Annotated in this window: 50 protein-coding genes (2 of these 50 cut by a window edge); 20 read left to right on the top strand and 30 right to left on the bottom strand. The window is 53.2% G+C overall.

Going from position 1 to position 57,671, the window contains the following annotated elements:
* Both FE845_RS04250 and FE845_RS04245 read right to left on the bottom strand, forming a co-directional pair.
* Window positions 1-550: the beginning of an antiporter gene (locus FE845_RS04250; RefSeq protein WP_200361964.1), read on the bottom strand. It extends 1,043 nt beyond the left edge of the window; 550 of the gene's 1,593 nt are visible here — the first part of the coding sequence; it begins with the start codon at window positions 548-550; the stop codon falls past the left edge of the window.
* A 257-nt stretch (window positions 551-807) separates the two neighbouring features.
* Entirely contained in the window at window positions 808-1,968 is a 1,161-nt protein-coding gene (locus tag FE845_RS04245; RefSeq protein WP_200361963.1) for an NnrS family protein, read from the bottom strand.
* Between the two features lie 118 nt (window positions 1,969-2,086).
* Here FE845_RS04245 and FE845_RS04240 point away from each other — a divergent pair, with 118 nt between their 5' ends.
* A complete protein-coding gene (locus tag FE845_RS04240) occupies window positions 2,087-2,650 on the top strand; it encodes a Yip1 family protein (RefSeq protein WP_200361962.1) in 564 nt (187 codons plus the stop codon).
* 198 nt (window positions 2,651-2,848) lie between these two features.
* Here the strand turns inward: FE845_RS04240 and FE845_RS04235 are convergent, their stop codons facing one another.
* The 6 genes from FE845_RS04235 to FE845_RS04210 form a co-directional block, all read right to left on the bottom strand.
* A complete protein-coding gene (locus FE845_RS04235; RefSeq protein WP_200361961.1) occupies window positions 2,849-6,148 on the bottom strand; it encodes a carboxyl transferase domain-containing protein in 3,300 nt (1,099 codons plus the stop codon).
* 69 nt (window positions 6,149-6,217) lie between these two features.
* Window positions 6,218-7,741 (bottom strand): class I adenylate-forming enzyme family protein, encoded by a 1,524-nt coding sequence (locus FE845_RS04230; protein ID WP_200361960.1) that lies wholly within the window; start codon window positions 7,739-7,741, stop codon window positions 6,218-6,220.
* A 26-nt stretch (window positions 7,742-7,767) separates the two neighbouring features.
* Complete coding sequence (locus tag FE845_RS04225) at window positions 7,768-8,550, bottom strand: crotonase/enoyl-CoA hydratase family protein (RefSeq protein ID WP_200361959.1); 783 nt, start codon at window positions 8,548-8,550, stop codon at window positions 7,768-7,770.
* Window positions 8,551-8,621: 71 nt separating this feature from the next.
* Window positions 8,622-9,287, bottom strand: coding sequence for a PAQR family membrane homeostasis protein TrhA (trhA, locus tag FE845_RS04220; protein ID WP_200361958.1), 666 nt, complete (start codon window positions 9,285-9,287; stop codon window positions 8,622-8,624).
* A 142-nt stretch (window positions 9,288-9,429) separates the two neighbouring features.
* On the bottom strand, window positions 9,430-10,734 hold the full coding sequence (locus FE845_RS04215) for a TRAP transporter large permease (RefSeq protein WP_200361957.1): 1,305 nt from the start codon (window positions 10,732-10,734) through the stop codon (window positions 9,430-9,432).
* 2 nt (window positions 10,735-10,736) lie between these two features.
* Window positions 10,737-11,291, bottom strand: a complete 555-nt coding sequence (locus FE845_RS04210) for a TRAP transporter small permease (protein ID WP_200361956.1) — start codon at window positions 11,289-11,291, stop codon at window positions 10,737-10,739.
* Between the two features lie 317 nt (window positions 11,292-11,608).
* Between FE845_RS04210 and FE845_RS04205 the strand changes: the two genes are divergently transcribed.
* The gene (locus tag FE845_RS04205; RefSeq protein ID WP_200361955.1) at window positions 11,609-14,323 is read left to right on the top strand and encodes a LuxR C-terminal-related transcriptional regulator; all 2,715 of its coding nucleotides are present in this window, start codon (window positions 11,609-11,611) and stop codon (window positions 14,321-14,323) included.
* A 67-nt stretch (window positions 14,324-14,390) separates the two neighbouring features.
* On the opposite strand, the gene FE845_RS04200 is transcribed toward FE845_RS04205, so the two are convergent.
* A complete protein-coding gene (locus FE845_RS04200) occupies window positions 14,391-16,367 on the bottom strand; it encodes an acetoacetate--CoA ligase (RefSeq protein ID WP_200361954.1) in 1,977 nt (658 codons plus the stop codon).
* 318 nt (window positions 16,368-16,685) lie between these two features.
* Here FE845_RS04200 and FE845_RS04195 point away from each other — a divergent pair, with 318 nt between their 5' ends.
* Window positions 16,686-17,837, top strand: coding sequence for a C4-dicarboxylate TRAP transporter substrate-binding protein (locus FE845_RS04195; RefSeq protein ID WP_200361953.1), 1,152 nt, complete (start codon window positions 16,686-16,688; stop codon window positions 17,835-17,837).
* Between the two features lie 196 nt (window positions 17,838-18,033).
* On the opposite strand, the gene FE845_RS04190 is transcribed toward FE845_RS04195, so the two are convergent.
* On the bottom strand, window positions 18,034-18,735 hold the full coding sequence (locus FE845_RS04190) for a Crp/Fnr family transcriptional regulator (protein WP_200361952.1): 702 nt from the start codon (window positions 18,733-18,735) through the stop codon (window positions 18,034-18,036).
* 222 nt (window positions 18,736-18,957) lie between these two features.
* Here FE845_RS04190 and FE845_RS04185 point away from each other — a divergent pair, with 222 nt between their 5' ends.
* Genes FE845_RS04185 through FE845_RS04170 form a run of 4 tightly spaced genes read left to right on the top strand, consistent with a single transcriptional unit; the run spans window position 18,958 to window position 21,308 of the window.
* Window positions 18,958-19,662 (top strand): MotA/TolQ/ExbB proton channel family protein, encoded by a 705-nt coding sequence (locus FE845_RS04185; protein ID WP_200361951.1) that lies wholly within the window; start codon window positions 18,958-18,960, stop codon window positions 19,660-19,662.
* Window positions 19,652-20,047, top strand: a complete 396-nt coding sequence (locus FE845_RS04180) for an ExbD/TolR family protein (RefSeq protein WP_200361950.1) — start codon at window positions 19,652-19,654, stop codon at window positions 20,045-20,047. Before FE845_RS04185 ends, FE845_RS04180 begins: the two co-directional genes overlap by 11 nt.
* Window positions 20,048-20,070: 23 nt before the next feature.
* Window positions 20,071-20,496 carry an ExbD/TolR family protein gene (locus tag FE845_RS04175; RefSeq protein ID WP_200361949.1) on the top strand — a complete coding sequence of 142 codons (426 nt, stop codon included), beginning with the start codon at window positions 20,071-20,073 and terminating at the stop codon, window positions 20,494-20,496.
* Complete coding sequence (locus tag FE845_RS04170) at window positions 20,493-21,308, top strand: energy transducer TonB (RefSeq protein WP_200361948.1); 816 nt, start codon at window positions 20,493-20,495, stop codon at window positions 21,306-21,308. Before FE845_RS04175 ends, FE845_RS04170 begins: the two co-directional genes overlap by 4 nt.
* Here the strand turns inward: FE845_RS04170 and FE845_RS04165 are convergent, their stop codons facing one another.
* Together FE845_RS04165 and FE845_RS04160 are read right to left on the bottom strand one after the other, a co-directional pair.
* Window positions 21,309-23,210 (bottom strand): TonB-dependent receptor plug domain-containing protein, encoded by a 1,902-nt coding sequence (locus FE845_RS04165; RefSeq protein ID WP_200361947.1) that lies wholly within the window; start codon window positions 23,208-23,210, stop codon window positions 21,309-21,311.
* Window positions 23,211-23,450: 240 nt separating this feature from the next.
* Window positions 23,451-25,109 (bottom strand): cytochrome D1 domain-containing protein, encoded by a 1,659-nt coding sequence (locus tag FE845_RS04160; RefSeq protein ID WP_413785073.1) that lies wholly within the window; start codon window positions 25,107-25,109, stop codon window positions 23,451-23,453.
* 367 nt (window positions 25,110-25,476) lie between these two features.
* Between FE845_RS04160 and FE845_RS04155 the strand changes: the two genes are divergently transcribed.
* The 4 genes from FE845_RS04155 to nadN all read left to right on the top strand — a co-directional run bounded on the left by FE845_RS04155 (window position 25,477) and on the right by nadN (window position 29,354).
* A complete protein-coding gene (locus FE845_RS04155; RefSeq protein ID WP_200361945.1) occupies window positions 25,477-26,166 on the top strand; it encodes a PhnD/SsuA/transferrin family substrate-binding protein in 690 nt (229 codons plus the stop codon).
* A 16-nt stretch (window positions 26,167-26,182) separates the two neighbouring features.
* Window positions 26,183-26,971: a CbbQ/NirQ/NorQ/GpvN family protein gene (locus FE845_RS04150; RefSeq protein ID WP_200361944.1), complete on the top strand. Its 789-nt coding sequence runs from the start codon at window positions 26,183-26,185 to the stop codon at window positions 26,969-26,971.
* A complete protein-coding gene (locus tag FE845_RS04145; protein ID WP_200361943.1) occupies window positions 26,937-27,311 on the top strand; it encodes a hypothetical protein in 375 nt (124 codons plus the stop codon). Before FE845_RS04150 ends, FE845_RS04145 begins: the two co-directional genes overlap by 35 nt.
* Window positions 27,312-27,524: 213 nt before the next feature.
* Window positions 27,525-29,354, top strand: a complete 1,830-nt coding sequence (gene nadN / locus FE845_RS04140; protein ID WP_200361942.1) for an NAD nucleotidase — start codon at window positions 27,525-27,527, stop codon at window positions 29,352-29,354.
* A gap of 108 nt (window positions 29,355-29,462) precedes the next feature.
* Here nadN and FE845_RS04135 read toward each other — a convergent pair whose 3' ends face one another.
* From FE845_RS04135 to FE845_RS04110, 6 genes are all read right to left on the bottom strand, one after another.
* The gene (locus FE845_RS04135) at window positions 29,463-29,702 is read right to left on the bottom strand and encodes a cytochrome C oxidase subunit IV family protein (RefSeq protein ID WP_200361941.1); all 240 of its coding nucleotides are present in this window, start codon (window positions 29,700-29,702) and stop codon (window positions 29,463-29,465) included.
* Between the two features lie 12 nt (window positions 29,703-29,714).
* On the bottom strand, window positions 29,715-30,308 hold the full coding sequence (locus FE845_RS04130; RefSeq protein WP_227714082.1) for a cytochrome c oxidase subunit 3: 594 nt from the start codon (window positions 30,306-30,308) through the stop codon (window positions 29,715-29,717).
* A gap of 7 nt (window positions 30,309-30,315) precedes the next feature.
* Window positions 30,316-32,139: a nitric oxide reductase activation protein NorD gene (locus tag FE845_RS04125; RefSeq protein ID WP_200361940.1), complete on the bottom strand. Its 1,824-nt coding sequence runs from the start codon at window positions 32,137-32,139 to the stop codon at window positions 30,316-30,318.
* Between the two features lie 12 nt (window positions 32,140-32,151).
* Window positions 32,152-33,120: a 4Fe-4S binding protein gene (locus tag FE845_RS04120; RefSeq protein ID WP_200361939.1), complete on the bottom strand. Its 969-nt coding sequence runs from the start codon at window positions 33,118-33,120 to the stop codon at window positions 32,152-32,154.
* A gap of 66 nt (window positions 33,121-33,186) precedes the next feature.
* A complete protein-coding gene (locus FE845_RS04115) occupies window positions 33,187-34,602 on the bottom strand; it encodes a cbb3-type cytochrome c oxidase subunit I (protein WP_200361938.1) in 1,416 nt (471 codons plus the stop codon).
* A 10-nt stretch (window positions 34,603-34,612) separates the two neighbouring features.
* On the bottom strand, window positions 34,613-35,062 hold the full coding sequence (locus FE845_RS04110; protein ID WP_200361937.1) for a c-type cytochrome: 450 nt from the start codon (window positions 35,060-35,062) through the stop codon (window positions 34,613-34,615).
* A 187-nt stretch (window positions 35,063-35,249) separates the two neighbouring features.
* Here FE845_RS04110 and FE845_RS04105 point away from each other — a divergent pair, with 187 nt between their 5' ends.
* A complete protein-coding gene (locus FE845_RS04105; RefSeq protein WP_200361936.1) occupies window positions 35,250-36,167 on the top strand; it encodes an AEC family transporter in 918 nt (305 codons plus the stop codon).
* Here FE845_RS04105 and FE845_RS04100 read toward each other — a convergent pair.
* Both FE845_RS04100 and cadR read right to left on the bottom strand, forming a co-directional pair.
* On the bottom strand, window positions 36,136-36,783 hold the full coding sequence (locus FE845_RS04100) for a cation transporter (protein ID WP_200361935.1): 648 nt from the start codon (window positions 36,781-36,783) through the stop codon (window positions 36,136-36,138). The genes FE845_RS04105 and FE845_RS04100 overlap by 32 nt on opposite strands.
* 84 nt (window positions 36,784-36,867) lie before the next feature.
* On the bottom strand, window positions 36,868-37,344 hold the full coding sequence (gene cadR, locus FE845_RS04095) for a Cd(II)/Pb(II)-responsive transcriptional regulator (RefSeq protein ID WP_200361934.1): 477 nt from the start codon (window positions 37,342-37,344) through the stop codon (window positions 36,868-36,870).
* 111 nt (window positions 37,345-37,455) lie between these two features.
* On the opposite strand from cadR, the gene FE845_RS04090 reads away from it, so the two are divergent.
* Window positions 37,456-39,057 carry a BCCT family transporter gene (locus tag FE845_RS04090; protein ID WP_200361933.1) on the top strand — a complete coding sequence of 534 codons (1,602 nt, stop codon included), beginning with the start codon at window positions 37,456-37,458 and terminating at the stop codon, window positions 39,055-39,057.
* Window positions 39,047-39,505, top strand: a complete 459-nt coding sequence (locus FE845_RS04085) for a universal stress protein (RefSeq protein ID WP_200361932.1) — start codon at window positions 39,047-39,049, stop codon at window positions 39,503-39,505. Before FE845_RS04090 ends, FE845_RS04085 begins: the two co-directional genes overlap by 11 nt.
* Window positions 39,506-39,558: 53 nt before the next feature.
* On the opposite strand, the gene FE845_RS04080 is transcribed toward FE845_RS04085, so the two are convergent.
* A complete protein-coding gene (locus FE845_RS04080; RefSeq protein ID WP_200361931.1) occupies window positions 39,559-39,702 on the bottom strand; it encodes a DUF2256 domain-containing protein in 144 nt (47 codons plus the stop codon).
* A gap of 69 nt (window positions 39,703-39,771) precedes the next feature.
* Here FE845_RS04080 and FE845_RS04075 point away from each other — a divergent pair, with 69 nt between their 5' ends.
* Window positions 39,772-41,460 carry an HAD family hydrolase gene (locus tag FE845_RS04075; protein WP_200361930.1) on the top strand — a complete coding sequence of 563 codons (1,689 nt, stop codon included), beginning with the start codon at window positions 39,772-39,774 and terminating at the stop codon, window positions 41,458-41,460.
* Here FE845_RS04075 and FE845_RS04070 read toward each other — a convergent pair.
* A complete protein-coding gene (locus FE845_RS04070; RefSeq protein WP_200361929.1) occupies window positions 41,457-42,686 on the bottom strand; it encodes a substrate-binding periplasmic protein in 1,230 nt (409 codons plus the stop codon). The two genes, FE845_RS04075 and FE845_RS04070, sit on opposite strands and share 4 nt — an antisense overlap.
* Window positions 42,687-42,759: 73 nt before the next feature.
* Window positions 42,760-44,292 (bottom strand): cryptochrome/photolyase family protein, encoded by a 1,533-nt coding sequence (locus FE845_RS04065; protein ID WP_200361928.1) that lies wholly within the window; start codon window positions 44,290-44,292, stop codon window positions 42,760-42,762.
* A gap of 240 nt (window positions 44,293-44,532) precedes the next feature.
* Here FE845_RS04065 and hemN point away from each other — a divergent pair, with 240 nt between their 5' ends.
* Window positions 44,533-45,951, top strand: coding sequence for an oxygen-independent coproporphyrinogen III oxidase (gene hemN, locus FE845_RS04060; RefSeq protein WP_200361927.1), 1,419 nt, complete (start codon window positions 44,533-44,535; stop codon window positions 45,949-45,951).
* 52 nt (window positions 45,952-46,003) lie between these two features.
* Here hemN and FE845_RS04055 read toward each other — a convergent pair whose 3' ends face one another.
* Together FE845_RS04055 and FE845_RS04050 are read right to left on the bottom strand one after the other, a co-directional pair.
* The gene (locus tag FE845_RS04055; protein WP_227714081.1) at window positions 46,004-46,717 is read right to left on the bottom strand and encodes a methyl-accepting chemotaxis protein; all 714 of its coding nucleotides are present in this window, start codon (window positions 46,715-46,717) and stop codon (window positions 46,004-46,006) included.
* A 125-nt stretch (window positions 46,718-46,842) separates the two neighbouring features.
* Window positions 46,843-48,297, bottom strand: a complete 1,455-nt coding sequence (locus FE845_RS04050; RefSeq protein WP_200361926.1) for a nitrate- and nitrite sensing domain-containing protein — start codon at window positions 48,295-48,297, stop codon at window positions 46,843-46,845.
* A 293-nt stretch (window positions 48,298-48,590) separates the two neighbouring features.
* Between FE845_RS04050 and ubiU the strand changes: the two genes are divergently transcribed.
* Together ubiU and FE845_RS04040 are read left to right on the top strand one after the other, a co-directional pair.
* Window positions 48,591-49,586, top strand: a complete 996-nt coding sequence (gene ubiU, locus FE845_RS04045; protein WP_200361925.1) for a ubiquinone anaerobic biosynthesis protein UbiU — start codon at window positions 48,591-48,593, stop codon at window positions 49,584-49,586.
* A gap of 14 nt (window positions 49,587-49,600) precedes the next feature.
* Window positions 49,601-50,500 carry a U32 family peptidase gene (locus tag FE845_RS04040; RefSeq protein WP_200361924.1) on the top strand — a complete coding sequence of 300 codons (900 nt, stop codon included), beginning with the start codon at window positions 49,601-49,603 and terminating at the stop codon, window positions 50,498-50,500.
* Here the strand turns inward: FE845_RS04040 and FE845_RS04035 are convergent.
* The 5 genes from FE845_RS04035 to FE845_RS04015 form a co-directional block, all read right to left on the bottom strand.
* Entirely contained in the window at window positions 50,497-51,189 is a 693-nt protein-coding gene (locus tag FE845_RS04035) for an MOSC domain-containing protein (RefSeq protein WP_200361923.1), read from the bottom strand. The genes FE845_RS04040 and FE845_RS04035 overlap by 4 nt on opposite strands.
* A 35-nt stretch (window positions 51,190-51,224) precedes the next feature.
* Window positions 51,225-51,686 (bottom strand): hypothetical protein, encoded by a 462-nt coding sequence (locus FE845_RS04030; RefSeq protein WP_227714080.1) that lies wholly within the window; start codon window positions 51,684-51,686, stop codon window positions 51,225-51,227.
* A gap of 104 nt (window positions 51,687-51,790) precedes the next feature.
* A complete protein-coding gene (ubiT, locus tag FE845_RS04025) occupies window positions 51,791-52,285 on the bottom strand; it encodes a ubiquinone anaerobic biosynthesis accessory factor UbiT (protein ID WP_200361922.1) in 495 nt (164 codons plus the stop codon).
* A gap of 70 nt (window positions 52,286-52,355) precedes the next feature.
* Window positions 52,356-53,027, bottom strand: a complete 672-nt coding sequence (gene narL / locus FE845_RS04020; RefSeq protein WP_200361921.1) for a two-component system response regulator NarL — start codon at window positions 53,025-53,027, stop codon at window positions 52,356-52,358.
* Window positions 53,028-53,090: 63 nt separating this feature from the next.
* On the bottom strand, window positions 53,091-54,950 hold the full coding sequence (locus FE845_RS04015; protein WP_200361920.1) for a histidine kinase: 1,860 nt from the start codon (window positions 54,948-54,950) through the stop codon (window positions 53,091-53,093).
* Window positions 54,951-55,105: 155 nt separating this feature from the next.
* On the opposite strand from FE845_RS04015, the gene FE845_RS04010 reads away from it, so the two are divergent.
* Both FE845_RS04010 and FE845_RS04005 read left to right on the top strand, forming a co-directional pair.
* Window positions 55,106-56,374, top strand: coding sequence for an MFS transporter (locus tag FE845_RS04010; RefSeq protein WP_200362775.1), 1,269 nt, complete (start codon window positions 55,106-55,108; stop codon window positions 56,372-56,374).
* 122 nt (window positions 56,375-56,496) lie between these two features.
* On the top strand, window positions 56,497-57,671 hold the start of the coding sequence (locus tag FE845_RS04005) for a nitrate reductase subunit alpha (protein ID WP_200361919.1). The gene runs 2,569 nt beyond the window's last position; only the first 1,175 of its 3,744 coding nucleotides appear in the window; the start codon lies at window positions 56,497-56,499; its stop codon lies off the right edge, out of view.

Genomic DNA, 57,671 nt, shown 5'->3' with positions numbered 1-57,671 from the left:
CGGTCATCACCAGCGGAATCAGTATCTGCATAGTGGTAACGCCAAAATTACCTAAGCCAGCGTTCATGCCAAGACCGTAGCCTTGCTTGCTCTTGGGATAGAAAGAGCTGATGTTGCTCATGGAGCAAGCAAAGTTGCCGCCACCAATACCCGAGAGCAGTGCCAGTGCTTGGAAAACGATGAACGGTGTATCTGGATTCATCAGTGCAATGCCAGTGCCGGCAGCGGGGATCATCAATAGGGCGGTAGTGAGGAAGATGGTGTTACGGCCACCGGCAATCTTGATCATGAACGATGCGGGGATTCGCAGGGTAGCGCCAGACAAGCCGGCAATCGCAGAGAGAGTGAAAAGCTGCTCGATGCTGAAATCAAAACCCAAGTTTTTCATCTGGGTGGTGATCATTCCCCACATCAGCCATACCGCAAACCCCAAGAGCAGGCTAGGAATGGAAATCCACAGGTTTCGGGAAGCAATTCGCTTGCCTTCCTTCTCCCAAAAATCTTCGTTTTCGACATCCCAGTGCTCGATGTCGGCGTTGGTTTTAGCCATAACAATACTCCCTTGGTTAACCTACCCTGTGCCGCATCGGGCGCGGTTTTCGGGCTTCTTGCTACCATTGTGCAAAGCTAAGCGCCTGTCTATTCATGACATTTATCAAGGAAAGTTTAGTAAAAAAGAGGGCGCTTTAAGTGGCTTGTGTTCATGCCGTAATGCGGGGCTATAACTACATATAATTCAATAAGATGCCATGGTGATATCACCAAGTGGGTAATCATTCAAGCGGTTGGCTCAGGAGAGGTAGCCACTCATTTCCGGCGGCTTTTTGCATGCTTGGCGAGAACGAGTAGCCTAATAGTTACCCATAGGTAAGCCAGCGCCCAAGTGCTTGCAGAAAGCCATAACAGTATGGGCGAGCTGAAGGGCGAGGGGCCCGTGATAAACCGGCTAATTGCAGCGATGGCTATAAGGGCTGCAATGGGTAAAACTTCTCCTGCGGGCGGTGGTTTGCGATGGCTTCTTTGCCAAGCCAGGCGAAGCATTACGCTGGACGACAAGGTTCCCAGCGCTCCGATGGTAATCAAATGCAGGGCGGGAGCGAGCGATTGGCCGTGCAGCAGCGCCAAGCCTGTAGCAAAGGCACCAATGGCAAGCCAAATATACCCGAGCGCCAAGATCAGCAGATCAGGACGCTCCGGGCAGAGCCATAGTTTCCAGCGCAATGTGCGCAAGGCGATTAGCCCTGAAGCACAAATCAACAAAGTGCCGGTTAGAGTATTCGCTGCTGGAAAAACCGTGAAAAAAATGGAACTTCCGAGCGCAAGGATCAAAAGGCCCTCGATTCGAGGCTGAACCCGGGCTTCCAGAGGAATGCCTTTTTTCTCCAGAGTGCCCGCCACTGCCGGGGCAATCAGCCGCCCGCCCATGAAGGTCATTAATAGCAACAACCCAACGATGGCGGAATGCATCAGGGCGAAAGGGCCGGGCAGCCAAAATGTGTGCGGTACCGCCAGCGTTGTTGAAAGCCAGAAAACGACCGCGAGTAGACAAATCAAGAGAATGAGCGGCCCTACCATTTTATTGCGCCACTTCTTTGCGGCATTGAAGCGAGGCACGACATGCCAAGCCAACAGCAACGCAAAAGAGGGGCCTAGAAGCTGGGCTAAAAGACTGTGCGGGAACAGAATCCAGCTTAGCCGCGCTGCTAGCCAGAGGCCAAAAAGAGGGTAGAGCACAGCATGAGTTTGTGGGCCAAGCGTATAGCCAGCAATCAGGGCCAGCGCAAACCCGAAAATCAGTTCATGGCCATGCCCGGCGCCAAGCAGCCCTGCCGGCCATCCTGTGCCCGACCAGACCGCCCAAACAGAGAGTGGTACAGCCAGCGCAGCCAGCAGGCTTGCGGCAGGAAAAAACAGCCAAAAGGCTTGGGGTTTTTGCTTACGCTTGTTGCTTGAGTTGTTCAAGGTCATTCCGGTTGATTGACGGTTTGGCGAAAGGCGCCTAAAAAGAATAAGTAGAAGCCATCATAATATTGCAAAAGCTGTCCCGTGAGGCAAATGCACTTACCCGAGAGCAAGGAGGTTCACAATGAACGTTTCAAGCATGCTTAAACTTCCGTTTTCCAGCAATGGGGGCTGGGCCGAACTCCAGCGTAGGCAGTTCTCCATTCCTATGCTTGCGTGGTTTGTTGTAGTGCCCCTGTCGCTCTTGCCACCTGTGATGCTCTATTACGCGGGCACCCATTATGGTGATGACTTTATTACCGGCTTCGGTGGAAAAGAGTGGCGTTTTATAACGACCATTCTCTTTCTCGCAGAATTGTTAACCTTCTTTGTAATGGGCTGGCTAATACACGCTGTTGTAGATAGCCATAAGTTGAAGGTCAGCTACAACGATGCCTATTTACTTGCGGCAATAGCGCCCATTCCGCTTTGGTTATCGTCGTTGACATTGCTTGTGCCGGTATTGGCTCTCAACGTGTTGGCGGTTTTCGCGGCGATGGCGCTTTCCTGCACCCTCGTGTACCAAGGCTTGAGATCGCTTTGCCACCGCAGCCCAGACGATGTGCTTACTATGTCTGTTACCTACACAGTGATGGCGGCCTCACTGCTGGCTTGGGGTGTGTTAATGGCGTTGGTTTGGGCGTATTGATCCAGACGCTCCCGCTCAGTGGGCTTGAGGGGATGTATATAGCCCCGCAGCGGGGGTTAAAAACCACGCGTTGTGCTGCGCATTCGCTGTACCGAACCTTCATAAAATACCGAAATGGCTTGGCAGCAGTCGGCTCTTGTTTTTGCACTTCAGGTGTCTGTGTCATGTCTGCGTTCCTTGTCCTTCAAAAGAATCTGTCTACCAAGTATCGACCATTGGTCGGCGGCGGGCTTGCCTTGGCCCTGCTTTTTTAACGGACTTGAGCCCCCGAATAATCCAGCTTCGGGTTTCGAATGGGTCAATTACCGCGTCAATTTCCAGCGATACCGCCATGCTCAGGGCTTTACCCTGCTCATAGTGCTTGGCGACCAGCTTATCAAATAGAGCTTTTTGCGCGGCCTCGTCGCCAGCCTTCGCAAGTTCATTCTTGTACCCCAGGCGTACTGCACCTTCCAGCCCCATGCCTCCAAACTCCCCGGTGGGCCAAGCCACGGTGAAGAAAGGGTTGTGGAAGGAGCCTGCGGCCATACCCATAGCGCCAAGCCCATAGCCTTTGCGCAGCACAATAGTGAACACGGGAATCTGCAGGCTGGCGGCCGTCACGAACAGGCGGCTGGTGTGGCGAACCAGTCCGGATTTCTCGGCCTCTGGCCCGACCATGAAGCCCGGGGTGTCGCACAAGCTCACCAGTGGCACATCGAAGGCATCGCACAGCTGCATGAATCGGGCAGCCTTGTCTGAGCCATTGGCATCGATGGCACCGCCAAGGTGTCTTGGGTCGTTGGCAATGATGCCTACGGGGCGGCCTTCAATGCGGGCAAAGGCGGTGACCATGCCCGAGGCGAAATCTGGCCTTAGCTCAAGGTAGCTGTCGCTGTCTGCCAGGGTGCGAATTAACGCGCGAATGTCGTAGGAGCGTAGACGGTTTTCCGGAATGCTTGAGCGTAGCAGACGTTGGTCGTCGCATTGCCAATCAGCGGTGGCTCCCTGGAAATACGACATGAGTGTACGGGCGACTTGAGCGGCCTCTTGCTCGTTCTCTACCAGACAATCCACTACACCGTTGGCCACCTGCACAGACATGGGGCCAACATCTTCTGGCGCGAATACACCCAAGCCGCCACCTTCAATCATTGCCGGGCCTGCCATGCCCAGGCTCGCGTTGCGGGTGGCGATAAGCAAGTCACTGGAACCGGCGAACACCGCGTTCCCGGCAAAGCAGCGGCCAGACACTATGGCTATGCGTGGCGCCAAAGCGCTTAACCTTGCGTATTGCAGAAAGCTGGGGGTGTGCAGGCCAGCGATCAGGGTTGCATCATCGGTATCACCGGGTCGTCCGCCACCACCTTCGGTGAAGAAAATAACCGGCAGATGTTGCTCTTCCGCTACATGCAGAATCCGGTCGGTTTTGCGGTGGTTCATGGTGCCCTGGGTGCCGGCAAGTACGGTGTAATCGTAAGCCAGCACCGCACAGCGAGCCTGTTCTTCGCCAAAGCTGTCACCGTTCACCGCGCCCACGCCCGTTACCAAACCGTCGGCCGGTGTCGATTGCATCAACTCTTCGGCTGACCGACGCTTGCGCTGGGCGGCGAAGGTGAGGGCACCGTATTCCATGAAACTGCCCGGGTCGCAGATATTGGCGACGTTTTCCCGTGCCGACAGCATGCCCCGCTTGTGGCGCTTGGCTATTACCTCCGGGCGGGCTTCATCCTGAGTCAACCGGTGACGCTCAAAGGACTCTGCCAGATCCGGGCGTATGTGGTTCAGGTCGACCGCTTTCTCGGTCGTTTCTGTGTTTTGGGTTCCCTCGCCAGGTTCGATATAGGCAATTGCCTGGCCTTCGCTCACGTAGTCGCCATGTTCAAGTGGAAGGCTATGAACACTGCCTGAAACAGACGCTTGTATCTCATGCTCCATTTTCATGGCTTCAATAATGGCGAGGGTTTGGCCTTTGTGTACGTTTTCCCCTACCGCCACCAGAGATTTGATTAACTGCCCTTGCATGGGAGCTGAGGCAGCCTCTGTACCTTCCGGCGCCTCTGTTCCGGGCGTGGTGCTCTCGGTTTTTTGTGCAGGTCCTGTGGTGGAAAACAGGCGAGGATGCTCCTGCTCGCACTTGGCAACCAGCGCCGCCATCTGGTCGTCCACATAACGGGTATACACGCGGTTATCCGCAACATCTGGTTGCGATAACAAAGCCTGCAGGAAGCTGATGTTCGTTTTAACCCCTTCAACCCGGAACTGGCACAGTGCCCGGTAGGCTTTTCTTACCGATTGGGCGTAATCCTGTGAGCGGCTGTGCACAATAACTTTGGCCAACAGGGAGTCGAAATTAGGGTTGGTGGTGTACCCGTTGTAGCCGTAGGTGTCGACCCGCACACCCGGGCCGCCGGGTGGTTCGAATACGCTCAGCGTGCCGCCGCTTGGGCGGGTAACTCCGCTGGCGTCCAGGGACTCCATGTTGATACGACACTGAATGGCAAATCCGTTTGGTGCAGGGATATCGGCTTGTTGTAGCTGAAGACTCTGGAGGCTGGCTCCGCCAAGCACAGCAATCTGCGCCTGAACCAGATCAATTCCGGTGATTTCTTCGGTGATGGTGTGCTCTACCTGAAGCCTGGGGTTGGCCTCCATGAAGTAGAAGTCAGAGCCGTTTGCGTCCACCAGAAACTCAAAGGTACCTAGGCCTGCGTAGTTTACTTCGTGCGCCAGGCGCAGAGCTGCGTCGAGCAGTCGGTTCCGGGTGGCTTCGGAAAGCGTGGGGCTGGGAGCAATTTCAATCAGCTTCTGGTTGCGCCGCTGCAGGCTGCACTCACGCTCCCATAGGTGTACGGCGTTTCCAAAGCCATCGCCCAATACCTGAACTTCGATATGGCGGGCTTGCTCAATAAGCTGTTCAACATATAGATCGTCGTCGCCGAAAGCGGCTTTGGCTTCACGGGCACAGGCGTGGAAGTTGGCTTCAATATCATCGCCCGGATGAACAATGCGCATGCCCCGGCCACCGCCGCCGGATATGGCTTTGATCACAGCTGAGGCATTGCCATTCTGGTTGGCAATGAACGCTTTGACTTCGTCGAGGGAGGTGCGGCCCTGGGTGCCGGGTGTTATGGGCACGCCGCACTTTAGCGCAAGTTTCCGTGCTGCAGCCTTATCCCCAAGCTGTTCGAGGGTGTTGGCATCCGGGCCGATAAACGTAATGCCTTGTTGCACGCAGCGGCGGGCCAGTTCCGGATTCTCGCTCAAAAATCCATACCCAGGGTGCAGGGCATCGGCTCCTGCCTCAATCGCGGCCGCGATGATCGCATCTATATCCAGATAGGCTCGGGCACCTTTTCCGGGCAGCTTGATGGCCTGATTCGCGTGCTGGATATGCAGGGATTCGCTATCGTCTTCAGAGTAGACCGCAACAGATTCCAGGCCCATGTCTCCAGCGGCTCTGGCGATTCGAATGGCGATTTCGCCGCGGTTGGCGATCAGTAGCTTATTGAATTTCACTCACGTACCTTTTTGTTTTAACTACCTGTTTTAACTGCCGGTTTTACTTGTAGAATCAGCGATTCAGAATTATTTTGCTAGCATATCCCGCAAGGCTTTGCGGTTCAGTTTACCTACGGCCGTTTTCGGTATGGTGTCGATAAAGATGAACTTTCGCGGCTTTTTGTAGGATGCGAGCTGGTCCCCGATGAATTCAAGCAGCTCCGCCTCAGTTACTTGGGCATCAGGCTTTACCGCGATGGCTGCGGTGACTGCTTCAACCCATTTTTCGTCTTTGGTGCCTACCACAGAGCACTCAGCAACTGCAGGGTGTCCCATGAGAACGTCTTCAACTTCCCGTGGGTAGACGTTGTATCCACCGGTGATAATCATGTCGGATGTGCGGTCTTTCATGTGCAGAAAGCCTCGCTCATCAAAAACGGCGACGTCACGGGTTCTCAGCCAACCGTCTTCCGTAAAGGTTTCGGCGTTCAGTTCGGGGGCGGTGTAATAGCCTTTCATGGTGATGGGTGTGCGCACCAGAATTTCGCCGGGCTGGCCTTCAGGTACGTCGTTTCCGGCTTCATCTACCAGCCGGAGTTCCACATCGACGCAGGGGCGACCGCATGAGCCGAGCAAGTCGCCATGATGATCTTCAGGGCGCAACACAGTCATGCCCAGCGGGCATTCGGTTTGACCGTAGTATTGCCAGAAACGCTCCTGCCCCCAGATTTCCATGGCCTTTTCGATGACTGGGCGCGGCATGGGGGAGGCACCATAGATGATGTGCTTGAGGCTGGATGCGTCGGTTGATTCCACCTGTGGGTGACCCAGCAGCATTTGCAGCATGGTAGGAACCAGATTGATGGCCGTAATTTTTTCTTTGGCGATCAGTTCCAGATAAAGAGTGGGATCAAAAGAATCCATAATCACTGTTCTGGCACCGCGCAACCAGAAAGGCAGCACGAACACACCGCTGGCATGGATCAACGATGCGGCATGCAGCATGGCATCATCGTGCTCCGGGCTGATTACGTTCATCAAAACGTTTTTGCAGATTGCAGCATAGGAGGCCTGAGTGTGCTGCGCCGCTTTGAGCGTGCCGGTGGTACCCGAAGTAAACAGGGTGGCCACTACATCGTCGCCTTGCACGGTAATCTCTGGCGCTATGGCCGATTGGGCGCTGGCTGCCTCGGCAAGGTCAACGCCACCTTCCAGCTTGCTGTCCAGCCCCAGGCACTCCAGCTCCGGCAGCTCGGCTTTCAGAGCAGCGGCATGATCGGCCAGATCCGCTCCGAATATCAGCATTTGGGCTCCGGTTTCCTGCAACATTTTTGCATGTTCGCGAACAGAGAGACGGCTATTCAAAGGAACGCGGTTAATGCCTTTTTTCACACAGGCAAAATCCACCGGAACGCTGTAAGGGCCGTTGTTGAGCAGCAAGGCGATGCAGTGTCCCTGTTTTATCCCTGATGCGCTCATGGCGTTTGCCAGACGGCTGCTTAGTTCATCCACTTCACGGAACGTAAAGGACTGATCCCGGTAGATAATAGCTGTGCGGTTTGGGTAAGCTTTTGCACCGCGGTTAATCAGGTCGAGGTAAGTTGTTGTCATAGTATTACCCTCTTTTATTTTCTATTTTAGTTATTGAATTCGCCGTGGCGGCCTGCACCCTTGGCAAACCGTTGGGCGCCTGCAATGGCCTCTTCGAACACGATGGGATAGCCCTTCTTGCCTTCATTGCGCAGGGCGTCTGCCAAAGGTAATTCCCATTGGCGGTAGGCGGATGCACGATCTGCCAGCATGCATTGTTGAGGGAATTCTGCGATTTGCCGAGCCAGCGCCTCAGCTGCATCGCGGCTTTCTCCATGGGAAACAACGCGATTCGCAAGCCCCATCTGAAAGGCTTCATCTGCTTTCACCGGACGGCCCGTTAGGATCATATCCAGAGCACGGGACTGACCGACTACGCGGGGCAGGCGTACTGTTCCGCCATCAATCAATGGCACCCCCCAACGCCGGCAAAACACGCCGAACACGGCGGACTCTTCGACTACCCGCAAATCACACAGCAGCGACAATTCAAGGCCGCCTGCCACCGCGTAACCTGATACAGCCGCGATTACAGGTTTGCTTAATGCCATGCGGGTCGGGCCCATTGGGCCGTCGTCCTTACCTTCGGAATCAATGTTGTTGCGGGTTTTGGGGTCGTGCATTGCTGTTAGGTCAGCGCCGGAACAGAAGGTCCCATTCGCACCCCAAAGAACGGCGACACGTAAGTTTGGAGCGGCCTCGAAGTGCTCGAAAGCCGCTAAAAGAGCGGCTGCCGTAGGGCCGTCTACGGCATTTTTCTTGTCAGGGCGGTCTAGAATGATGGTGCAAATATGACCTTGTTCTTCAATGCGAACGGCAGGGGTGTCCACGTTAGTATCTTCCTACAAATGAAACTGGATTCAATGTATCAGAAGAGTAGCACGCTTATTAATTGCTGCCATCATGTCGCGTACGGAAGTACACCAAAATAAATGGCACTGAAATGACAGGCACTGCCGCCGATTACGAATAGGTGCCAAACCGCATGCATATAGGGAATACGGTCGGCCAAATAGAAGGCAACGCCAGCGGTGTAAACGATGCCGCCAGCAATCGTGAGGTTTAGCGCAGTTTCGTTCAGGCTTGCCACCAGATCTGAGGATGCAAACGTAATGAGCCAGCCCATGGCTACATAGATGCCTACACGTGCAAGCTTGAATCGGTTGGCGAAGGTGATTTTCAGCACTACCCCGGTAATGGCTAACGACCAGATTATGGCGAACAGTGTCCAGCCTACAGCTCCACGCATGTTTACCAGAAGAAATGGCGTATAGGTGCCTGCAATTAGGAGAAAAATCGCGCAGTGGTCCAGAGTTTTAAAGGATTTTTTCAGCTCGGGGCGGCGAGCGCCGTGATACAGGGCAGAGGCCATGTATAGCAAAATCAGGGAGGCGCCGAATATGCTGAAACTGATGATTTTCCAAGTATCGTGCAGCTGGGTGGCGCCAGCGATCAATATGATGGTGCCGATTACGCTGAGCAATGCGCCAATGCCATGGGTGGCGCTATTCAGCCATTCTTCTATGCGCTGGTGAGTTGGGGTTGATAGAGATTGCGATGTGATCATTGGTAAAGAGTCCGTATTTGCGATGGCAACACGGTACTTCAGCGTACAGGTGTACGCAATTAATCAGAGAGACTATTCCGTGATCCGCTGCTACCGGAGTCGGCTCCAGCAGAGCAGCGGTTCAGGTTGATTAGCTCGGAACTCACTCCAGAGAAGGGAGGAAAAGAACGACCTCGGGAACTGCGACCAGAAATATCAGAATCACGAAGTCCATGACCAAGAACCAGAATATGCCCCGAAAGATCGCTGAGGTAGAAGCCAGATTGCCTACAACGCTTTTAATCACAAACACGTTCATGCCGATTGGCGGTGTTATCATGCCTATCTCCAGTAACTTTGTTAGTACTACACCGAACCAGAGTAGGTTAAGGCCGGCACTGTCGACGATTGGCAATATGATGGGAAGAGTCAGCAACATGGCTCCGATGGGCTCAAGGAACATACCTAGAAATACGTAGATCAGAACGATTGCAAAAAGCAGCATGAAGTGGCCCGAGTTCAGGCTTATTATCAATTCGGATAAGTAATCTCCCGCCCCGGATAACGCCAGAAATCGAGTGAGCAGGCTGGCGCCAACCGCGATAATGATAAGAGCGCCGGTTGTCATCAGCGTCTCAAGAATCGCGTTGCGAAAACGAGCCCAGTTGAGGCTTCGTTTAAGTGCAGCTACTACGAGGGAAAGAAAAGCACCAACAGCACCCGCCTCGGTAGCAGTGAAGATGCCACCGAACAAACCACTGAATATACCAATCATAATTAGCAATACAGGCCAAGTGTCCTTCAGTGCGCGGATTTTCTCGACGGTGGGAATGACTTCATTCGTATCGGGTGCGAGCGAGGGGTTGAGCTTTACTCGTATCAAAATCACAACGACATAGCCGATAGCGGTTAGAATGCCTGCGCTGATGCCCCCAAGGAATAGCCCTGTAATGGACTGCTGCGCGATAATGCCGTAAAGGATCATGATTATTGAGGGTGGTATCAAAGCCCCGATTGTACCTGCTACTGCAACCGTGCCCGTAGCCAGTTCAGGATGGTAGCGATGGCGAATCATTTCCGGAACGGCGATCTTACCCATAGCCGCTGAGCAAGCTACGGACGACCCGGAAACTGCTGCAAAGCCTGCAGAACCGAACACTGCCGCGATTGCCAGCCCTCCGGGCACACCTGATAGCCACATTCGAGCAGCGCGAAACATCCCTTGTGTGAGCTGGGTGTGGTAGCAAACAAACCCCAGCAATAAAAACATCGGTACAGAGCTTAATACCCAGTTCGAGGCGAACTGGTAAGGAATAATGCCGAGGGAGCCCCAGGCAATTTTCCACCCCATCATGTACCAGAGTCCACCGAAGGAAACCCCGATTAAAGAGACACCAATCGGAACTCTTAATGCAAGAAGTGCAACTAATATCCCGAGCCCGGATAGTCCAATTTGTACGTCAGACATTGTTATTCTTCCACCCCGTCATTAGCGTTCAGGTCGTCGGCTTGCGCTGTAAACGTATCCAGTCCTGATTTTGTCCTCAGGCAGGAATTTGCCAGTTTGTAAAAAACCACCAGCGTCATGAGCCCGCAGCCAAGGGGCAGCACGTAATAGGTGATCCAGATAGGAATGGCGTCGCTGCCTTGCACAACCGAAGCACCAAAACTCCTTTTTTTCTCTGCTTCTTCCCATGTGCGAACAGACAGCAGTGAAAAGACGATTGTCGACAGAAGAAAAGACAGGCGTTCCAGGTTGCGCTGTATCCAAATCGGGAATCGGGCTGTAATCACTTCGACTGAAATGTGAGCGTTTTTCTGTTCAGCGAATGCCAGAGGAATGAATACCGCAATAACCATGTAGTAATAGGAAACAATGGAAATGGTGCCCGGAATGGGCGAGTTAAGAAGATAGCGACTAGCAACGTCCAGAGTGATGTGTAGCATCATTAACGCGATTGCTAGCCCGCCGAGTATGGTCATCAAATTCGTGACCATAGATAAAAATCGACCAATACCGTACATGCTTGTCCCCACTACGCCCCAGAGGGTCGGCTTGTTTTTATTGAGTTTGTGTGTATCAGCATCGACTGTGGCAAGGAGCTCATGGCCTTGCCAGCAATAGGTGAATTCAAGAATAAGCGTGGTGGGCTAGCGCAACATCGTCGTAACCGACGAATTCGAGAGTTAAGGCTGTGCGGCAGGGAATGTTGCTGAGGGTTCAGCTTTCTGTGATAGGCTTTTGCGTTTATGTCCAAACGTTCAGAACTGAACAGCCGCGCCCTACGGGCCCGCTGAGCGAGTAGTTGGTATTTGATTTAAAGCCGGAGCTGTTAAGCGCTATGCTTGTTTCCCAAACGCCCAAGCGTTTTCTAATGGTTAGCAAACTCAACCCACCTGCCTCCAGAGCTGCTCAAGTTGAGCGCGCTGAGCTGTGCCAAAAAATATTGTCTGCTTCTGCGGCTAAGCTGATCGTCGTTCGTGCTTCTGCAGGATTTGGCAAAACCACTGCAATGACTCAGAGCATGTCTCGGATGAACAGCGCCGGAATTGCTACGGCTTGGCTTACTATTGATGACGCCGATAATGATGTCTCACGATTTTTGTTTTGTCTCAACGCGACAGTCTCACAGCTAACAGAAAATGAAGGCTACACGTTTAATGATGAGTCCATTGAGCGCCGGACTGCCAGTGAGGCGGCTTTTAATATAGTGGCTAGACTGTCCGAAAAGCGGTCTGCGTTTGCTCTATTCATAGATGATTTCGAGAAGATTCATGAGCAGTCTGTTCTCGGGCTTATTCGGGAAATAATCGAGCACTTGCCTGCAAGTGGGCAAATTATCATAGGCTCTAGGCACGTGCCGGAGCTGGGCCTTGGACGCCTGAGAGCGCGAGGACAACTGCTGGAGATTGATGTTTCTGAACTGCGTTTTTCAGTTGATGAGACCGTCGAATTTTTGGTGAACAGGCGTCAATTGGAATTGACGCAAGACGACCTAATTCATATCCATAATCGCTCGGAAGGCTGGGCAACAGCACTTTGGTTGGCTTCGTTGGCGCTTGAAGGTAATGCGAGCCCGCAGTCTTTCATTCATCGTTTTTCAGGTGAAAACGATGCTGTTGCAGACTATCTTGCACACGATGTGCTTGAGCAGCAGCCTGATAAAATTAAGTCGTTTTTGTTGCGCACGAGTATTCTTCGCCATCTGACTCCGTCCTTGTGTAACGCTCTTGTGCCTGAGTGTGATAGCGCAGCAATGCTACGCCATCTGGATACTCGCAGCGCTTTTCTTGCGCCTATTGAACACGAGCAGCTAACTTACCGTTACCACAGTTTGTTTGCAGAGTTTTTACGCTCCGTACTGCACGCAAAGTATCCTAATGAAGTGTCGGGTCTTCATTTGGCTGCATCAGAATGGTACGAGAACTCAGGGCGCTTTGTTCCCGCAATTGATCATGCAATCGAGGGGCGTGCGTTTGATCGCGCAATGTTCTTGTTGGATGCGCATGCCGAGCGATTGTTATCGCAGGGGCGGATGAAGCTTCTCGCGCGCTGGCTGGGTGAACTTCCAGCAGATCAGCTCAGCAAGTATGAGCTTCTCGAAATGATTTACATATGGGCTGTCGGGTTTACTAGTGGCCCGGACGAGGCGCTTGATATGCTTTCGAATACTAACTTGGAAGCCTCAGTGAATCCTGTAGTTAAATCACACATTCTTGCGTTCAAGCCTCTCATGATGGGCATGATGGACCGCTATGAGGAAGCCAGTGAACTAGGCCGCACTGACGGCAACGAGCTCTCAGGTTTTGCACCGTTTGCAGATATTGTCTCGATTAACTCTCGAGCGAATGTTTTTTCTGTCATGGGTAAGTACGATCAGGCTCGCCAGCTCATTGACGGAGCCAGAGACGCCCAGTTTAGTCACTCAAGTTCCTTCAACTCCATGTACTCAGAATCTTTGGAAGGGTTGATAGACCTTCAGGAAGGACGGCAGAAACAAGCGGCTGCACGTTTTCGCTTGGCTGTCGGTGCGACAAGCTCGACTTATGACTTTAGCCATACCAGTGGGAATGCATGGGCTGGCGTATTGCATGCAAACACTGTCTATGAAGCAAACGATCTAGAGCTGGCCGCCCGCTTATTGCACGTATACGGTCCACTGGTGCGGGAAGCCGGATTGCCCGACCATATGTTAATTAGCGATATTATGCTTTCGAGATTAGCGTTCAACTGTGGGGATGTTGATCGGGCATTTCAAGCGCTGACTGAGTTGGAGCACATGGGTAGGATCAGAAAACTACCAAGGGTCGTAGCAACGGCTAGGCTTGAGCGATCGCGGCTATTTTTGGCGCAGGGACGACCGGAAGCGGCAAAGCAGGAGCTTGACAGGGCGGGCAATGAGGAGCTTTGGCGGCGAGTTCGCAAACATAGGATGCCTGCAAACGATTTACAATATATGGAAATGGCCCGCCTGCGCTGGGAAGTACTTGCCGGTGACCCTCAAGCTGCGCTCGCACCACTCGAGATGGAAATAGCGGAAGCGCAAAACTGTTTATTATACCGACGGGTCCTGAAACTGAAACTGTTCAAAGCCATTGCACAGTATCGCTGTAATCGGCTGGAAGACTCGATTGAAGTGATGGCCGAGATTATGCCAACCTGTTGCGCAGAGGGATATGTACGTTTGTTTGTAGATGAAGGCGCAGCGGCAGGCATGGCGGTCAAACTTTACCATCAAACATTTCGTGAGGCTGGACGTCAAAGTGATCCGGTTTTTGTTAGCTATCTTGAGAGTTTAATTGAGGCGTTTGGGCCTGCGTTATTGTCGACCGCCGTATTGCCTGATGCAGAAGAGCCGACCCTGAATGCTCTAACGCGAAAAGAAACCCGAGTTCTACAGCTATTGTCGGAAGGGTACTCAAATAGCGCCATGTCGGAAAAGCTGTTTGTGTCAGACAGTACCGTGCGTACTCATCTGCGAAACATAAACTCCAAACTGAATGCTTCCAGTCGAACTCAAGCCGTTGCCATTGCACGGCGTTATGGACTTATTTGAACATGTGTCACTTACAGGGAGCCGCAGGCTCTAAATCAAGAACCTGCGGCACCCTGAGGCGGACTCTCTATGCAATGGCAGTCTTTTTCTGTTTCGCAAACTCGGCAAAATAATAAAGACTATCCGGGTTAGCCATGGCATCGGGGTTAGCAACGCTATCCACTGGAGCTCCCTGCAATACCTTTTTAACCGGCAGTTCCATTTTCTTACCCGTCAAAGTCCGAGGTATTTCAGTCACGTCGATTATGTCATTTGGTACATGTCGAGCTGAAAGGTTGGTGCGTATGGCGTTACGAATACGCTGGTCAAGCGCGCTCGTTAACTCCATGCCTTCTCGAAGCACCACGAACAACGGCATGTACGGATCGCGTCCCAGATATTCCAAATCTACCACTAGACTGTCCACAACTTCCGGAGCTTCCTCTACAACGCGATATATTTCGCTGGTGCCCATTCGAATACCCTGACGATTGATCGTGGTATCTGACCTGCCGTAAATGACTGCCCCACCACGGGGAGTTATCCGAATCCAGTCTCCATGTCTCCACACCTTCGGGAATACGTCAAAATAGCTTTCGTGATAGCGATGCCCATCGACATCTCCCCAAAAATACAGGGGCATGGATGGCATCGGTTTAGTGACAACAAGCTCGCCAACTTCATTTTCTATGATCTCTCCGTTGTCATCCATAGCGTAAACAGCTGTGCCTAATGTACGACACTGCATTTCACCTTCATAAAGTGGCATGATCGGACAGGAGCCTACATAAAATGCAGCGACGTCTGTGCCTCCGCTGATGGGAGCAATCAGTACGTCTTCAAACTGCTCGTTAATCCATTTGTATCCTTGTTCGGGTAATGGAGAGCCAGTTGAGCCAATGGAGCGGATTTGCTTGAGGTCCGCAATATCGCCGAGCTCAACACCGGCTTTCAGGCAGCTTAGATAATATGCTGCGCCAGCTCCAAAAAAGGTAACCTCGGCTTCTTCGGCGTATCTCCAAAGAGTCCCCAAATCGGGATATCCCGGATTACCATCAAACAGGCAGATAGTCGCTCCAACCAAAAGGCCGCTGATCTGACAGTTCCACATAATCCAGCCAGTGGTTGAGAACCACATGTAGCGATCCTGTTTGCCCAAATCCAAGTGGAGCCCGTGGCCGAGCATGCCTTCAAGCAAGGCGCCCCCGTGACCATGAACAATGGGCTTGGGCATCCCTGTAGTTCCTGATGAATAGACTATCCATAGTGGATGGTCGAAGGGCAGGTGCTCAAAGTTCATTGGGACATCATGCCCCAATAAGTCGTCCCATAAGGTTGCGTTCTCAAGGCGGGCTTCTGGATTGAGATAGGGCAGGAGAATTACGTTCTCCAACGTAGGCAGTTCGATTTTAAGGTTCTTCAGAACCTCAAGCCTATTGAATTCCTTTCCACCGTACTTGTAGCCGTCTACGGCCAGCAAGACTTTTGGGTCAATCTGGCGAAAACGATCTGTTACGCTGCGCACCCCCATATCGGGGGAGCAGCTTGACCAGATTGCACCGATGCTTGCGCAAGCATAAAACGCGATAACGGCTTCAGCAATATTGGGGAGGTAGGCAACAACCCGGTCGCCTGGCTCAACCCCCATTTGCCTTAAAGTAAAGGCAACGGATGCGATCTGGCTGCGCATTTCGGCCCAGGAGATGGTTTCGGTCGGGCGTATTTCTGAACGAGAGACTATCGCTGCATGATCGGAATTGTCATGGTGAAAACGAAAAACCTGCTCCGCGAAATTTAGCCGTGCGCCTTCAAACCATGCAGCACCCGGCATTTCGTGACTGCTCAGAACGCTTCGGTAGGGGGTGGTCGATTGAATATCATAAAATTCCCAGAACGCTGCCCAAAAGTCCTCGAGTGACTCTACTGACCATTCCCAAAGGGAATTGTAATCACTGAAGTGCAGCGATTTTTTCTCGCCCAGCCAGTCCATGAAACCTTTGATTTGACTCTGCTCGATGCGTGTCTGGCTTGGCTGCCACAGCGGTTTGGGAGTGACTGCTGTCATTTTAGAACCTCTAGCATATTTTGTTGTTGATGGGGAGTTGCGCACAGCTCGCTCCTTGGAACCCCTATTCATAATGATTCTATGACCGTGCAACAGACATCGTCTGAACCGACGAAAAACACAGTCTACTTTTGCTGGCTAAATAAGAGGCTTGGTTGAGATGTGGGGTTGCGCTAGCGAAAGATTCGTCGCTTCCGACGATGTCGAAGAGTGTGATTTGCTTTCAACATGTTACGGCCGGTGCGAACTCTTGATGATTAAGGCGGGCGCACTTATGCACCTGACTATAAAAAACTGAACGTATACAGGAGAATAACAATGAACTGTCCTAACATGCTTAGACGTGGAGTGCTTCCTGCAATTCTGGCAGGTATCGCTATGAGCGGCGCTGTTGAAGCAAAGCAGTTGAGCTATGCAACTGGCTATTCCACCGGCTCTATAGGTGCTAAGGCCGCGGAGGTTTTTGCGAATGATGTTGAAGATCACTCCGGCGGTGATCTGACTGCAAAAGTGTATGCGCAGTCGCTACTGAGCTTCAGCGAGATTCCGCCAGGAATTCGAGACGGTATGGCCGACAGTGGCCTGGTCTTGACGCCTTACTTCCCGTCTGAGTTTCCAAGCACGAATCTCGCCACTGAACTCACAATGCTCATTGAAATGACTGGCGCGCCCACGGAAAAGGTAGGTTTGGCCTTTGCCGGTGCCATGGCTGAATATGTTTTCTTTAATTGCCCAAGCTGTGTAAACGAATACGAGCAACAGAATCAACTGTTTCTGGGAGGGGGTGGGACCTCGTCATACTTCCTAATCTGCAACAAGCCAGTTAGAACGTTGGAAGAAATTAAAGGTAAACGTCTGCGCATAGGCGGAGCCCAATGGGCACGCTGGGCCAATGTAGTTGGGGCAACTCCTGTGTCTATCCCTCAGCACGAAACATACGAAGCTCTAAGTCAGGGTGTTGTGGATTGCAGTGTGCACTCCGCGCCTGAACTAACCATCGTGAAGTTGATGGAAGTTACTTCTGACATGACTCCCAATATGCCTGGCGGTGTCTTCTCGGGGCTTGCCAATAATATCAATTTGGACGTATGGAAAAGCCTAACACCCAACGAGCGTAGCACGATGCTCCACGCTTCTGCGGCGCATGCCAGTGCTCTGAGCTGGGGTTATGCTCAGGCAGCAATCACAAACATGAAAACAGCTGAAGAGCAAGGAATTAAAATCCACGAGCCTGATGCTGGTCTAGTGAAAGTAACCCGTGATTTCATCGAGCAGGATATCAAGGCTGTCGCTGCCAAGTATGCTGAGACCCATAACCTGACATCGTCAGCACCACTGGTTGAGTCATTTCGCACGTTGCTGACTAAATGGGTAGAACTTGTGAAAGGAGTAGATAACAGCGAAGAGCTAACGCAGGTTTATTGGGATGAGGTGTACTCTAAGGTTAATGTGGACACCTACGGACAGTGAGACTCACCGTTTGAATTAGAAGTTGCAAAAGCGCAGAGATTGTCAATAGTCAGTCTCTGCGCCTATTTGCTTTACAGCAGCCGCATACTAACTAGCCCGTTAACAAGGTTAAAACTAAACCCGCCCTTCTGTTGCGCTATAAGTACCCTCCCAAGCCAAGTCTGCGTGGGCATTCGGGAGAGTAGTTGTGGTGTTGTTATCCCTTTATCGCACCTGTTTTGAGCCTGGAGAATGTTGCAGGCACAACGCCGAGCCATGATGCAAGCTGGTTGTCCGGCACGCGCTTTACTAGCTCCGGGTATTCTTCGAGCAGCAACTTATAGCGCTCTTTAGCCGACATGGTGTGCTTACGAAACTCCCGCATGCTGGTCAGTTCTGCCAGTTCTTCGGTCAGGGCCATGGCAAACTGAGGCCAGAGACCTTCGCCATGAGCGTGAATAGCGGCCCGGAAAGCGGCGAAGTCTGCAACCCAGACTGTGGCGGGGGTTACTGCTGTAAGGCAGAGAGTGTTGCGAACTGTGCGGCTGCGACCAAATACCGGCCACACCATATCGCCTTCGGTAAAGAAATGGTGCACAGCTACCTTGCCGCTTGGCGCTTCCCGGAACAGGCGCATAATACCGTACTGAATAAGGTATACGTTGGCCCAAGGCGTGTCATGCATTTCCATTTGCGCTTCTGCGTCGACCCGGCGTTGGTGAAACAGTCGTGTTAGGTCGCTTAAAAACCGGGTGTCAGGCGTGTCCTGTTTTTCGCTGAGTCTTATTCCGAACACGCGGCTGAGCCCGTTGAGAAGGGCTACCGATTGTGGTGCCGACTCATGGGGGATGATGTCTGGGTTTTTCTCCCCGAGCATGCACGGAGATGAAGCCACGTCGGTTTTGAAGGTGCGGGTCATTGCGTAGTCGCCATTGGAATATGTGTCAATTATCCTAACAGAGAGAGGCTACAGGAAATGACTTAAATCATTAAGGCTTTTTCATTCACTCGATATAGAAGTAACGAATGGCGAGCTCTAATTAGGCGGTTACGATCAGCACTCTTGAAGCGCCCGCAGTTGTTATACGTAATTTGAACAATCATAATTTATTGAAACTTAACCGCTAGGGAAGAATTTACAATGAATCCCGACATCGTTACTGAGGAAGCTGGCGTGATGGCCGACATTCAGGGTCTGTTGATAACGGGTGGTCCGGTGGTCTGGATTCTCTGTGTTTTTTCTCTGATCGCCTTGACCATCGTGTTGGTAAAAGTATGGCAGTTGGTGATGCTTCGTGCGGAGTCGTCCAAGGTGGTAAGTGGTGCGCTGGAACAATGGCGCGCTGGCAAGGGCCGCGACGCTGTGGACCAATTGGACGACGCCCATCCGGTAGCCGCTGTCGTTAAGTGCGCGATGGTGGGGCGGATGGATAAAGTGAATGATCTGCTTTTACGCGAGGAAGTAGAGCGCATAGCCAGTGCGCGACTGAACGATCTGCGCAGCTTTTTCCGTCCTCTGGAGTTGATTGGCGCGTTGAGCCCACTGCTAGGTCTTCTGGGTACGGTAATGGGCATGATCGTCGCGTTCCAGCAAATGGAAGCGGCAGGCAGTCAGGTTGACCCCAGTGTGTTGTCCGGCGGCATTTGGCAGGCGCTGCTGACCACTGCGGTTGGTATGGCGGTTGCTATTCCTGTGGTTGCGGCGCATGCCTGGTTGGAGCGCAAAACAGAGCGGGTTGCCGCCCTGATGAGTGATTCGGTGACGCGAGTTTTTACCAGCCCGATGCCCGCAAGCGGTAGTTGGCCTAAAACCGCGGCCGGTGCCGGAGATCGTAATGCAGCTTGACGCTGGTAAGCGCCGCAAGGCGGGTCAGGTAAATCTTACGCCGCTGATCGATGTGGTTTTCATACTGTTGTTGTTCTTTTTGCTGTCATCTACGTTTACGCAATGGCGGGAATTGAATGTGACAGCGTCAGGGCAAGCCAATGATGTTGAGCAGCAGGCTTTACTTGAAATTCAACTTGTCAGCTCCCTCGGCGACATTCGTGTTGCAGACCAGCTTTATGCAGCAGACGCTTTGAACCTGCAACAGTTGGTGGCGGAAAATCCAAACACAGTGTTTGCTATCGACGCTCGTGACGGCCTTACCGCGCAAGCAATGATTACGCTTGCTGATCGGTTGAAGCAAGCTGGCGCCGAGCGGGTATCCTTGGCGGGCATTGTGCGTTGAACTGAGCACACCGGAAATAGGTTATGAGAATTTCTCCGCCGACAGAACGGCGTGGCTTCAGTGTTAATGACAATCTGGTGCCGCTGATCAATATTATCTTTCTTCTGCTCATATTTTTTATGATCGCAGGGCGTATAGCCGTGAGTGATGTGGTGCCAGTGGAAGCACTGCGGTCTTCAGCTCAAACTCCCCAAACAGAAGCTGATTTGGTCCTACTGGTTAGTGTTGTAGGGGATGTTTATGTGGACTCGGAACAGATTGGTGATGATGCACTCGTCACGTTACTGCAGGAGAGGCTGGTGCGGGCTCATGATCCGAACCGATTTCGGATTCAAATCAAGGTGGATGCACTTCTGCCGGTTGAAGAGTTAAAGGCAGTTTTGAGTCGTGTCCGCAGTGCGGGAGTGCTCAAGGTATCGCTGTTGACCCAAGAAAGTGTGGTGCCATGATTCGTCGCCGACATTGGGCAGCGGCCTCTGTGACCGCTGTGGCGTTGCACGCATTGGTGTTTTCGATGTTGGCGCAGGAGCTCGATCAAGGTGCGGAGTTGTCTGGCCAGTACGGCGTTGAGGTAGAGCTTGGCCTATTGGGGGAGTTGGGTGGTGGAACTCGGGCCAGTGGAGAAGTTAGCGAACCGCAAACGGTTGTGACACCACCGGCCGAGGAAGTCTCCGAAGTCGAGCCAGACCCCGCACCAGAACCAGAACCCTTACCAGAGCCTGACGTGGTACAGAAAGCTGAAGTACAGGTTAAGCCAGAGCCAAAACCCATACGTGAGCCAAAACCCATACGTGAGCCAAAGCCAAAGCCTGCGCAAACCTCAACCGAGCCTTCAGAGAAGCCGATAGATACCGAGGCCAGCCCAGCAAACCCCGGCACTGAAGGGGGCGAGATCTCGGGCCGCGAGGGTGCGAGTTCTGGAGGTGGCAGCGCAAGTGGTAATGCCGTGGAGGTTGGGGCCGCAGCGGCAAGTGCGCGCAGATTATGGTATTCAGAAGTGACAGCGCACCTCGTACGCCATAAACACTACCCCATGCGCGCCAGACGCATGCGGCATGAAGCTGTGATCACTCTGAGCTTTGTTGTTGCCCGTGACGGCAGTATCAAGGCGTCTGAAATAATCGAGCTATCAGAGCACCGTGAATTGAACCGCGCGGTCGAGGAAATGCTGAAGCGGGCCGAACCTCTGCCCCAGTTCCCGAGGGATTTACCGGGACAGGAGGTTCGCATGACCATTCCAGTTGAATTCAAACTACGGTAATCAGAAGTTTAGCTGGGTACTCAAGTAAATCGTCCGGCCCCTTTCAACATGGCGAAAGTTTGGTGACTTGTCTGCCAGATGCTCATCCCCGATGTTGTCAATACCGGCGCGCATGGTGACACTTTCGCCAAAATCCTTAGCCACACTGGCGTTCCATAGTGTGTAGGCGGGCAGGTCGTCGGTGTCGGCACGGTGTTGGCTGCCTGTGTACTCTGCGTTCAAACGGGCCGATAGGCTGGCGGTTGCCTGCCAGTCCAGAAACGAGTTAAAGGTTCTGCGTGGCCGGTACTCCAACTCATCTCCGGTGCCCCGGTCTTTGGTTTTGAGCCATCCGAAGTTGTTCTGCCAGATAATGGAGGGGTGGAGTTTCCAGGAAAATCCGGTTTCCACGCCGGTTAGACGAGCTTCGTCAACGTTGACGAATTGCTGAACAAACTGGTTAGCGGGGTCTATCGGCCGATTGGTAATCAGATCGCTCGCTTCGCTATGAAATACCGTGGCGTTCAGGCCCACCGCTGTGCCTTGCCAATTGACGGATAATTCGTACGAATCGATTTTTTCCGGCTCAAGATCGCCATTTCCGTAAAACTGGAAGGGGGCTACAGGCACCCCTACATACGTGGGTGAGCTTTGTTTCAACGTTGGCGCCCGGAATCCGCGACCATAACCGCCTTTGACGATAAGCTGTGGTGCCGCTTCCCACACCAGATAAACTCTCGGGCTCGCCTCGCTCCCGTAGTCGTCCTGATGGTCGTAACGCAGTCCTGCTGTCAGCAGCAGTTGCTCGGTCAGCGCGACCTCATCCTGCACAAAGACAGCAGCATGATCAGCGTCGCGTTCGCCACCTTCAAGCCCGGTATTTTCAAGCGTTTCACGCCGTATTTCGCCACCCAGAGTCAGCCAGTGGTTATCAAAGGCCCGGCTAGTATGGGCATCGATAATCTCGTCGGTAAGCGCTTGTGGATCTGTAGCTGTAGAGCCAGCACCACGCTCATTGCTGACCTCGACTTTGCTGCGATAAGCCCGCACCTGATTAACCCAGTGAGTAAACTCACCATTCCAGGTCAAACCGAACCCGGTTCTATCCAAATCATAGCGGCTTTCGTAATAAGTCGAGCCTCTTGTCGTTTTTGCATCAAACTCACGTTCTTCGTTACTTCTCGAAAATTGCAGTTCCAGTGACTGCTCAGGCGTAAGCTCCAGAAAAGCCGCAACACTGCCGCGATTGGCTCTGCTGCCTTCGAGTTCACTCTGACGGTTGTCAGCCGGATTCTGCGTTCTATCCTGACGGGACGTTTCGCCTGTAAAGCGCAGTCCCAAACGCTCTGTAACCAGTCCTGAGGTGTATATTGAGGCCTGTCCGCCGTTTACACTGTCTTTGTTGCCTTCACTGTTTGCCAGCGTTGAACCGCGTAGCAAAAGGTTGGTTTCCCATTCTTCGCCAGGCTTACGCGTAATCGTATTGATGACGCCGCCGAGAGCGTCGGAGCCATAGAGCGTAGACATGGGGCCGCGGATGATCTCGATGCGCTCTACCGCAGACATGGGGACCCAGCCGTATTGGTAATCAGCGTGGCCGAACACATCGTCACTGGCCGGAATACGGCGCCCATCTGTAAGTGTAAGCACGTGTTTGCTGTCCATGCCGCGCAAAGTAATGGTTTTGCGCCCGATTCCACCACCCTGCGAAAAGGCAACTCCGGGCTCACCGGCAACGGCGGATCGCAGCGAATCCGCATTGCGCGTTTCCAGTTCCTCACGCGAAATAACCGAGCCGGAAGCAGGCGCCAACCGCGTGTCAACGGGCGACAGCGTGGCCGTAACCGAAATGGTATCTAGTTTAACGGTATCTACCGGTAGAGGATTACTGGACTCTTGCGCCCACAAAACGGGGGCCGGCAACAGAGTCGCAGCGATGCAAAAGAATTTCAGACGGTTTTTGGTTGCTGGTTGTACAGACTTACTCGGGACGAAAGAAGGGGTCATAAAGCTCAACTTGCTATTCCTGATGCCAGGTTCAAAACGCGCTCGACAGTATCGACACTTGCGGCCGGAGCATGGTTGTTGCGGGCGGCTGCCAGATTCCTTTGCTGTTCTGGAGCCGCCACGACAACTAGCAGGTTTGCGCCTGCTTAACGCTTTTTAGTACACGTCGTGCTGGGTGTTGTAAGTGTTAAACTTACCGGTCGGGGTGACCATGTAGTCGCCCTTGATAACCTTCTTCAGCTTGCGTGTTTTGTCATCGACTACAACAATCGCCGAGTTCTTGTCCTGAGCGTTCCAAACAGAGAACCAAACTTCGTCGCCCGCCTTGTTGTATTCAGGCTGGACCACACGCTTGGGGCCTTCACCCAGTTCAGCCCACTCTGCAATTGGCAGCACTTTATAGCCCGCATCAAAGTTATTGATGTCGAATACCGCGATGCTTTGGCTTACGGATTCAGCCGGGTTCAAGGCAGTATCTACCCACAGGTTGGTGGATTTGGGGTGGGTTTTCACGAACAGCGAACCACCGCCTTGGCCGTTAACTGTGCGAACCACTTTCCAGGCTTTGTCCGGGTGGCCTTCGGGGTCGGTACCAATCATCTGAATGGTCGGGTCGCCTAGGTGAGACGTTGCCCAGACAGGGCCATGCTCGGGGTCTACAAAGTTTGCACCACGACCCGGGTGAGGGATCTTACCCACATCGATAAGTGCCTCGAGGTCACGGTCCTTGGCATCAACAACCGCAATCTTATTGGAGTTGTTGGCTGCAGACATGAAGTAGCGCATGCTGCCATCCCAGCCGCCATCGTGCAGGAATTCGGCCGCATCGATGGAAGTAATGTTCATGTTGCTTAGGTCTTCGTAGTTAGCCAGCAGGATTTTGCCAGTTTCTTTTACGTTGATGATGAACTCAGGGTGCTCGTGGGACGAAACAATCGCCGCAACACGTGGCTCAGGATGGTATTCCTGATTGCTCACGGTCATGCCACGAGTGCTTACAATCTTCTTGGGCTCTAGAGTGTCGCCATCCATGATCACAAATTGGGGCGGCCAGTAGGTGCCAGCAATGGCGTACTTGTCTTCCCAGCCCTTGTACTTAGATGTTTCAACCGAGCGCGCTTCCATACCCACTTTAATCTTTGCAACAGTTTGTGGCTCTTCCATCCACAAATCGATCATGTTGATCAGCGCGTCACGACCAATAACCATCACGTAGCGGCCAGAGGCAGACATCCGGGAGATGTGCACCGCGTAGCCGGTATCAATAATCTTCACAACCTCTTTGGAGTCGCCGTCGATCAGGGCAATTTTACCCGCATCCCGCAAGGTAACACTGAAGATGTTTTCAAGGTCCAGATCGTTCATCTGCTTCTTGGGGCGATCTTCCGGAGCTACGATCACTTCCCATGTGTTCTTCATATCAGCCAGGCTGAACTCGGGAGGCTGTGGTGGCTCGTGCATGATGTACTTGGCCATCAGTTCCACGGTTTCTTCGTCGAAGTCACCTGAGGTCAGCCAGTTCGGCATACCCGCAGGAGAGCCATAGCTGATAAAGGCTTTCAGGTAATCGATGCCGCGCTCCTGAGTAATGTCTGGAGTCAACGGCTTGCCGGTTGCGCCCTTACGGAGAACGCCGTGACAGCCTGCGCAGCGCTCGAAGTAGATCTGCTTGGCTTGTTCAAACTCTGCGTCGGAAAGATCCGGAGCGCCGGGTGAACGGACGATCTTCGCAGTGCTCGCGTCAATGGGGCTGGCGGTACCTTCATAAGCGGCTGACGTCGGGTCGGCGTGTTTTGATTCAGCGCTTGCGCCCATCACGCCAAACGACGCGACAGCCACGGCAAGCGCCAGTGGTTTCAGAAAAGGGTTGGTTGCTCTCATCAGGCTTTCTCCTTTGAATTAAGAGTATCGTTAGGTTTCTCTTCTTTGACCTGATGAACATTGATTAAAGTCAGATATATGTCTTTTTGCCAGTGGGTACCCACCCATGGGTATAACCAAAGAGTTGTTGTGGAAAGGAGTGTTTTTAACCAATATCAAAGATGCGTTTAAAGGGTGACATCACTATGCTTAATACCCGCTGCAGAGCCAAGAGAGAAAGAACCTTATTTGTACTTTGAGCCGATTGCAGAGCTGGATACCGCAGACTCCGGCCGCACTTTTTTCAACAGCCTTGTTCTTGATGCCTGTAGCGATAGCAGCCGAAGAACTGAGCCCGGTTGTATTGGCCATTGATTCGGTAACCCACATAACAGACGTTGCGCGCTATCGCCTTACCCAGCAGCTCGCAAGGCAAGGGTGTTTGGCGGACATAGGTTTTACCAGCGAACCACGGGCGGTGGCATTGATGTTCCGTTTTTCAGCGCCAAATGAGCAGAAAGTTGCGGTGCTCAGTGCAATAAACCGTGATGGTGACTTGCCTAGCGCTGTATGGGTAACCCGTAGAACCGCAGGCGTCCGCTCTATCTCCGAGCTAAATGATCGAGATCTGGCCACAGTTGCGGGTAAAGATCCTCTGGCTTCAGCACTGCCTATCGCTGCGCTAGGGGCTTCCGGAATACATCCTGCGGCTGGGAGAATCTACGAATCTGGAGATTACAGCTCGGCGCTGGCTCTCTTGTTGCATAACAACACCCATGCTGCGGTTTCAGAGGCGGGGTTTGCCGGGCAATTTCTTGCAAGCCGTGATTTGGTGATCACCTGGACTGGGCCGACGGTAAAAACAATCGGCTGGTACCGAGGCGACGGTTGGAGTGAACAGGCGCTGGCCTGCGAAGAAGCTCTTAGTCACCTGAGCAGAACGGATGACAAACAGGCGTTTGCAGTTTTTCCTGAATGGGTTCACGGCTTTGCCAGAACCGACAGTCAGTAACAGAGGGTTGTGATACATGACGTTTTACCAGCCAGTTGGTAATGAAATAGAACTGTTCCAAGCCGCAGCCGATAACGGCCTGCCGGTTCTAATTAAAGGGCCGACAGGCTGCGGTAAAACCCGCTTTGTCCGTTACATGGCTGAGAAACTGAACCGGCCGGTTTATACCGTAGCCTGCCACGACGACCTGACCGCCGCCGATCTTGTTGGGCGGCACCTCATCGGCCCGGAAGGCACCTATTGGCAGGATGGCCCATTGACCCGCGCGGTTCGTGAAGGCGGTATTTGCTACTTGGATGAAGTGGTTGAAGCCCGTAAAGACACAACGGTAGTGCTACACCCGCTGGCGGACGACCGCCGGGAATTGCCCATAGAGCGAACAGGAGAACTGCTCACCGCAGCACCCGGCTTTATGTTGGTGGTTTCCTACAACCCGGGTTATCAGAGCCTACTCAAGGGCATGAAGCCCAGCACGCGCCAGAGATTTGTATCCTTGCGGTTTGATTACCCCGCCGAAGAGGCAGAGCAAACCATCGTAGCGGAAGAGTCCGGATGCGACCGCGATCTTGCCAAACAGCTTGTGAACCTCGCGACAGCGCTGCGCAATCTTAAAGATCACGACCTTGAAGAGGCCGCGTCAACCCGGCTGCTAATACACACGGCTCTATTGATCCGCGCTGGCTTGCCTGCAGAGATAGCCTGCCGCGCGGGCATGATTGAGCCATTGTCAGATGACGAAGCAACAGTTATTTCATTAATGGAGGTGGTATATGCAGTATTCGGGCGCCCGGAAGAAACCCGCTAGCGGAGCGATTGTTCCCGTTGTTTGGTATTTGCTGAATTTGCTGGCAACGCCGGTTATCGGTTTTCTGGTTTTGCTCTGGCTGTTTATTAACAGCTCAGGAACGAATGAACTTCGCAGGGCGCATACCCGTGCGGCTCTGTTCATGTCATTGCTTGGCTTTGTGTTGATCAGTTCAGGTGTTCTCCTTAGCTGGATGTTTTTCGGCGATGTTGGCCACTTCGGTACGTTCGCGCTGGTTTGGGCAATCGCATTACACACAGGGTTTGTGTTGTGGGGAATGATCTCACTTGCTCAGGCTATGTCTGATAAGCCACCTTTGTTTCCGGCTAAGTGGCTTTAGTCTGTTTTGAGGGGGGGCTGCGTCTGGGCTTGTATTATCGAGCCTAGGTTCCTTGCTGCTGTGACCAAAAAATGGACCTTTTTCCGCTTTTAATGGACCGGAATGTCGAGGTGGGGTTCGGCAGGTGTTAATTTTCTTGCAACAAAAGCATCACCTTACTGACTTCAAATGAGGGGAGTATCAGATTATTCATAAATAATCTGGAGTCAGTAAATGATTCGTAAGTCTGTCTGGATAACACTTCCTCTCATCGCCTTGGTCGGCTGCAACAGCGATAGCGACGATAACAGCAACATCTCGGCTGCGCCTTTGAGCCTGAACGTCCTTCACATCAATGATCACCACTCTCATCTAGAGGGCGACTCGCAGTCGCTGACTATTGGCGGGCAGGACACTGAATTTTCCGCTGGCGGTTTTCCTCGTGTTGCCGCCAAAATTGCCGAACGCGAGTTGGCATTGGATAACGTGCTCAAGCTGCACGCGGGTGACGCTATTACAGGCACCCTTTACTTCACCGCCTATGAGGGTGAAGCGGATGCCGAGTTGATGAACTTGGTCTGTTTTGACGCGTTCGCTCTGGGCAACCACGAGTTCGACCGGGGCGATGAAGGACTGAAAAAGTTCCTTGATTTCCTTGCAGATGGAAGTTGCCAGACATCCGTATTGGCCGCCAATGTTATCCCGGAAGTAGGTACCCCTCTGGCACCGACTGCCGTTGATGATTACATCAAGCCTTATGTCGTGAAGGAAGTCGCTGGTCAAAAAGTGGGCATTATCGGCATCGATATAGGCAACAAAACCCGGAACAGCTCCAGCCCTCTGGCGACCACCCAGTTCCTGAACGAAACCGAAACTGCCCAATCGGCAATTAATGAACTGGAAGCGAACGGCGTTAACAAGATCATTCTGCTGACCCACTACCAATACGAGAATGATCTGGCGCTGGCAGAGACCTTGTCTGGTGTGGACGTCATAATTGGAGGTGACTCTCACACCCTTTTGGGTGATTTTTCCAGTTTCGGCCTTACATCTGCAGGTCCTTTCCCAACCGAACGCACTAATGCAGACGGCGATAAAGTGTGTGTAGCGCAAGCATGGCAGTATTCTCAAGTCGTTGGTGAACTTAACATCCAGTGGAACGCTGAGGGTATTGTGGAATCCTGCTCGGGTGTTCCGCATCTTCTGCTAGGGGATGAAATCTTTCGTGAGGATGGTGAAGGCACCGAATATACTCCCACTGGGGCAGAACTTCAGGCGATCATGAATGCCGTTGACGACGCTCCGCAATTGAGCATTGTGACTGAGGATGCCACTGTGGCCAATGCCTTGGCCAACTATACTCAGCAACTGGATACTTTCCGAAATAACGTTGTAGGTACCGCAACGGAGGATCTCTGCCTCGAACGTATCCCCGGTCAGGGTCGAAGCAGCCTTCCAAGCTGCGACGGAAGCACAGAAGAGCACGGCGGTGACATCGCCAATATTGTTGCTCAGGCCTTTCTGTTCCTGAGTAAGAATGCCGACGTATCGATCCAGAACGCCGGTGGAGTGCGCACAGACATAGAGGCCGGAGACGTCACCATTGGTGATGCTTACACGTTGTTGCCCTTTGCCAACACACTTGTAGATCTGACTATGACAGGCGCGGAAATCCGCCAAGTACTGAACGAAGCGGTTATGTTCGCCCATGCCCCGGACGGCTCCACCGGCGCCTATCCCTACGCAGCAGGCCTTCGATGGGATGTGGACATGACGCGCAGTGAAGGCGACCAGTTGTACAATATTGAAGTCAAGGGTCGGGATGAGACCCAATGGCGCGCATTGACTGATGCTGAGAGCCTGAACGTGGTCACCAACAGCTTCACCGGAGCCGGTCGGGATGGGTACGTTACATTCGGGACGGTCACGGGTGAAGGTCGCTCGGTCGACACTTTTCTGGATTACGCCCAGTCCTTCGTGGACTATGTCGTTGAGCAAAATGCCATCAGTAAGCCGGTTCTGGGAGATTACTCAACCAAGTCTTACAATGCTCCTGCCAACTAACACATAACTATAGTATGACGTCTAATCGCCGGCCCATGTGATCAAGGGTCGGCCTTTATAATTAGTTGAAGCGCATCGCTAAAAGTTGTGATGCTGTCTTATTGTTCGTCATGTGATTATATGAAACCCTGCAACAGTAACGATCACCACAGGGGCCCATAACTGGGCCGCCAACCTCCAGGCGCGCGGTGCGTGTTTCATTTCCATGAAGTGATCGACCAACAGCAACGCCTTCACGATGACCATTCCGAACACCAGCCACGCCAGAAACTCCGGGCCTATCCCAGCCTTTAGAGCGATCACCGGCAGGGCCGTGCAAATCATCAGTGCAAAATAGACTGTCAGCATTCCAAGCCCTCCCTAGGCCAGCACGTAAATCATCGGAAACAACACCAGCCACACCAAATCCACCATGTGCCAGTATGAAGCACCGGATTCCATGCCATTCATATCCGAGCCGTCGTAGTCACCATTGCCAACTTTTACCGCCAGAACGATCAAAATGACCTGCCCAAGAATCACGTGCATGAAGTGAAAAAACGTCAGAAAAAAGTAAAACATGAAGAAAGTATCTGTACCCAGATTGTAGCCCTGACTGTAAAGGTTCACGTACTCGTACATTTTGCCAACGGTGTAAATGCAGGAAACCGCAACAGCAAGCCAAAGCCGCCATTGAGTTCCAGATCGCCTGTGGCGAAGTTGATGAACAGCGGTTGCGACGAAATAGCTGGCGGTAATCAGCGCAGCGGTATTCAGCAGCCCAACTAGAGGATGCAGAACTTCGCGGCCAGCGTGAAACGTCGCCGGGTCCATGCTACGTGCAACCGCAAAACCGATGAACATGATGCCGAATACCGCCAGTTCGGCGAAAATGAAGATCCACACGGCGATGTCGCCGGGAAGCTGGCGAGTATCTGGGTCCGAAGAAAGTTTCTGGTTCGTCATATCATCCATATCGCTATCAGTGCGTCAGGTTCAGATAGAGTTTAGGAAGCTGCAACGGCAACTGTGCCGGGTCGCGAATAACCACGAAGTTACTGCTGCCGAATACATAGGGCAGGTATTCGCTAGCCTCGTCATCAATGGTGACGCAGAAGGGGGTTAGCCCTGCCTTTTGCGCTTCCTGCACCGCCATGCGTGTATCTTCCACGCCGTACCGCCCTTCGTAGATGTCCAGATCGTTAGGCTTGCCATCGGTCAGCAGCAACAGAATTTTCTGATGCTCATGGCGCGTCTCCAGCAGTTTGGTTGCTTGGCGAATGGCGGCGCCCATGCGGGTGTAGAAGCCCGGTTCTAGTGCCTGTATCCGGCCCCGAATGGTGCTGGTATAGGGCTCGTCGAAGCTTTTCAGATGATGGAATCGCACGTGGTCGCGGCGCCGGGATGAAAACGCGAACAGCGCAAAGGGGTCGCGACTTGCCTGTAAGGCTTCACTGAGCAGTTGCAGGCCGTCACGGGCAACGTCGATAACGCGCTGCTGGTTGTTAATGTAAGTTTCAGTCGATAGCGATATGTCTGCCAGTACCAGACAGGCAAGATCACGCTGGCTTTGTTGGCAGCGGCGGAACAGCTTTTGATCGATAATGCCCTGACCGCGCCGGTGTTGTACTTCCCGTTCGAGACAAGCGTCCAGATCCAGTTCATCACCGTCTACTTGCCGCTTTTGCCATTGCTTGAGAGGCTTCAGGGCACTGAACTGGCGCTGTAGACGCTTTGCGGGTCGACGCAAAGCTTCGGGAAGCTCCGCCGGTACCGCGTCCTTGGCTAACAAGGGCTGGAGGCAACAGAAGGCTTCACGATAACTTTGGCTTCGCCAGTCCCACTCCGGCAAATGAATGCCAGGGCCTAGGTGCAGGTCGTCGTGTTCCTCCGAAGGTAAATCCAGATCAAACTTGATCGCCGATGAGGCTTCTTTACGGTCGTTGGATACGGAAATCATGTCCATATCATTGGCAACGGCTTCGGCATCTTCTTCGTCGGTATCGTCGCCCGCCCGGTCAACAGGAATAAACTCAGTCCAGGAAAACAGGCTTTCCAGCCGGAAAATCATCAGGCCCTGGTCGCGGTCAAAGGCTTCTACTCGTTCTGCCTGCTTGCGCTTGTTCTTTTTGGTAAGGCCGCCCGGGCTTGACTGGGTGTCCTCATCGCCGGTTACCTGCCCGCTGGCTTTTCCTTGCTCCAGAGCCGGGTACAGCCACAGGATGACGGGCCAGGGGTCTGTGTCGGCAGATGGCAGGGCAGGAACGCTGCCGGGATGAATCAGAGCTTGGCAGATGGCCTGTTCGCGGATTGCCTCCGGGTCGGTCAGGCTGTCTGGGTCAGGGCGCCAGTATAAAACGTGCTTGACCAGACGCTGGTAAACATTTTCCAGTCCCGGCCAGCGTGAGAGAACATCCTGCACCAGAGCTTGGTTTCCGGTAAACCAATCACTGTCCGCCGGGGCCGGGGTGGCCGCAAGTGCAGCTAGCCAGATGTAGAGATCCCGGTTTAACTGCTTCGATGGGAAACGGGCAACTTTTTCAGGCAGGCGCAGGTTTTGGTCGTCCCGCCATGCCAGTTCAAATTTACGGTGTGTTCCCGCGAGCTTGTGCAAAAATTTGCGGCGCAGGCGAAAATGTCGAGGTTCTGCGGTCACCAGGCTGAGCGCCGGGTCGCCTCCGAAGGCGCGGAACACGATGCCCAAACTGCGGGCTTCGTCTTTTAGGTAAACGGCGTGCTCTGGAAATTCGCCCAAAGCTTGGCGGGTGATGTACTCATGCCATTTATAGCCGACCCATTCTTCCATTTCGAGTTCCTTTTAGGCCTGCGAGCTGACAGGCTTGCTGTCACGCTGGGGGCCGGTGGTTAATTGGCGAACAGGAATTAGAATTGTTTGCCGGCTGGGCTCGCCTGGCTGCCAGTGCAGCAGACTGCCTTCCGGATTATTTTTTTGCACCTCACGGCAAGCGCTCACGCATTGCAGGCACTGAGTGCAGGAGAATTTTGCGCGTTTGTGACTGCGGGTGGGTAGCCGCATGGGGCAGGCCTCATCGCAGGCTTTGGTACAGTCCCGGCAGGCTGCCGCCCGAGTGGTGTCAAACGTTACTAACTGGCCGCGGCCGTGGGTCATCCAGGCAATGCTCTGCACCACACCAAAAGCACAACCGTATTTGCAGAAGAGATGGCGAGCAAATAGGAAATCCAGAGTAAACACCAAGGTTGCTATCGTCAGGAAAATTGCCGGGTAGAAGCTTAGGTTGCCAGTAACCAAGTCTGTATAGAGCGGAATGGGTGGCAGCAGGTAAGAAAGCATTGCCAAAGCCCAGGAGAAGCCAATCAGGCCGCACACCAGTGTTAGGCCAGCCCAATGTATAACCTTGCCACGACGGCCTTTTTTCAGTGCTTCCCAGAGTGTCGGGCGGCCGGTCATGCGGGTCATCAAGCCGTTGATGGTTTCCACCACAGAAAAATGCGGGCACAACCAACCGCAGTAGATTCGGCCCCATTTCCAGGCAACCCAAAGCACAAGGGGAACCAGAACAAGAATGGGGAGGATAAACCACAGTAGAACCTGGCTGGCGACGTCCGCAGGAGAACTTTGCACCACCCAGTCGAGATTCAGATTGAACGAAAGCGGAAAGCCAAGCAGGACAAATCGGGCTTCCGTTAAGTCATAGCGAAAAATGTTCAGAACCGGTGCCAGCAGGAACAGCCCAAAAAACGCAGCGCGAGTGATCAGGCGCTTGTTCTGGAGTGTGTCCTTGGGGTTTGCTTGCTGCACGGTCACAGGTCAGTTCCAGGGTAGACAGGGCCGGAAACAAGTTCCGGCCCTGTGGGTTAGACGGAGGCTGATTTACGCGTCCTGAATAGCAGCGCCTCGAACTTCTTCGTCAAAAGACGCTTGTCCCTTGATAAAGAAACTACCGAAGTACACCACCAGACCGGCCATGAAGAAGCAGCCAGCAATCATACGCGCCCAGTAAAACAACGCGATGTTGTCCTGAGTAGCCATGAACGATAGTGCTTCGCCGCTGTCCGGAATACGCTGCAACCAGATTTGCAGGATGCCTGCGCCAGTCAGGAACAGGGTAATGAACACCATGGAGATGGTCATCAGCCAGAAGCCCCACATTTCCACAACCTGAGCAGTATTGCTGTTGCCATAAGGTCGGCCACGCATGATGGGCACAGCGTAGGAAATGATGGTCAGCACAATCATCACATAGGCGCCGTAGAAGGCCATGTGGCCGTGGGCCGCTGTGAGTTGGGTGCCGTGGGTGTAATAGTTGATCGGTGCCAGTGTGTGCAGGAAGCCCCACACGCCTGCGCCGAGGAACGCCATTACCGCAGTACCCATGGCCCAGAGAATGGCAGCCTTATTTGGGTGATTACGCTTGCGTCGGTTAATCATGGTGAAGGCAAACAGCACCATCATGAAGAACGGCAGCGGTTCCAGAGCGGAGAACACAGAGCCCAACCACAGCCAGTATTCAGGTGGCCCAATCCAGAAGAAGTGGTGACCTGTGCCGATGATGCCGGTAATCAGCGCCATGGCAATGATCACGTACAGCCACTTCTCGATGACTTCCCGGTCTACCCCGGTGAGTTTGATCAGCACGTAAGCCAGAATGGCCGCCATGATCAATTCCCACACACCTTCAACCCACAGATGCACCACAAACCACCAGAAGTACTTGTCTGTGGTGAGGTTGCTCGGGTTATAGAACGAGAACAGCCAGAGGACCGCCAAGCCGATTAGGCCGGTGATCAGCACAATGTTAACGACGGTTTTGCGACCCTTGAGGGCAGTCATCATGATGTTGAACAGGAAGCCGACCACCACTAAGGCTATGCCAATTTTGGTAATCGTGGGCTGCTCAAGAAACTCCCGGCCCATGGTGGGCAAGAGCTTATTCATGGTGACGTCCGCCAAAGTGGCGTAATCCACAAACAAATAGCCAAGAATGGTTAGTGTGCCAGCAACGGCAAAGACCCAGAACAGAATCCAGGCAAGCAGCGGGCTGTATAGCTCGGTTTGTGCTTCTTCAGGTACCAGATAGTAGGTTGCGCCCATAAAGCCGAACAGCAGCCATACAATCAGAAGGTTGGTGTGAACCATCCGCGCAACGTTGAAGGGAATTTCCGGGAATAGAAAATCACCCACCACATACTGCATGCCCAGCACGAGGCCGAACACGATTTGGCCAGCGAAGAGCACCAAGGCAAAGATGAAGTAGGGCATGGCGACCCGTTGAGACTCGTATTTCATGGTTTCTCCCTTAGCCTTCGATATTGGGTGGCCAGCCGTTATCGTCGATCTTGGATGTCCACTCGAGGAACGAGGACAGATCGTCGATTTCCTGGTCGGTCAGGTTGAATTGCGGCATTTGCCGGCGACCGGGCATGTTGGTAGGCATGGCGTTCATCCAAGCGTTCATATACATCTTGAAGACTTCGCTGTCGCCACCACCACGGCGGTCAAACACGTTGGCAAGTTCTGGTGCAAAGTATGCACCTTCACCCATTAGGGAGTGACAGCCGACGCAGTTGTTGTTCTCCCAGACGTGTTTGCCCCGGACTACCTCCTCGGTAAGTTGGTCTCTGTTATCTCTTTCGGGCATAGCCCGCGATTGAGTATCAAAAGTCAGGACCAGAAACAGCAGGATGAAGAATGTACTCCCTCCCAGATATATGTTTCTGGCCATGCTTTTGGTAAAGCGTTCGGCCATTGGTCTCTCTCCTTGGTCGTTGTGAAATACCTGACTGCCCTACTAGGATATAAAGATGTATTCGCAATGCTGTTGACGATTATCAAGCAAAGTTGGAAATCTCACTATTGCGCCGGGGAGTTACCTCTGCAGGGGTAGGTGGTAGACTTTGCAGCCTTTTCTATGAACCCGAATGCCTGGAGTAATAATGGCCGCAGCCTTGGCGTTGTTTATCAAGCTGATACCGCTTTATGTCACGGTAGCTCTGGGCTGGGTGGCTGGTCGCTATCTGGAGGCCAGCGGTAAGCACATTGCCGGCATCATGCTTTACATCGTTACACCCTCGGTGGTGTTCTCCGGTGTTATGGCCGCGCCACTTTCACCAGAGGTTATCTTCCTTCCATTTTTAGTGTTTGGATTTGCCACGCTGCTTGCAGTTGCCCATCTCAAACTGGCACGACGGGTGTTAACCGATGGCAGTGCCAGCATGACTCCCCTGTGTGTGGGGTCGGGGAATACGGGCTATTTCGGTGTGCCGGTCGCTCTACTGTTGTTTGGGGAGGAGGGGCTGGCGATTTATATCGTGTGCATGTTGGGTGTCACCCTCTACGAAAGTTCGGTGGGTTACTACCTTGCAGCACGGGGGCGGCACGACCTTAAAGACTCGCTTTTGCGCGTTGCCAAGCTGCCCTCTGTATACGCCTTTTTGGCAGCCGTAGCGTTCAACCTTTCAGGTATCGGTATTCCTGAGGTGTTTGTGCCGCTGTTTGATAACCTGCGCGGCGCCTACAGCATTTTGGGCATGATGATCATAGGTATGAGCATCAGCAGTTTTCGCGGTTTGGCGGGTAATATGCGGTTTACCGCCTTGGCGTTTTTCGGGAAGTTTGTGGCCTGGCCGCTGTTGGCAACGGCATTCTGGTGGCTGGACTCACAGGTGTTGGGCGTTTATGAGCCAGCCGTACACAAGGCCATATTCCTGATCTCCATCACTCCCATTGCCGCCAATACCGTGGTTATTGCAACCTTGCTGGATACGTCTCCGCGGCAGACGGCCGGTACCGTGATGTTATCGACACTGTTTGCGCTGGTGTTTATCCCGGTAATGATTTCGCTGGCGTTTTAGCACGTTCGTTCGCCTGTGCGATATCCGTTCGGGCATGACGCACTATGCTGACCCCTGCGGTTATTGCCAGAGTACCCATAATGGCAGCGACCACAAGATCCGGCCATGCGCTTGCGGTACCAAACACCCCCAACGCAGCGGCCATAACAGCCAGATTGCTGATCGCGTCATTGCGGCTACACAGCCACACCGAGCGCATATCCGAATCCCCGTCTCGATACCGGAAAAGGATAAGCGCCACGCATACGTTGGCAACCAACGCCAGCAGGCCAATGGTTCCCATGGTTAAGGGCTCGGGGGTTGTTCCTTGTTGCATTACCCAGAGTGCACGTACCCACACAATCGCGCCAAAAACCGTCATGGTAATGCCTTTAACCAAAGCCGCGCGGCCGCGCCAAAGCATGCCCATAGAGAGAACGGAAAGCGACAGAATGTAGTTGGCGCTGTCACCAAAGAAGTCGATGGCGTCTGCCATTAATGAGACGGAGCCAGACTGCAAGCTGGCAACGCCTTCCACGAAAAACATAGCCAGATTCACCCACAGAGCAATCCAGAGCGCGCGACGAAAGCCCGGAGCAGGGGATTGGGGTTCTGGGCCAGAGCAACTGCATGCCATACACACCTCCATAATAGTTAAGCGTGTAGTAAAAGCCCTGTAGTAGCTACAGGGTCAACCCTTTGTTTTCGGTTTTAGACCGTTTTAACGCTTGCCCGGCCTGTGGGTTCCCGGCACGTGATTTTCGTGATCGTCCCCATGGTCGTTGTGTTCTGGATTCGGAGTGTTTAGTTCGGAGCTAAGCCCCCCCATAATGCCGCAGTCTTGAACCGTGCCCGCGTCTGAGCAGGCTTTTTGCAGTTGTTGTAGCGTTTTTTCGAGGTTTAAGAGTTCATTTAAGCGGTTCCGGACATGGTTCAGGTGGTTGTCGAGAAGGGCACTCACTTGATGACAGTCTGCTTCGGGATTTTCGGAAAGCCGAATGAGTTCGCGTATCTCGTCCTGAGCCATATCAAGGCTTCGGCAGCGCTTAATGAACAAAAGGCGCTCCAGATGATCGTTGCGATAAGCGCGGTAGCCGCTGGCGTCCCGATCTGGTTTTGGCAGCAAGCCGATTTTTTCGTAGTACCGGATGGTTTCTACGGCCACGGACGAATGCTTGGAGATCTCACCGATTTTCATTGCATTTGCGCATCCTGTTTATTATTGATCTTGCCGGTGTTGCGATTGGGCTGTATTGGTTATGGTAGGGGATAACCCTATCAGTTGTGAACTTTCACAGGGAGGCTTACCTTGCTGGAGCGCCTGCAACGCTTGCTTGGACTGCAGACAATACCGGGAGTGTTTTTTACATCCGCAGGGGTGGCAGCGCTGTTTGTCGCGCTTGCTATACCTTTTGATCAGGCGGTTGCGACTGTTTTCGGAGTACTCACCGGCTGGGTTGCGCAAAATCTTGGCTGGTTCTATATCCTCTCTGTTACCTCACTCTTGCTGTTTCTGTTAGGGCTGGCCGTTAGCCGCTATGGCAGCATCCGCTTAGGTGCAGATGATTCCCGGCCGGACTACTCCAATCTCACCTGGTTCACCATGTTGTTTGCGGCGGGTATTGGCACTATTTTGATGTTCTGGGGCGTCGCCGAGCCGGTTTCCCATTTTGCCAATCCACCGTTTGAGGGCGTTATTGCCGGTAGCGAGCGCGCAGCCAGCGATGCCATGACAATCGCCCTGTATCACTTTGGCCTACACACCTGGACCATATTCGCCATGCCCGGCTTGGCGATTGCTTACTTCGCCTACCGGCACAACCTGCCCATGCGCATCAGCAGTCTGTTTTATCCGTTGCTTGGTGATCGCATATACGGGCCATTGGGCTGGACGGTGGATGTCATTGCGGTGCTGGGAACCCTGTTCGGTGTAGCGACCTCTCTGGGATTGGGTACTTTGCAGCTGAACAGTGGTCTTACTTATCTGTTTGGAATCCCTTCTACGGGATGGGTTCAGGTGCTGCTGATAACAGTGATCACCAGTATTGCGGCTACCTCGGTGGCGTTGGGATTGGACAAGGGTGTGCGCCGTTTATCCCAAATCAACATTGTGCTGGCGCTGCTGCTTATCCTATTTGTGCTAGTGGTAGGGCCTACGGTGTTCATAGCTGAGGGAATGGTTCAGAGCATTGGTGACTATTTCGACGCTTTGCCCTGGCTGGCGTTCTGGACTCAAACCTATGCTGAATCGGACTGGCAGCGGCAGTGGACTTTGTTTTACTGGGCCTGGACGATTACCTGGGCGCCTTATGTGGGTATTTTTATTGCTCGGATCTCTAGGGGCCGCACTATCCGTGAGTTTGTTGCTGGTGTGTTGTTTGCGCCAACGGTGTTCACTCTGGTGTGGTTTGGCGTGTTTGGGCTCTCCGCCATCAATGTTGAAATGAATGGGCAGGTGGCCTTGTATGAGCTGGTACAGCAGGACCCGTCGGTGGCCATTTTTGCCTTTCTCGAGGCCTTTCCGTTGGCGGAAGTTGCCTCGTTACTCAGTATCATCATTATTGTTATTTTCTTCACAACCTCATCAGATTCCGCATCTCTGGTGATTGATATGCTCACGCGCCGGGAAGATCAGCCATCGTTGGTGCGCCAACGAATTTTTTGGGCAGCGGCTCAGGGAATCATTGCCGCAACTCTGCTGCTGGCTGGCGGGTTGGATGCGCTGCAGAACGTAATCACCTCTTTGGGGCTGCCGTTCTGTGTGTTGCTTATTTTTATGGCGGCGTCGCTGTTCCGGGCTTTGAGGGCCGACCATCGTGGGTATTCCGTGAGCGAACTTGTGCAGGGGCGTGTTTTCCCGGAAGTGGAAGGCACCCCTGTGCGGAAAGAGGAGGGTCAGAATGTACCGTAAAATACTGTTAGCCATAGATTACGAAGACGATGGCGAGGGCAAGCGGGCGCTGGAAGAAGGCGTTAGGTTGATGGGTGAGGGTAGCGAACTGCACTTGGCCACTGTGTTTAATCCGGGTGGGGCTGGCTTCTTTCCCCATGTGACTACAGATGCCCCTGAAGACCGAGAAAACGAGGTAAGGGAAAGCCTCAGCCTGTTGGCTCGCAAGTACCTACCCATGAAACACAGTGCCAGTCTGCACGTAGTGGCAGGCACACCGGGTGAAAAGCTGTTGGCATTGGCCGCGAATATTGGGGCAGACTTGCTTGTGCTGGTATCCAAGGGCGCCAGTAGCCGCTGGCCAATGCGCCGGGCTACGGTTGAGTATGTGGCAGTTAACGCCTGCTGCGCAGTGCTTATCTTGCCTTCCTTGGTCAAAGCGCCGGAAGAGACTGAAGGCGAGGCTTAGGCTGGCTCAGGGTCACCGAACCCGAAGGCCGCGCTTGAACCAGACCAAAGTGCTCAATGCGCAACCCTCCGTTGGCGCCGACAGCGCTCGCTGCAGTAGCGAACACTCTCCCAGTCTTTCGCCCACTTTTTGCGCCAGATGAAAGGGCGCTGGCAAATTGGGCAGATCTTCTCTGGTAGGTGCGGTTTTTTGTGCATTGGCCCAAGATGGCTTTAACTGATGGATAACGTTTGTCTATACGCCCCTGAAACGCCAAAGGATTGTTTATGGATCGCTTGAGTGAATCTCTGGCAGCGCCGTCTGTGATGATATTTGACTGGCATGGAACCTTGGTGGATACCCACGATGCCATGTTCAGCGCCATGGAGGACATGCTGCCGCAACTTGAAGAGTTGGGATTGGTCGACCAACTGCTTCCGGAAGAAGAATGTCGCACGGAAGACGATGCGAGGCTGGTTCGCTACATCCGCATTTTCCGGCGCTTGCACCCACGCATTTTGGCGGAGCGGAGGGTATCAAGAACCGATATATTCAATGCGATTTTTGGTGGGAATACCGCCGCTAAATTGACTGCTCATCAGGCCTACAACCAAGCGTACCGTCGATATTTCGGGCAGGTACGGCCGTTTCAGCCCGGTGCCTATGAATACCTTTCAGCGTTAAAAGCCATGGGCATCCGTTTGGCTGTGGCCACTAATAGAAATCGGGAGTTTTTCGATACGGAATTGGAAACCGTCGATGAGGGGCGTTGGCAACATTTGTTCGAAGCAACTGTGTGCGCTGATGATGTGACGGAATACAAGCCGGACCCTCAGGTAATCCACCGGGTTCTGGACGAACTCAGTCTCCCGCCCAACGCGAGGGCTTGGTACATCGGCGATAGCTATGTCGATATGTTGACTGCCAATCGTGCCGGGGTGTCTGGTATTTTCTATAACGGTGCTCAGTGGGAAGCTGATCGGATACGCAGTTGGTTTACCCGGCGTGATGAACCACTGGCTGTGGTGGATAGTTTTGAAGAGTTGATGGATTTACTTGCGCTGATAGAGCGTGCAGATCCCGAGAACTTCCTGAACTCCCCGGCAGATGTTCGTCCTGCTGCTTTTCCTCCGCCTGCTCGCCCGGAACCTCGCATAGAGCCAGATTGGCACCCCGCCGTAGTAAAGCTGATTCGGCCAGAGGTCATATTGTTCGATTGGCACGCAACGCTTGTGGATACCCTAGACGCCATGTATCACGCGGTGGACGACATGTTCCCGGATTTTCACAAGCTCGGGCTAATGCAGCGGATGGTCGCGCCAGAAGATAGCAAAACACCGCAAGACGCAAAACTGGTGGCCTATGTTCGTGAATTTGCCAAGCTTCACCCAAAGGTAAAGGCTGATCGGAAAATCTCACGTACGGATATCTTTGAAGTGCTTTTCGGCGATGATCAAGACGCAAAACAAATAGCCCACAAAGCGTTCAATCACCATTACCGAAATCACTACGGCACGGTAAAAGCCTTTGAAGCCAAGGTTCGCGCAGTGCTGGAGGGGCTGCGGCGCCTGAACATTCAGGTGGGTGTCATCACCAACCGTGACCGTGAGTTTTTCGAACACGAACTGGCTGCGGTTGAAGATACCGGTTGGGTGGAGCTCTTTGATGTAGATGTTTGCGGTGATGACACACCCTTACGCAAACCGCACCCAGACCAACTCTTGCTGGCAGTGCAGAAGCTCGACTATCCGCCCGACCCCAGTGTTTGGTACGTGGGTGACAGCACCACCGATGTGATTGCAGCTAAACGTGCGGGCATGACCTCCGTTTTCTTCAACGGCGCCCAGTGGGATTTACCTTGGCTGAACCAAATCTTTCCCGGCACCCACAAGCATCCGGACAAGCCCGATGTGGTGGTCAATGATTTTTCAGAATTTTGGGCGCTGGTGCTGGCGTGCGAAATCGGGCCGCCTTAAATGCCCATAGCTTCTTCAATATCAAGACCCAATACGATGACCCCGTTAGGCGCTTTGTCATCGCCAGAAAAGAGGGGGGCACTGACAGAAATCTGGAATCGGGTTGTAGATTGATCGTATCGAACGGGAGAAACAAAGAGAAAATTTCGATCTCGCGGCTCTGTCGTTAATTCGCTGCCAGCGACCTCCAGAAACTTAGGTTCGTCTCCCTGCCAATAATCAGAAGTGAGCTGGCTCATTGCAGCAATGGTGCCCATGCTGTTGACTAGCATCACCTCTGTAACCAGGCCTTGATAAGATCGTTGCCAGTTTTCGAGTGTTTGCGAAGCGGGTAGGTTCCGAATATGCGATGCCAGAGGCAGTTCGGCCTTTGGGGCCAACGCTTGCCATTTGCTATCGATTGACAGCACTTCCGCTAGAGTACTGGGTTTCGGGCCCGATTTTAGAGCTTGCTGTAGGTTTAGTAGCCCACGCAGTTCGGCTAGCAGTCGCCTTGTTAACACCTCAATATGCGTTAACTCTCGCTCGGACAGCTGCAGGTTTTTCCCCATGCAGGTCGGAAGTGCCTCATTGAACGCAGATAGAAAGCTCGGATAGGTCACCTGAAATACATTACCAAGGTACAGGTGTAGTGGCGCATAGCGAAGAAAGTGGGAGTGTAGGCTGTCTATGGCGGGTGTTCCGGAGTCGGTGTTCAGGTCCTGCATTACCCGCTCATCCATGAGTGCCGCATTGATTCTTCCTCGTTCGAGTAGTGCTAGCAACTGCTTGGGTGAAGTAACGCTCAAATAAATGTTGTAACCGTTTGCTTTCAGCCAGGCTTCTTCGTTACTGCCATCAACAACGCCTATCCGGTCTTTGCTCGGTTTGGGTAACGCATCCAGAGTAAAGAAGTACCACTTCTCCAGCGCGACCGGGTAGCTCTGGCGGGCTATGGCATCCAGCTCCGCAGATGGATCTGCTGCAAAATAGCCATCTGCCATGTTCCGCTTAAGTGAATAAATGGCGCGTTTTTGGGGCACCATAGTTATATTTGTGGTCCAGCCGGCTGCTTTTGCAGCGCAGGTTACAGTGTTTACGGTTTCGCCGCGTATGTCCGTACCCTCTCGGCTTATCTGATAGGGCGGCGCCTCAAACGTAACAAGATTCAGAGAGGGCTGCTGTGCGAAGCAAACCTGAAATGTTAGCAATGCGATGGCACCAAGTGCTAGTGGCCGGTATCCCATAATGACCGTACATTCCATTTGTCAGGGGAGAGTGGAGTTTATAGGACACTAGCAGTTGCAAAGGGATTTTTCCTTATATGACCTCAAGATTAGTTAGCAGATTCTCCGCCCTTCTTAACAGGGCTTCGCGTTTTTCCGGTTTCTGCTTGTCCCAGTTCCGGTACATCATCCCCATACGTGGGTTGCGTTCGAAATCAGCTCGGTGGCGGTCAATGAAGTGCCAGTACAGGGAGTTGAATGGGCAGGCGTCGGGCTCGGTGCTTTTGCTAACCTTGTAGTGGCAGTTGGAACAGTGGTCAGACATACGTTGAATGTATTTGCCGCTGGCGGCGTAAGGCTTTGACCCCAGATAGCCGCCGTCAGCGTGCATCACCATGCCTAGCACATTGGGCAGCTCAACCCAGTCATAGGCATCGGCGTAAACGGCCAAGTACCAGTCACAAATTTCCTCCGGTGCTACGCCTGCCAATAGTGCGAAGTTGCCGGTAACCATCAGCCTCTGAATGTGATGGGCGTAGGCATTACGCCGGGTAGCGTCGATGGCCTTGTGCAGGCAGCGCATGTTGGTTTCGCCCGTCCAGTAGAACCAGGGCAGTGCGCGGGTGTTACCAAGGCGGTTTTCCTTTGCGTACCCCGGCATGTGCAGCCAATAAATGCCTCTTACGAACTCGCGCCAACCAATAATTTGGCGGATAAAACCTTCAACCGCATTAATAGGCGCCTGCCCGGCATACCAAGCGCTCGCTGCAGCTTCGCATACCGCGAGAGGGTCGAGCAGGCCGCAGTTAATATAGGGTGACAGAATGGAATGGAACAGCCAGTCTTCGTTGTCAGACATGGCGTCTTGATAGTCGCCGAAGCAGGGCAGAGCAAACTCGATGAAGTAGTTCAGGGCCTCTTGCGCATCCCCCGAGGTGACTGCAAAGTGAAAATCGTCGGTAACGCCGAAGTGATCGGTGAAGTGCTGCTCTACCAGATCGATTACCTCGCGGGTTATGGCATCCGGCTCTATTCGGAATGGCGCGGGAGCGGGCGGTTTGCCGCTCCATTTGCGCCGATTATCGGCGTCGAAGTTCCAGTTGCCGCCCTCTGGCTTGCCGTCTGGTGTCATCAGTAGCCCGGTTTTACGCCGCATTTCCCGGTAAAAGAACTCCATGCGCAACTGCTTGCGGCCCTCGGCCCAATTAGCAAACTCGCGCTTGCTGGCAATAAAGCGGGTGTCAGTGCGGATTTCTACCGGCACACCCAAGCGTTTCTGCAATTGGCAGATCTGGTTGTGTAATCGCCATTCACCGCATTCGGTTGTGATGATGTTGCTTGGACGCAGATCACCAAGCAGGGAAGACACAACGCCTTCTAGGCTTTGATGTTTGTTGTCCGGATGATACTGCTGATAGTGAACTTGCCATCCGTCCTGTTTCAGCTTTTGAGCAAAGTGGCGCATGGCGCTGAACAGCAGCACCAGCTTTTTCTTGTGATGGTTGGTATAGCTGGCTTCCTCATGAACTTCTGCCATTACAACTGTGTCGCGTTTTGGGTCGGCCCCTTCAAGGGCGCTGATGTCGGTTGTCAGCTGATCACCAAGAATCAGAATCAGGTTGGCCATGTGAGGGTGCGCTCCGGTTGCTGGCGGGTTTTTGTTTTTTTTCACTGAGGAACACTTGGGCGCTTAACCCATAGTAGGTAGCGAGAATACGCACTAGGCACAAGGGTAGTTCAGGCGAGAGGCTGATAAAATCCAGATATTAGTCAAGATGACTCGCATCAAGATGCGTTTAGCCGGCTTCGCCTATAATGCGTTGCTCCCGCGCTGACCCCATACATCATACGCTCAGAGTTTTTTATTATGGCTTCCGACACCGCACCACAAGCTGCTGAATCTACACTCCCGGAGTTCATCTGGGATGATGCGCTGATCAAACGCTACGACCTCAGTGGGCCACGCTATACTTCTTATCCCACGGCCGTGGAGTTTAACCAGAACTATCCGGTTGAGCAGATGGTGGAAGCTGCCGCCCGCAGCAAAGCCAGCAACCGGCCTCTTTCCCTATATACCCACCTGCCGTTTTGCGCGCACCTTTGTTACTACTGCGCCTGCAATAAGGTGATCACCAAGAAGCGCGACAAGGCGATGCCTTATGTAGAGCGCGTTCTGAAAGAAGCGGCTATGCAGTCGAAGTTGTTTGGCTCGGATCGCCCGGTAAAGCAGCTGCATTGGGGCGGCGGTACACCAACCTTCCTGCCGAAAGATGTTATGCGGGAGTTGATGGATGGGTACGCTGAGTTGTTCAATCTTCAAAGTGATGGAGAGCATGATTACAGCGTAGAAATTGATCCCAGAGAAGTGGATCAAGACACTCTGCCAACTCTATGGGAGCTTGGTTTTAACCGTATCAGTCTGGGAGTTCAGGATGTAAATCCCGAGGTTCAAAAGGCTGTTAACCGGATACAGCCCAGAGAAATGACCGAAGCGGTTCTGAAGGAAGCCCGGAACCTTGGGTTTGGTTCCATTAACCTCGATCTGATCTACGGCCTACCCCACCAGACGCCGGAAAGTTTTGCGGATACTCTCGAAGCTGTACTGGAAATGTCGCCGGATAGGTTGTCAGTATTCAGTTACGCGCATCTGCCGGAACGTTTTTATCCGCAAACCCGCATCAAGGATGATACGTTGCCATCGCCGCAACAAAAACTGACCATTCTGCATAACACTATCAAACGCTTGCTTGATGCGGGTTATGAGTACATCGGCATGGACCACTTTGCCAAGCCGGATGACAGCTTGGCGGTTGCGCAACGTGCAGGGCGCTTGCACCGGAACTTCCAAGGCTATACCACCCACTCGGATTGTGATCTGGTTTCTCTGGGTGTTTCGGCTATCGGCCAGACTGACGATGCTTACTTCCAGAACAACCATGATCTGCCCGCGTGGGAAGCCTCTATTGATGCTGGCCAATTAGCGATTACCAAAGGTGTGAACCTGACTCGAGACGACCGAATTCGCCGTTGGGTTATTGGTCAGCTTATTTGCCAGTTCCGTCTGGATCGTCAACAATTCTCTGCCCAGTGGCAGGAGGATTTCGATAACTACTTTGCAGACGAGTTGGCGCGTCTAAAGCCGATGATGGCAGATGAGTTGATTGGCGATAATGGTCAGGTGCTGCAAGTAGAGCCTGCCGGCCGACTGCTGATTCGCGCGATATGCCAGATTTTCGATTTCTACCGTAAAGAGGGCGCTAGCCAGCGGTTTTCGCGCATTATCTGAGTTGGTCCGGGGCCGCTAGGCGCCCCGGACTGCTTTCGCTTGTTACTCTGGGTTAGGCCGCTGTAACTTTGAATTCGTTAGCCAGATCTTGCAGTTGCCGGGCGAGTCGCGCCTGCTCTCCTGTAACGTGGGATATCTCCTGAGAGCCGGTAAGTGTCAGTATGGCTACCTCACTGACTGATTCCATGTTCCCGGCCAATTCTCGGGTAACCGCAACCTGTTGCTCGGATGCGGCCGCTATCTGGGTCGCCATGCCAGAGATGTTGTTCACGTCTCCGAGAATGGCCGCAAAGGTTTGTTCCAGCTCCGCGGATTGCTCGCTGGTTTCATTGGCAAGCTTGTGGCTGGCTGTAATAGAACGGCTGGCGCTGTCGGTGATTACCTTGAAGCTATTAACAATGTCTTCAATTTGCGTGGTGGAGTCGTGCGTCTGGCGGGCCAAAGTTCGAACTTCGTCAGCCACGACCGCAAACCCGCGGCCGTACTCTCCAGCTCGAGCGGCCTCAATGGCGGCGTTCAAGGCCAGTAAGTTGGTCTGGTCAGCTACCTTGCGGATAACATCCACCACTTCCACAATGCTGCTGCTGCGCTTCTCCAACTCTTCGATTACTTCATTTACGTCTCCCACCGAACTGGCTAGAGAGCGTATGCGGCTTATGCTGTTGCGCAATACGTCTTCTCCGGTTCGGCTTCTCTCTGTAACCATATTGGCGGCGTCTGCCACCTGCTGGGTGTTTTGGGAAATCTGCTCAGACGTAGCGGACATTTCCTCGGTAGCTGCAGCAACTTGTTCTATCTGGGTTTGCTGGTTTTTGGTTTGAGCCGCGTTTTGACTGGCTGTGGAGCTGGTTTCTTCGGTGGCTGTCGCTAGTGTCCCGTCTGGCTAATTCCTTAATCTACTGAGCTTCTGAGAAGCCGAAGAGCTAGGCGTGCTGGTGAAGGTTTGGTGGTTCCAAATCGAGACAGCAGAACGACGCTTTTCGGCTTCTCAGAAGCTCCCGAAGGGCTTGCCTCTGAGGACTCTGAGCCGGTGTTGTCAGTCCTTGATGTGGAACCACCACATCTGCAGACTGACGCCTTGGTCAGAGTCCTCAGAGGCAAGCAGTAGATTAAGGAATTAGCCAGACGGGACACTAGTTGAATGCTGGCATTGTCGATGTGCTTGAGGGCACTTCCAAACTTGATAAAGAGCTCGTTGATAGCCCGACCGATGTTGCCGATTTCGTCTTTGCTGGAAACCTGCATTTGCTGCCTCAGGTCCTTGTTATCCATAGCAAACCGCACGCCGTCTAACAGGTTGTTGATCTGCCTGTTTATCGCATTAACCATAAGCAGCATCAGAGCAAAAACTGCAATGATGGCTGCAGCCGCAATTCCAGATGCCACCAACAGATCGTGCCGGGCGCTGGCAACACCATCGGCGGCAGCGGTTGATGTGCGGTCGAGCAAGATGCTGCGCAAGTCGTTAAGGTTGCTTAACTGCTTGGTTGTAATATCAAACCACTCAGCTGAATTCAGTGCGTACATGCCTGAAGGGCTGCTGAAAAGAGTGTCACGTTTCGCTTGCAGGTCGCGGTTTTCTTCGGTGGTGGCAAGGTTTTCCAAGGCTGTAAGCTGTGCGGGGTCTGATACCAACATAGCGCTGGCTTCACGAATGAACGCTTCTTGGTGGCCTTCAAAGGCTGCAATTTTTTGAATCGACGGAAGGTCAAAATCGCCGCTGCTAATGAGAGCGGCTCCCGTTGCACGTTCTTTGCCCGCCGCTTCAGCCGCCTCTGCCAGAGCATAGTAGGCATTAATGTCGCGGGTAAGCTCTGGATCAGTTGAGCGCGAGATAATAAGAGGAATCCGGTTAAGTAATCCGGCGATGGGCTGCGTATAGCGGCCTCCAGCTTCAAGCCCACTCAGAGAGCCCCGGTCGACGCTGCTGCGGAGCTGGTCAATAGTGGCGAGCTTCTGATCGACAGAGTCAATACTGGCGGTTACTTCAGGGCCGAAGCTGGCTTCCTGTTGAAGGGCAGTAAGGTTTGATCGGTAGTCAGACAACCGATTATTGGTTTGCAGGCGCTGGCTGGCTAGTGCCTGCTTTGCTTGCTGTGCCGCTTCCCGATTCGACCCTCCTGAGAGCACAACTGCCGAGCGGCCACGTTCTTTCTGCAATGTCTCGATCAGCGGATCGCCGATATTGGCCAACTGAACCAATAAGCGTAGCTGTTTCATGTCGTTCAGTTGCCCTGCGTTCAAGGCTATGCTCTCAACGGCAAAGTAGATGATCACCAGCAAGGCGGGCATCACAAGCGTGATGAGCTTTCCTCGCATGGAGAGGTTGTTGATGATGTTGTTCATCGGGATCCCTCATGTTCGTGAATGGCCTCCATTGTGGATAAGTGTCGTTGCCAAAACCATTCACAGCACGAGGTACGTTTGGTGGTAGGTATACGCTGGTAACTTATTGTTATGCAATGTTAAACCCATGGGTTTTAACGAAAAAAACTGGCTATACGTAATGGTGCGTGGAGTAACCCTAAATGGGTATTGGCGTGGGGCATGGCGGGTATTGGTGGTTCCGCTGACAAAGGTCAATGCCCCAGTAGATGGCCCGGCGTATGGTCTGTGCAACGTTGACCGGGAGAAAGCCCATGGAACTTGTTTGCCCGGCCGGTAGCTTGCCGGCACTAAAAACCGCGGTAGATAACGGCGCCGATGCCGTCTACTTGGGGTTTAAAGACAGCACCAATGCCCGCCAGTTCGCTGGCCTTAATTTTAATGACAAGCGAGCAGGCGAGGGCATTGAGTACGCCCACAGTAAAGGTGCCAGAGTATTTTGTGCCATCAACACCTACCCACAGCCGGATGGCTGGGAAACTTGGAAAGGGGCCGTTGACCGGGCGGCGGCACTGGGAGTGGATGCAATTATCCTCGCGGATATGGGGCTGTTGGACTATGCAGCCAACAAGCACCCGCAAGTCCATCGGCATCTTTCAGTGCAGGGGTCGGCCACAAGTTACGAAGCCCTGCGCTTCTATAAGGACAATTTTGATATCCGCCGTGCCGTGTTGCCGAGGGTGTTATCTATAGATCAGGTGCGTGGTGTTGCAAAACACAGCCCGGTCGAGTTGGAGGTATTTGCCTTTGGCAGCCTGTGTATCATGGCAGAGGGGCGTTGTTATTTGTCTTCCTATCTCACCGATGAGTCACCCAATACCCGCGGTGCCTGCTCGCCAGCCAAGGCTGTACGTTGGCATGAAACTCCGAACGGTTTGGAGTCCCGTCTTAACGATGTATTGATCGACCGATATGGCAAAGGCGAATCTGCCGGCTACCCCACTTTGTGCAAAGGCCGTTTCGAAGTTGAGGGCAGTGTGTACCACGCCATTGAAGAGCCGGTGAGTCTGAACACTCTGGATTTGTTACCGGAATTGAAAGAGCTCGGCATCAGCGCTGTAAAAATTGAAGGCCGCCAACGCAGCCCGTCTTATATCGCTGATGTTGCGCGCACTTGGCGCCAAGCTCTTGACCGGCTAAATGCAGGCACCGGGGATTTTTGTGTGGACCCTGCTTGGAACAGCACGCTGGCGGGCTTGTCGGAAGGTGGCTTGACCACCATCGGCGCCTATCATCGCAAATGGAAATAACGCGGAGTAACTCCATGATGAAGCTCTCTTTGGGCCCGATTCTTTGGTTCTGGTCTAAACAAACCGTGTTTGATTTCTACGCCAACGCCGCCGAATGGCCGGTTGATACGGTGTACTTGGGGGAAACCGTCTGCTCCCGCCGCCGTGAATTGAAGCTTGCAGATTGGTTCGAGATCGCCAGCGTACTCAAGGAGTCCGGCAAACAGGTCGTGCTATCAACGCAAACGCTGATCGAGTCTGAAGCTGACCTGCGGGCGTTACGTAGAATCTGCAGCCAGCAGGACTATCTGGTTGAAGCCAACGACCAAAGTGCGCTGCGATTGGCAACCCAGAACAAACTGCCATTCGTGACCGGCCCTTCGATGAATCTCTACAACACCGCGACATTGAAGCTGCTAGCAAAACAGGGTTTGAAAGGTTGGAGCTTGCCCGTAGAGCTGGGCCGAGAAACCTTACAGCAGTTAATTGTGGAGCTAAAAAACGAAGGTCTGGATTTGCCTGCGGAAGTGTTCGCTTGGGGCTTTCTGCCCTTGGCTTGGTCGTCCCGTTGTTTTACAGCTCGGCACTATAATCTGCCTAAAGACAACTGTGAATTCCGCTGTTTGCAACACCCAGATGGGATGGAGCTGCGTTCACGGGAATCGCAAGAGCTGTTTCGGTTGAATGGTATTTCAACCTTGTCTGGCTCCCGCTACGACCTGATGCGCGAAATACCGGATATGGAAAAAATGGGCGTAGCAACCGTGCGCCTAAGCCCCGAGCATCAGGGCATGGCTGAAGTGGTTCGCCGCTATGATCAGGTGCGTCGTGGGGAGGCTCCGGCAGCAGACCCATTGCAGTTGGTGGAGGCACCGCCCTGTAACGGTTACTGGTATGGCAAACCGGGCATGGATCTTGTGGATGGTCAGGCTTAGGGCTGGCCAAATAGCCGCCTCCCCCAATCCTCAACTTGCTGCGATTCCAGACGTTTTTTTGCGAGCAGTTTCAGGTTGGGGGAGAGCTCATTGATACTGGCCATCAGCCCAAGCGCGTTCAGGTCCAAAGTGTTTTCGTATAACAAGTGCAGCACTCGGCTAAGCGGCCAGTCTTCATGGGGACGTTCCATGAGCTGCAATATGTCGTCCTTTCTAATCAGTCCGGGCTGCAGCACCCGGTAATACCACCCTGTTCTCAGCGTGTTTTGCAGACGTTGAGACATATTGGGAATGCCAAAGCGCAAGTTCAGGCGCCAGCAAGGCTGGCGAGGCTGGGAGATTTGAACAACGGCTTCCCCAAGCACGAAAATATCGCCCACACACACGTCGGCTTCGGTAAATCCTGAAGTCACTAGGTTTTCACCAAAGGCTCCCGGCTGACAATACTCAGCGGCGGGTTCGGGCAGCGCTTTACGAAGTCGCGGATAATGCTCTGAGGCAAAGTGGTGCAGGGCTTTTTCTGGCCCTCCATGGTGGTTTTTGTCGCCTTGCTGGTCGTCGCTCAAGCCATTTGAATTTAGATAAGCGGAGTCAACCTGCTGCTTGTAGATGCCCGTAAGGGTCTCAGTATTGCCAAGCATGTTTAGATTGCCAACTCTGAGCTCCCTGATTACAACGCCGTTTGCCATTTGAGTACTCCAAAGCTTCCCGAACCGGAACCGGTTCACCAGATTGCCATCATGGCACCGGCTCCCAAAATCAGCGATCCTCCCACCTCAGCCACAATAAGGGTAATCATAAAGCCATGAACAATCCAAAACGGCAGTGCTATGGTGCCCAACGTGTGCGGCTTGCGTAGCTGGTTGCTGGTATCCCGCAAAAAACCGTGAATGATGTAAGTGCCAATGGCTAAAGCAAAAAAGCCCAAGGCAGATACGGCGCCCAGAGTATTCAGCCAAACCGGAAATACACTGTAGCTGGCAAACCAACCCAGCAACACGGCGGCAAAGCTGTACATGAGTGAGCTACGGTGGGCTATGTCCACGTACCGTGGCGCTGCTGCTTTCGGGCTTTGGGCCATGCACCAGTACTTCCAGATACCTGTTAGCAGCCCCGTCATAAAAAAGACAAAGGCGGCGGTAAGGCAGAGCCTTTCAGCCAGTGACATCATGTGAATTTCGTTCATTTTGCTCGCTCACTGTGCAAAACGGGGCCGGATTCCCCGCTTGATGTTCCTAAACCATCGCACAGGGTCGCGTGGGTTTCATATGGCCCTAACAACAGAAAGCTTCAAAATAAACGCAATTTCTGGAGCTTGAGATCCCACTCTAGGCTGTCGAGAAGGTTTTTCAGGGCTAGACCCAATTCCGTATCTCCTTCTATCACCAGTCGTCGCTGAAAAAACAGCTGGTCAGGGTCTTGCCGACGTTCGGCGAGGGTTTTGAACGCAGAGAAGGAGCCGCGAATGGTGGCTTCGCCCGGGCCATTCAGCACACGTAGCCTGCCAGACCAAAACCCGAACGTAATACCTGGGTGTCCGCCGTTCACTTCCAGCCGGATGCTGCGCCCTTCAAAATCGTCAAACTCGCCATCAGCAATAGCTTCAGCAAATACTCTATTGAGAGGCGCTTCTGCAACCAGCTGTTTTATCGGCATCGGAATTGAGCGATCAATGGCGTCTAACAAAGGAAAGGGCGATGGCAGGTATTCAGAAAGTAATGCCAGAGAGTCGCTGATCAGAGGGTTGCTGGATAAAGGTAAACGAATCGGCAAGGGCAGGGCCATAATCAACTCCGGGCAGTGAATTCAGACTGCCCAGAGTAAACAAAACGCGCTGTGTTTGATTTGATATAGCTCAGCCCTTGTGCAGACCTTCCTCCACAGCCCACACAGCAACCTCAACTCGCGAGCGCAGGCTGAGTTTTTTGAGTAGGTGCTTCACATGCACTTTTACGGTGCCATCGCTGATATCCAGCTTGCGACCAATCATCTTGTTGGATAGGCCCTCTGCAATAAGCCGAAGAATGTCTTTTTCCCGCGGGGTTAGGCTGTCGAAATCAGGGCGTGAAGCTTGCTGTGGTTTGTTGGAACGCAAAGCTTCAGCGAGAAGGGTTGTCAGGCGGTCACTGATAACCATTTTCCCAAGCGCAGCTTGGCGCAGCTGGGCAATCATGTCTTCCGGCTCCATGTCCTTCAGCAAGTAGCCGTCGGCGCCAGCGCGCAGGGCGGCGACTACGTCATCTTCCTGGTCAGATACCGTAAACATCACGATTCGGGAGCTCACATTCAGTTCCCGTAGTTTTTTCAGTGCATCAATGCCGCTGACCTCTGGCATATTAAGGTCCATCAGAATCAGATCAGGCTCTAGCTCGGTTGCCAGCCGAATGCCGTCGGTGGCATTGCTGGCCTCACCCGCCACTACCATGTCTTCTTCCATTTCGACGAGCTGCTTGATGCCTTGGCGCAACAGTGGATGATCGTCGATCAGCAAAATGCTGGCGGGTGTATCAGACGCTACTTCAGACATGGTACTTCGCTTCCTCTCTCTTGATTAGGTAGCGGCGTTTTCAAGTTGCCACCTTTTTTGTGTTCAACTGCTTGATGTTTCACTTGGAATAAGGTGCCGGCTTTTTGGAATGAACGTAAGTATAACTTCAACGCCGCCGTTATCGCGGTTTTGCACACTAATCCTGCCGCCCAACGTACGAGCGCGGTCTTGCATGATGATCAGTCCGTAATGATTGACCGGCTGCCCGCCTTCGGGCAAACCCTTGCCGTTATCCCTTATGTTTACTTTTACCTGTGGCGATTCGAACAGCACATCTACAGCAACCTCGGTTGCGTCGGCGTGTTTGACGGCGTTGGCCAAACCCTCGCGCACAATCTGCAGTGTGTGAATCTCCTCGTTAGGCGATAGTGCCTGGGGCGGGAGATTGTAATTCAGGCCGACAGCCTTACCCAACCTCGTTGAAAATTCTTCTATGGTTTTGCGCAAAGCCGTAGCGAGGTCTGGAGTGTCCAGTTTCAGCCGGAAAGTGGCCAACAGTTCGCGTAGCTGGCGATAGGCGCTGTTCAGGCCAGTGCTTAGCTCGTCTAAAATGGCGTCGTGGGCGCTTTTTTGGTCACCTTCTATATTCAAGCGACGTAGGCGAGCGACCTGCATTTTTAGATAGGACAAGGATTGCGCCAAAGAGTCGTGAAGCTCCCGTGCAATGACTGTGCGCTCCTCGGCCAACGTAAGCTGCTGTTCTTCCGTGATCTGGCGTTCTAGAAAAATGGCCGTTGCCAACTGGTCGCTAAGCGTCTCCAGTAGGTGGCGGGCAGTGTCTGAAAGTTCTTCGTCGGCAGGGTACCAAACCTCCAGTGTGCCAAGAAGTGTGCCGGGTGTTCGAATGGGCAACAGCAGTCTGCGACCATCATTCTCTTCTATCGGCAGTTCATCATAAACCTCATGTGTTACCAAGCAGGCATTGCAGTGGTGGTCACGGCAATAAAAGGGGCGCTCTGTTGTCGTTGTGGTGACAGCCTGCACTGGTTCTGAGGATTCCTTGTCGTGGAGGTAAAGCCGAATCGGCCCTATACCCAGCAGCAGCTCCAGTTCCTGCAGCATAGGCACTGCGCCGCTGCACAGGTCGTGGTTGGCAAACAAACTACGGCTGGCAGAGTGGAGTAGTTGCAGGGCAGCGTGGCTTTTCTCAAGCTCTTCGGTTTTGCTGCGCGCGCGCTCTTCCAGTTCATAATAGGTGAGTGCCAGCTCGCTGCTCATTTGGTCAAATGCGCTGCCTAACTGCGCCAGTTCGTCGCTACCTTTCATGTTTGCTTTTTGTGAAAAGTCTTGTTCACCTACGGCTCTCGCAATGCTCACCAGTTTGCGTAGGGGCTTGAGCACCCTGTTTCGCAGATCAACAAATAGGGCAACAATGATAAGTATGGAGAAGGCCAAGCTGATGATCTGAATAAGATGCAGCAAACCGATGCGCGCTTCGGTGCGTCGTTCCAGCATGCTGACCAGTTGGTTTACAGAGGCTACATAGGACTCGGTTGCGGCAAGCATCTCGGGATTAATTGGCGCGCCCTTCGGATGGTTTGCAAGGCCGGGGCGTAGGGTTTTTTCCCAATAGGTTGTTATGGCTCGATACTGTTTTGTGAGCGGGTGATCGTCCGTTTCAGGAATAGCACGAGTAATGTGAGTGTCTTTGAGGCTTAGCTCGTAACGGGAGGCCAGTTCTTGAAACTTGTCTTCTCCAACTCTGTCGTCTTCGGGGCTGGCGGCGTGGGACAGCAATCGAAATGCGCCCATGCGCAGTGCGCCCGCTAGATTAATTGCCGTGGCGTTACCTTCAATACTTTTTGAAACCGCAAGCGTCGTTGCCATGCTGACAAGGGATGTCAGAACAACGGCACAAACCACGATGGCAATCCGGTTAACAAGGGGGCTTCTGGATTTCATCACGTCTCGTCTTTGCAGTCGCCGGGCTTGAATACCTCCTTGAGGTTAGTCAATTACCCCAATGGTTGGTATCCCATCATAGTCTTTGACCTGCGCCAGAGCAAAAGATGAGACTGAAAGGCGGCATTAAAAACAGTTTACAAGGGCATTCGCGAATGAAGTCAGAGGCGGATCAGGAGGATGAGCGGCTGGCATCACTTGCTGTGATCCTGCCGCTGGCACTAACAGGCTTCGTGATTGCAGCAGGCTGCTGGACGCTATTTGCAGTTGCTGGCATTCATCTTAGGGCCGAGCTCAGCCTGAGTAATCTTCAGTTTGGCCTTTTGTTGGCCATGCCCATGGCTGTAAGCGCGTTTTTGGCTGTACCCGCAGGCCTTGCTGCACGTAAGTTTGGCGCCCGTCGCATTATGCTCATTTGCCTTGCCGGGCTTGCAGTTTGCATGGTGGTCTTGCTCACTACCGATACCTTTCCCGGATATCTGCTCGCAGCTGGCGGGCTAGGGCTGGCCGGTGGGTTTTACAGCGCTGGGCTGCAGTTTGTAACCAGTAGTTGCAAGCCACAACGGTTGGGACTTGTACTTGGAGTGTTTGGCGCTGGTGTTACCGGCGCCGGGTTTACTTACTACCTCGTTCCACTGTTCCATGAGGCCTTCTCTTGGCATGGCGTTCCGCTGGCTTACTTGATTGTCCTTTTGTTGGTGCTTGCACTTTTATTGTTACTCACAGACCCGGAAGACGCCGTCGCAGACCTGCAAGCTGACGTCTCTATTTTCGTGCTGTTCTGTCGCTACAGGCGGCAGGGCATATGGCAGCTTGGCGCCTACTTTGGCGTGGTGGCAGGCAGTTTTTTTGCGCTGGCTTTGTGGCTTCCAGACTACCTTTCTTCCCAGTTCGATTTGCAGGTGCAATCCGGCGCCAAGCTTGCGCAGTGGTTCATCATTCCGGGTGCTCTGGCGCAGATTCTTGGGGGCGGTTTGTCTGATCGTTTCGGCAGCCCCCGGGTCATTAGTCGGTCGCTTCTGGTGGGCCTCGTAGCTTTGGTGGTGCTGTCTTATCCGCCTATGACGCTGTTTATTCGCGGCGTGGAAACAACCATCAAGGTTGAGTTTGCTTTGCCCATGACGTTTGAAAGTGTCTTTGTAGTGGTTCTCGGAATGGCCCTTGGTTGCGCTACGGGCAGCCTACAGAGAATGGTGATTATCGAAAGTCGCCAGAACGCTGCGTTTGTTGCCGGTTTATTACTTGTTAGTGCCTGTTCCGTAGCTTTCCTCCTACCGGTTATTTTTGGCGCGGTGAATCACTGGCTGGGTGTTCGCAGTGCTGTATTTATGATCCTGTTTCTGCTGCTTTGCATTTGCCAATTCATGTTTGCCCGCTTCAATCGCCAACACGAACGTCAGACCCTTCTCCAACCGGGGATATAAGTCGCCTACCACCTCAGTGGTAGGTGCGGGTTATGTGGTAGTAACCACGCAGATTTCAGGGTTGTTCTCCCACACAATGATCTTAAATCGGAAAAACGATCCGGCAGACGGAGAGAGAGACCATGAGTCATTTGATCGATAAGCTGAGCTACTTCAGCAAAAAGCGCGAATCCTTCGCGAACGGCCACGGCGAAACCCACGATGTGAATCGCGACTGGGAAGACAGCTACCGCCAACGCTGGCAGCACGACAAGATTGTGCGCTCCACTCACGGCGTAAACTGCACCGGCTCCTGTAGTTGGAAAATCTACGTTAAGAACGGCCTGGTTACTTGGGAAACCCAGCAAACCGACTATCCCCGTACCCGCCCGGATCTACCCAACCATGAGCCTCGTGGCTGCCCTCGCGGTGCCAGTTACTCCTGGTACATGTATAGCGCCAACCGTCTGAAATACCCGTTAATGCGCAAGCACCTGATGAAGCTTTGGCGTGCCGCACGTATTCAGTTCAACGACCCTGTTGAAGCTTGGGCCTCCATTGTGGAAGACCCGAAGAAAACGGCCGAGTACAAGCCCCGCCGTGGTATGGGCGGCTTTGTGCGTTCTACCTGGGACGAAGTTAACGAACTGATTGGTGCGGCAAACGTATACACCGCCAAGAAAGTCGGCCCGGATCGCATCATCGGCTTCTCGCCAATTCCGGCCATGTCTATGGTGTCTTACGCTTCCGGTAGCCGCTACCTTTCCATGATTGGTGGCGTGTGCCTGAGCTTCTACGACTGGTACTGCGATTTGCCACCGGCTTCTCCGCAAGTCTGGGGTGAGCAGACCGACGTTCCTGAATCTGCTGACTGGTACAACTCAGGCTATATCATTGCCTGGGGTTCCAACGTGCCTCAAACCCGTACTCCGGACGCTCACTTCTTTACCGAAGTGCGCTACAAAGGCACCAAGACAGTTGCCATTACCCCGGACTACGCAGAAGTCTCCAAGCTGTCAGATGAGTGGCTGAACCCCAAGCAGGGTACAGATGCCGCTCTGGGTATAGCTATGGGGCATGTCATCCTCAAAGAATTCCATCTCGACAACCCCAGTGAGTATTTCACCGACTACGTGCGTCGTTACACCGACATGCCTTATCTGGTGAAGCTCGACAAAATGGAAGATGGCCGTTACGTACCTGGCCGATTCCTGCGTGCCAGTGATCTGGTGGGCGGACTGGGTGAAGAGAACAACCCGGAATGGAAAACCATTGCCATTGATGAAGCCAGCAACCAGCTGACAGCGCCTAACGGCTC

This window comes from Marinobacter sp. 1-4A (genome assembly GCF_016597725.1).
In the GTDB taxonomy this organism is placed as follows: Bacteria; Pseudomonadota; Gammaproteobacteria; order Pseudomonadales; family Oleiphilaceae; genus Marinobacter.
This window is presented reverse-complemented; position numbering and strand designations above follow the sequence as displayed.

Excerpts from the sequence above, each read along its gene's own strand:
- FE845_RS04245 (WP_200361963.1), bottom strand. The coding sequence starts at position 1,968 with ATGACCTTGAACAACTCAAGCAACAAGCGTAAGCAAAAACCCCAAGCC.
- FE845_RS04240 (WP_200361962.1), top strand. The coding sequence starts at position 2,087 with ATGAACGTTTCAAGCATGCTTAAACTTCCGTTTTCCAGCAATGGGGGC.
- FE845_RS04230 (WP_200361960.1), bottom strand. The coding sequence starts at position 7,741 with ATGACAACAACTTACCTCGACCTGATTAACCGCGGTGCAAAAGCTTAC.
- trhA (WP_200361958.1), bottom strand. The coding sequence starts at position 9,287 with ATGATCACATCGCAATCTCTATCAACCCCAACTCACCAGCGCATAGAA.
- FE845_RS04215 (WP_200361957.1), bottom strand. The coding sequence starts at position 10,734 with ATGTCTGACGTACAAATTGGACTATCCGGGCTCGGGATATTAGTTGCA.
- FE845_RS04210 (WP_200361956.1), bottom strand. The coding sequence starts at position 11,291 with ATGTACGGTATTGGTCGATTTTTATCTATGGTCACGAATTTGATGACC.
- FE845_RS04205 (WP_200361955.1), top strand. The coding sequence starts at position 11,609 with ATGCTTGTTTCCCAAACGCCCAAGCGTTTTCTAATGGTTAGCAAACTC.
- FE845_RS04200 (WP_200361954.1), bottom strand. The coding sequence starts at position 16,367 with ATGACAGCAGTCACTCCCAAACCGCTGTGGCAGCCAAGCCAGACACGC.
- FE845_RS04195 (WP_200361953.1), top strand. The coding sequence starts at position 16,686 with ATGAACTGTCCTAACATGCTTAGACGTGGAGTGCTTCCTGCAATTCTG.
- FE845_RS04190 (WP_200361952.1), bottom strand. The coding sequence starts at position 18,735 with ATGACCCGCACCTTCAAAACCGACGTGGCTTCATCTCCGTGCATGCTC.
- FE845_RS04185 (WP_200361951.1), top strand. The coding sequence starts at position 18,958 with ATGAATCCCGACATCGTTACTGAGGAAGCTGGCGTGATGGCCGACATT.
- FE845_RS04180 (WP_200361950.1), top strand. The coding sequence starts at position 19,652 with ATGCAGCTTGACGCTGGTAAGCGCCGCAAGGCGGGTCAGGTAAATCTT.
- FE845_RS04175 (WP_200361949.1), top strand. The coding sequence starts at position 20,071 with ATGAGAATTTCTCCGCCGACAGAACGGCGTGGCTTCAGTGTTAATGAC.
- FE845_RS04170 (WP_200361948.1), top strand. The coding sequence starts at position 20,493 with ATGATTCGTCGCCGACATTGGGCAGCGGCCTCTGTGACCGCTGTGGCG.
- FE845_RS04160 (WP_413785073.1), bottom strand. The coding sequence starts at position 25,109 with ATGGGCGCAAGCGCTGAATCAAAACACGCCGACCCGACGTCAGCCGCT.
- FE845_RS04155 (WP_200361945.1), top strand. The coding sequence starts at position 25,477 with ATGCCTGTAGCGATAGCAGCCGAAGAACTGAGCCCGGTTGTATTGGCC.
- FE845_RS04150 (WP_200361944.1), top strand. The coding sequence starts at position 26,183 with ATGACGTTTTACCAGCCAGTTGGTAATGAAATAGAACTGTTCCAAGCC.
- FE845_RS04145 (WP_200361943.1), top strand. The coding sequence starts at position 26,937 with ATGCAGTATTCGGGCGCCCGGAAGAAACCCGCTAGCGGAGCGATTGTT.
- nadN (WP_200361942.1), top strand. The coding sequence starts at position 27,525 with ATGATTCGTAAGTCTGTCTGGATAACACTTCCTCTCATCGCCTTGGTC.
- FE845_RS04135 (WP_200361941.1), bottom strand. The coding sequence starts at position 29,702 with ATGCTGACAGTCTATTTTGCACTGATGATTTGCACGGCCCTGCCGGTG.
- FE845_RS04130 (WP_227714082.1), bottom strand. The coding sequence starts at position 30,308 with ATGGATGATATGACGAACCAGAAACTTTCTTCGGACCCAGATACTCGC.
- FE845_RS04125 (WP_200361940.1), bottom strand. The coding sequence starts at position 32,139 with ATGGAAGAATGGGTCGGCTATAAATGGCATGAGTACATCACCCGCCAA.
- FE845_RS04115 (WP_200361938.1), bottom strand. The coding sequence starts at position 34,602 with ATGAAATACGAGTCTCAACGGGTCGCCATGCCCTACTTCATCTTTGCC.
- FE845_RS04110 (WP_200361937.1), bottom strand. The coding sequence starts at position 35,062 with ATGGCCGAACGCTTTACCAAAAGCATGGCCAGAAACATATATCTGGGA.
- FE845_RS04105 (WP_200361936.1), top strand. The coding sequence starts at position 35,250 with ATGGCCGCAGCCTTGGCGTTGTTTATCAAGCTGATACCGCTTTATGTC.
- FE845_RS04100 (WP_200361935.1), bottom strand. The coding sequence starts at position 36,783 with ATGGCATGCAGTTGCTCTGGCCCAGAACCCCAATCCCCTGCTCCGGGC.
- cadR (WP_200361934.1), bottom strand. The coding sequence starts at position 37,344 with ATGAAAATCGGTGAGATCTCCAAGCATTCGTCCGTGGCCGTAGAAACC.
- FE845_RS04085 (WP_200361932.1), top strand. The coding sequence starts at position 39,047 with ATGTACCGTAAAATACTGTTAGCCATAGATTACGAAGACGATGGCGAG.
- FE845_RS04080 (WP_200361931.1), bottom strand. The coding sequence starts at position 39,702 with ATGCACAAAAAACCGCACCTACCAGAGAAGATCTGCCCAATTTGCCAG.
- FE845_RS04075 (WP_200361930.1), top strand. The coding sequence starts at position 39,772 with ATGGATCGCTTGAGTGAATCTCTGGCAGCGCCGTCTGTGATGATATTT.
- FE845_RS04070 (WP_200361929.1), bottom strand. The coding sequence starts at position 42,686 with ATGGGATACCGGCCACTAGCACTTGGTGCCATCGCATTGCTAACATTT.
- FE845_RS04065 (WP_200361928.1), bottom strand. The coding sequence starts at position 44,292 with ATGGCCAACCTGATTCTGATTCTTGGTGATCAGCTGACAACCGACATC.
- hemN (WP_200361927.1), top strand. The coding sequence starts at position 44,533 with ATGGCTTCCGACACCGCACCACAAGCTGCTGAATCTACACTCCCGGAG.
- FE845_RS04055 (WP_227714081.1), bottom strand. The coding sequence starts at position 46,717 with ATGTCCGCTACGTCTGAGCAGATTTCCCAAAACACCCAGCAGGTGGCA.
- FE845_RS04050 (WP_200361926.1), bottom strand. The coding sequence starts at position 48,297 with ATGAACAACATCATCAACAACCTCTCCATGCGAGGAAAGCTCATCACG.
- ubiU (WP_200361925.1), top strand. The coding sequence starts at position 48,591 with ATGGAACTTGTTTGCCCGGCCGGTAGCTTGCCGGCACTAAAAACCGCG.
- FE845_RS04040 (WP_200361924.1), top strand. The coding sequence starts at position 49,601 with ATGATGAAGCTCTCTTTGGGCCCGATTCTTTGGTTCTGGTCTAAACAA.
- FE845_RS04035 (WP_200361923.1), bottom strand. The coding sequence starts at position 51,189 with ATGGCAAACGGCGTTGTAATCAGGGAGCTCAGAGTTGGCAATCTAAAC.
- FE845_RS04030 (WP_227714080.1), bottom strand. The coding sequence starts at position 51,686 with ATGAACGAAATTCACATGATGTCACTGGCTGAAAGGCTCTGCCTTACC.
- ubiT (WP_200361922.1), bottom strand. The coding sequence starts at position 52,285 with ATGGCCCTGCCCTTGCCGATTCGTTTACCTTTATCCAGCAACCCTCTG.
- narL (WP_200361921.1), bottom strand. The coding sequence starts at position 53,027 with ATGTCTGAAGTAGCGTCTGATACACCCGCCAGCATTTTGCTGATCGAC.
- FE845_RS04015 (WP_200361920.1), bottom strand. The coding sequence starts at position 54,950 with ATGAAATCCAGAAGCCCCCTTGTTAACCGGATTGCCATCGTGGTTTGT.
- FE845_RS04010 (WP_200362775.1), top strand. The coding sequence starts at position 55,106 with ATGAAGTCAGAGGCGGATCAGGAGGATGAGCGGCTGGCATCACTTGCT.